The sequence below is a fragment of the Desulfomicrobium escambiense DSM 10707 genome (assembly GCF_000428825.1).
Classification (GTDB): domain Bacteria; phylum Desulfobacterota; class Desulfovibrionia; order Desulfovibrionales; family Desulfomicrobiaceae; genus Desulfomicrobium; species Desulfomicrobium escambiense.
In genome coordinates, this window is the sequence record NZ_AUAR01000017.1 from 1 (window position 1) to 57,671 (window position 57,671).

At 57.9% G+C, this 57,671-nt stretch carries 54 protein-coding genes and 2 pseudogenes (1 of these 56 running past the window's edge); 18 read left to right on the forward strand and 38 right to left on the reverse strand.

The genetic code is table 11. The features are described 5' to 3' along the window. From G394_RS0113240 to G394_RS0113250, 3 genes are all read right to left on the reverse strand, one after another. Positions 1-600, reverse strand: a 600-nt coding sequence (locus tag G394_RS0113240; RefSeq protein ID WP_028578062.1) for an aldehyde ferredoxin oxidoreductase N-terminal domain-containing protein, incomplete at its 3' end; no start/stop codon positions are given. Positions 601-776: 176 nt separating this feature from the next. Continuing rightward, positions 777-953, reverse strand: a complete 177-nt coding sequence (locus tag G394_RS0113245) for a hypothetical protein (protein ID WP_156902611.1) — start codon at positions 951-953, stop codon at positions 777-779. Positions 954-1,033: 80 nt separating this feature from the next. Beyond that, on the reverse strand, positions 1,034-2,215 hold the full coding sequence (locus tag G394_RS0113250) for an iron-containing alcohol dehydrogenase (protein WP_028578064.1): 1,182 nt from the start codon (positions 2,213-2,215) through the stop codon (positions 1,034-1,036). Between the two features lie 499 nt (positions 2,216-2,714). On the opposite strand from G394_RS0113250, the gene G394_RS0113255 reads away from it, so the two are divergent. The 7 genes from G394_RS0113255 (at position 2,715) to G394_RS0113285 (ending at position 10,746) form a co-directional block, all read left to right on the forward strand. Continuing rightward, on the forward strand, positions 2,715-3,857 hold the full coding sequence (locus tag G394_RS0113255; RefSeq protein ID WP_028578065.1) for an iron-containing alcohol dehydrogenase: 1,143 nt from the start codon (positions 2,715-2,717) through the stop codon (positions 3,855-3,857). After that, positions 3,857-5,083 carry a two-component system sensor histidine kinase NtrB gene (locus tag G394_RS19215; protein WP_043775930.1) on the forward strand — a complete coding sequence of 409 codons (1,227 nt, stop codon included), beginning with the start codon at positions 3,857-3,859 and terminating at the stop codon, positions 5,081-5,083. Before G394_RS0113255 ends, G394_RS19215 begins: the two co-directional genes overlap by 1 nt. Further along, positions 5,080-6,456: a sigma-54-dependent transcriptional regulator gene (locus G394_RS0113265; protein ID WP_028578066.1), complete on the forward strand. Its 1,377-nt coding sequence runs from the start codon at positions 5,080-5,082 to the stop codon at positions 6,454-6,456. The genes G394_RS19215 and G394_RS0113265 overlap by 4 nt, the downstream gene beginning before the upstream one ends. Before the next feature lie 175 nt (positions 6,457-6,631). Further along, positions 6,632-7,720, forward strand: coding sequence for a LuxR C-terminal-related transcriptional regulator (locus G394_RS0113270; protein WP_156902612.1), 1,089 nt, complete (start codon positions 6,632-6,634; stop codon positions 7,718-7,720). A gap of 141 nt (positions 7,721-7,861) precedes the next feature. After that, complete coding sequence (locus G394_RS0113275) at positions 7,862-9,055, forward strand: quaternary amine ABC transporter ATP-binding protein (RefSeq protein WP_028578068.1); 1,194 nt, start codon at positions 7,862-7,864, stop codon at positions 9,053-9,055. Continuing rightward, positions 9,052-9,888 carry an ABC transporter permease gene (locus G394_RS0113280; RefSeq protein ID WP_028578069.1) on the forward strand — a complete coding sequence of 279 codons (837 nt, stop codon included), beginning with the start codon at positions 9,052-9,054 and terminating at the stop codon, positions 9,886-9,888. Before G394_RS0113275 ends, G394_RS0113280 begins: the two co-directional genes overlap by 4 nt. 18 nt (positions 9,889-9,906) lie before the next feature. Next, entirely contained in the window at positions 9,907-10,746 is an 840-nt protein-coding gene (locus G394_RS0113285) for a glycine betaine ABC transporter substrate-binding protein (protein ID WP_028578070.1), read from the forward strand. Between the two features lie 212 nt (positions 10,747-10,958). Here G394_RS0113285 and secA read toward each other — a convergent pair whose 3' ends face one another. Continuing rightward, positions 10,959-13,475, reverse strand: a complete 2,517-nt coding sequence (gene secA / locus G394_RS0113290) for a preprotein translocase subunit SecA (RefSeq protein ID WP_028578071.1) — start codon at positions 13,473-13,475, stop codon at positions 10,959-10,961. A 138-nt stretch (positions 13,476-13,613) separates the two neighbouring features. Here secA and G394_RS0113295 point away from each other — a divergent pair, with 138 nt between their 5' ends. Continuing rightward, positions 13,614-14,198: a cysteine hydrolase family protein gene (locus G394_RS0113295; RefSeq protein ID WP_028578072.1), complete on the forward strand. Its 585-nt coding sequence runs from the start codon at positions 13,614-13,616 to the stop codon at positions 14,196-14,198. A 9-nt stretch (positions 14,199-14,207) separates the two neighbouring features. Here the strand turns inward: G394_RS0113295 and smpB are convergent, their stop codons facing one another. The 15 genes from smpB to G394_RS0113370 all read right to left on the reverse strand — a co-directional run bounded on the left by smpB (position 14,208) and on the right by G394_RS0113370 (position 26,456). Further along, complete coding sequence (smpB, locus tag G394_RS0113300) at positions 14,208-14,672, reverse strand: SsrA-binding protein SmpB (protein ID WP_028578073.1); 465 nt, start codon at positions 14,670-14,672, stop codon at positions 14,208-14,210. 23 nt (positions 14,673-14,695) lie between these two features. Next, positions 14,696-16,462 (reverse strand): phosphoenolpyruvate--protein phosphotransferase, encoded by a 1,767-nt coding sequence (gene ptsP / locus G394_RS0113305; RefSeq protein WP_028578074.1) that lies wholly within the window; start codon positions 16,460-16,462, stop codon positions 14,696-14,698. Continuing rightward, a complete protein-coding gene (locus tag G394_RS0113310) occupies positions 16,462-16,740 on the reverse strand; it encodes an HPr family phosphocarrier protein (protein ID WP_028578075.1) in 279 nt (92 codons plus the stop codon). The genes ptsP and G394_RS0113310 overlap by 1 nt, the downstream gene beginning before the upstream one ends. Before the next feature lie 9 nt (positions 16,741-16,749). After that, complete coding sequence (locus tag G394_RS0113315; protein WP_028578076.1) at positions 16,750-17,496, reverse strand: PTS system mannose/fructose/sorbose family transporter subunit IID; 747 nt, start codon at positions 17,494-17,496, stop codon at positions 16,750-16,752. Between the two features lie 2 nt (positions 17,497-17,498). Beyond that, positions 17,499-18,329, reverse strand: a complete 831-nt coding sequence (gene rsmI, locus G394_RS0113320) for a 16S rRNA (cytidine(1402)-2'-O)-methyltransferase (RefSeq protein WP_028578077.1) — start codon at positions 18,327-18,329, stop codon at positions 17,499-17,501. Continuing rightward, the gene (locus G394_RS0113325; protein WP_028578078.1) at positions 18,280-18,684 is read right to left on the reverse strand and encodes a YraN family protein; all 405 of its coding nucleotides are present in this window, start codon (positions 18,682-18,684) and stop codon (positions 18,280-18,282) included. Before G394_RS0113325 ends, rsmI begins: the two co-directional genes overlap by 50 nt. Further along, positions 18,666-19,259, reverse strand: a complete 594-nt coding sequence (locus tag G394_RS0113330) for a ribonuclease HII (RefSeq protein ID WP_028578079.1) — start codon at positions 19,257-19,259, stop codon at positions 18,666-18,668. Before G394_RS0113330 ends, G394_RS0113325 begins: the two co-directional genes overlap by 19 nt. A gap of 37 nt (positions 19,260-19,296) precedes the next feature. Next, positions 19,297-19,644: a 50S ribosomal protein L19 gene (rplS, locus tag G394_RS0113335; RefSeq protein WP_028578080.1), complete on the reverse strand. Its 348-nt coding sequence runs from the start codon at positions 19,642-19,644 to the stop codon at positions 19,297-19,299. Between the two features lie 44 nt (positions 19,645-19,688). Next, the gene (trmD, locus tag G394_RS0113340) at positions 19,689-20,963 is read right to left on the reverse strand and encodes a tRNA (guanosine(37)-N1)-methyltransferase TrmD (RefSeq protein WP_028578081.1); all 1,275 of its coding nucleotides are present in this window, start codon (positions 20,961-20,963) and stop codon (positions 19,689-19,691) included. A 36-nt stretch (positions 20,964-20,999) separates the two neighbouring features. Beyond that, positions 21,000-21,548, reverse strand: a complete 549-nt coding sequence (gene rimM, locus G394_RS0113345; RefSeq protein WP_028578082.1) for a ribosome maturation factor RimM — start codon at positions 21,546-21,548, stop codon at positions 21,000-21,002. A 1-nt stretch (position 21,549) separates the two neighbouring features. Further along, positions 21,550-21,783 carry a KH domain-containing protein gene (locus tag G394_RS0113350; protein WP_028578083.1) on the reverse strand — a complete coding sequence of 78 codons (234 nt, stop codon included), beginning with the start codon at positions 21,781-21,783 and terminating at the stop codon, positions 21,550-21,552. A 62-nt stretch (positions 21,784-21,845) separates the two neighbouring features. Continuing rightward, positions 21,846-22,091, reverse strand: a complete 246-nt coding sequence (gene rpsP, locus G394_RS0113355) for a 30S ribosomal protein S16 (protein WP_028578084.1) — start codon at positions 22,089-22,091, stop codon at positions 21,846-21,848. Positions 22,092-22,163: 72 nt separating this feature from the next. Beyond that, positions 22,164-23,672, reverse strand: a complete 1,509-nt coding sequence (ffh, locus tag G394_RS0113360; protein ID WP_028578085.1) for a signal recognition particle protein — start codon at positions 23,670-23,672, stop codon at positions 22,164-22,166. Between the two features lie 164 nt (positions 23,673-23,836). Continuing rightward, on the reverse strand, positions 23,837-25,027 hold the full coding sequence (locus G394_RS0113365) for a pyridoxal phosphate-dependent aminotransferase (protein ID WP_043775936.1): 1,191 nt from the start codon (positions 25,025-25,027) through the stop codon (positions 23,837-23,839). A gap of 25 nt (positions 25,028-25,052) precedes the next feature. After that, the gene (locus tag G394_RS0113370; protein ID WP_028578087.1) at positions 25,053-26,456 is read right to left on the reverse strand and encodes a sigma-54-dependent transcriptional regulator; all 1,404 of its coding nucleotides are present in this window, start codon (positions 26,454-26,456) and stop codon (positions 25,053-25,055) included. A gap of 136 nt (positions 26,457-26,592) precedes the next feature. Here G394_RS0113370 and larB point away from each other — a divergent pair, with 136 nt between their 5' ends. From larB to G394_RS20825, 8 genes are all read left to right on the forward strand, one after another. Beyond that, positions 26,593-27,345: a nickel pincer cofactor biosynthesis protein LarB gene (gene larB, locus G394_RS0113375; RefSeq protein ID WP_028578088.1), complete on the forward strand. Its 753-nt coding sequence runs from the start codon at positions 26,593-26,595 to the stop codon at positions 27,343-27,345. 2 nt (positions 27,346-27,347) lie between these two features. After that, complete coding sequence (locus G394_RS0113380) at positions 27,348-28,457, forward strand: glycosyltransferase (RefSeq protein ID WP_028578089.1); 1,110 nt, start codon at positions 27,348-27,350, stop codon at positions 28,455-28,457. Positions 28,458-28,537: 80 nt separating this feature from the next. Next, positions 28,538-29,452 (forward strand): polysaccharide deacetylase family protein, encoded by a 915-nt coding sequence (locus G394_RS0113385; protein WP_028578090.1) that lies wholly within the window; start codon positions 28,538-28,540, stop codon positions 29,450-29,452. Beyond that, positions 29,449-30,513 carry a glycosyltransferase gene (locus G394_RS19220; protein WP_051307189.1) on the forward strand — a complete coding sequence of 355 codons (1,065 nt, stop codon included), beginning with the start codon at positions 29,449-29,451 and terminating at the stop codon, positions 30,511-30,513. Before G394_RS0113385 ends, G394_RS19220 begins: the two co-directional genes overlap by 4 nt. Further along, entirely contained in the window at positions 30,510-31,130 is a 621-nt protein-coding gene (locus G394_RS0113395; RefSeq protein ID WP_028578091.1) for a hypothetical protein, read from the forward strand. The genes G394_RS19220 and G394_RS0113395 overlap by 4 nt, the downstream gene beginning before the upstream one ends. Beyond that, positions 31,127-32,878, forward strand: a complete 1,752-nt coding sequence (locus tag G394_RS0113400) for an ABC transporter ATP-binding protein (protein WP_028578092.1) — start codon at positions 31,127-31,129, stop codon at positions 32,876-32,878. Before G394_RS0113395 ends, G394_RS0113400 begins: the two co-directional genes overlap by 4 nt. Beyond that, on the forward strand, positions 32,875-33,699 hold the full coding sequence (locus G394_RS21250; RefSeq protein WP_156902613.1) for a hypothetical protein: 825 nt from the start codon (positions 32,875-32,877) through the stop codon (positions 33,697-33,699). Before G394_RS0113400 ends, G394_RS21250 begins: the two co-directional genes overlap by 4 nt. A 1-nt stretch (position 33,700) precedes the next feature. Continuing rightward, positions 33,701-35,023: an O-antigen ligase family protein gene (locus G394_RS20825; RefSeq protein ID WP_084435639.1), complete on the forward strand. Its 1,323-nt coding sequence runs from the start codon at positions 33,701-33,703 to the stop codon at positions 35,021-35,023. Positions 35,024-35,052: 29 nt separating this feature from the next. Here G394_RS20825 and wbaP read toward each other — a convergent pair whose 3' ends face one another. From wbaP to G394_RS20850, 6 genes are all read right to left on the reverse strand, one after another. Continuing rightward, positions 35,053-36,459: an undecaprenyl-phosphate galactose phosphotransferase WbaP gene (wbaP, locus tag G394_RS0113410; RefSeq protein ID WP_211226281.1), complete on the reverse strand. Its 1,407-nt coding sequence runs from the start codon at positions 36,457-36,459 to the stop codon at positions 35,053-35,055. Next, entirely contained in the window at positions 36,456-37,397 is a 942-nt protein-coding gene (locus G394_RS20830; RefSeq protein ID WP_084435641.1) for a glycosyltransferase family 2 protein, read from the reverse strand. Before G394_RS20830 ends, wbaP begins: the two co-directional genes overlap by 4 nt. A gap of 6 nt (positions 37,398-37,403) precedes the next feature. Then, positions 37,404-38,318, reverse strand: a complete 915-nt coding sequence (locus G394_RS20835; RefSeq protein ID WP_084435643.1) for a glycosyltransferase family 2 protein — start codon at positions 38,316-38,318, stop codon at positions 37,404-37,406. A gap of 111 nt (positions 38,319-38,429) precedes the next feature. After that, positions 38,430-39,278 (reverse strand): class I SAM-dependent methyltransferase, encoded by an 849-nt coding sequence (locus G394_RS20840; RefSeq protein WP_084435645.1) that lies wholly within the window; start codon positions 39,276-39,278, stop codon positions 38,430-38,432. Positions 39,279-39,300: 22 nt separating this feature from the next. Further along, positions 39,301-39,648 (reverse strand): EamA family transporter, encoded by a 348-nt coding sequence (locus tag G394_RS20845; RefSeq protein ID WP_084435647.1) that lies wholly within the window; start codon positions 39,646-39,648, stop codon positions 39,301-39,303. A 2-nt stretch (positions 39,649-39,650) separates the two neighbouring features. Further along, positions 39,651-40,670 carry a glycosyltransferase family 2 protein gene (locus G394_RS20850; RefSeq protein ID WP_084435668.1) on the reverse strand — a complete coding sequence of 340 codons (1,020 nt, stop codon included), beginning with the start codon at positions 40,668-40,670 and terminating at the stop codon, positions 39,651-39,653. Between the two features lie 146 nt (positions 40,671-40,816). Here G394_RS20850 and G394_RS21645 point away from each other — a divergent pair. Beyond that, positions 40,817-41,142 (forward strand): annotated as a pseudogene (locus G394_RS21645) (transposase); the annotation flags it as partial. On the opposite strand, the gene G394_RS0113430 reads toward G394_RS21645, so the two are convergent. Further along, a protein-coding gene (locus G394_RS0113430; RefSeq protein ID WP_156902615.1) for an IS3 family transposase occupies positions 41,126-42,231 on the reverse strand; the annotation gives its coding sequence in 2 pieces (ribosomal slippage) (positions 41,126-41,979 and positions 41,979-42,231; 1,107 coding nt in all). The pseudogene G394_RS21645 and the gene G394_RS0113430 sit on opposite strands and share 17 nt — an antisense overlap. 73 nt (positions 42,232-42,304) lie before the next feature. Between G394_RS0113430 and G394_RS21650 the strand changes: the two are divergent. Beyond that, positions 42,305-42,596: pseudogene (locus G394_RS21650) on the forward strand (IS5/IS1182 family transposase); the annotation flags it as partial. Between the two features lie 189 nt (positions 42,597-42,785). Here G394_RS21650 and G394_RS0113445 read toward each other — a convergent pair. From G394_RS0113445 to G394_RS0113500, 12 genes are all read right to left on the reverse strand, one after another. Continuing rightward, positions 42,786-44,879 carry a hypothetical protein gene (locus G394_RS0113445; RefSeq protein WP_211226283.1) on the reverse strand — a complete coding sequence of 698 codons (2,094 nt, stop codon included), beginning with the start codon at positions 44,877-44,879 and terminating at the stop codon, positions 42,786-42,788. A 10-nt stretch (positions 44,880-44,889) separates the two neighbouring features. Further along, complete coding sequence (locus G394_RS0113450) at positions 44,890-45,927, reverse strand: acyltransferase family protein (protein WP_169725566.1); 1,038 nt, start codon at positions 45,925-45,927, stop codon at positions 44,890-44,892. Between the two features lie 84 nt (positions 45,928-46,011). Next, positions 46,012-47,553: a glycosyltransferase gene (locus tag G394_RS0113455; RefSeq protein ID WP_028578102.1), complete on the reverse strand. Its 1,542-nt coding sequence runs from the start codon at positions 47,551-47,553 to the stop codon at positions 46,012-46,014. A 5-nt stretch (positions 47,554-47,558) separates the two neighbouring features. Continuing rightward, positions 47,559-49,817, reverse strand: a complete 2,259-nt coding sequence (locus tag G394_RS0113460; RefSeq protein ID WP_028578103.1) for a glycosyltransferase — start codon at positions 49,815-49,817, stop codon at positions 47,559-47,561. Beyond that, entirely contained in the window at positions 49,810-51,165 is a 1,356-nt protein-coding gene (locus G394_RS0113465) for an ABC transporter ATP-binding protein (RefSeq protein WP_028578104.1), read from the reverse strand. Before G394_RS0113465 ends, G394_RS0113460 begins: the two co-directional genes overlap by 8 nt. Next, positions 51,155-51,973: an ABC transporter permease gene (locus G394_RS0113470; protein ID WP_028578105.1), complete on the reverse strand. Its 819-nt coding sequence runs from the start codon at positions 51,971-51,973 to the stop codon at positions 51,155-51,157. The genes G394_RS0113465 and G394_RS0113470 overlap by 11 nt, the downstream gene beginning before the upstream one ends. A gap of 30 nt (positions 51,974-52,003) precedes the next feature. After that, positions 52,004-53,104, reverse strand: a complete 1,101-nt coding sequence (gene rfbB / locus G394_RS0113475) for a dTDP-glucose 4,6-dehydratase (RefSeq protein WP_028578106.1) — start codon at positions 53,102-53,104, stop codon at positions 52,004-52,006. After that, positions 53,101-53,685 (reverse strand): dTDP-4-dehydrorhamnose 3,5-epimerase, encoded by a 585-nt coding sequence (rfbC, locus tag G394_RS19225; protein ID WP_051307191.1) that lies wholly within the window; start codon positions 53,683-53,685, stop codon positions 53,101-53,103. Before rfbC ends, rfbB begins: the two co-directional genes overlap by 4 nt. Before the next feature lie 3 nt (positions 53,686-53,688). Then, complete coding sequence (gene rfbA, locus G394_RS0113485; protein ID WP_211226287.1) at positions 53,689-54,567, reverse strand: glucose-1-phosphate thymidylyltransferase RfbA; 879 nt, start codon at positions 54,565-54,567, stop codon at positions 53,689-53,691. An 80-nt stretch (positions 54,568-54,647) separates the two neighbouring features. Then, positions 54,648-55,451 (reverse strand): 3'(2'),5'-bisphosphate nucleotidase CysQ, encoded by an 804-nt coding sequence (gene cysQ / locus G394_RS0113490; RefSeq protein WP_051307192.1) that lies wholly within the window; start codon positions 55,449-55,451, stop codon positions 54,648-54,650. Next, complete coding sequence (gene cysC / locus G394_RS0113495) at positions 55,438-56,058, reverse strand: adenylyl-sulfate kinase (protein ID WP_156902617.1); 621 nt, start codon at positions 56,056-56,058, stop codon at positions 55,438-55,440. Before cysC ends, cysQ begins: the two co-directional genes overlap by 14 nt. Before the next feature lie 173 nt (positions 56,059-56,231). Beyond that, on the reverse strand, positions 56,232-57,671 hold the 3' portion of the coding sequence (locus G394_RS0113500; RefSeq protein ID WP_043775942.1) for a nucleoside-diphosphate sugar epimerase/dehydratase. The gene runs 438 nt beyond the window's last position; only the last 1,440 of its 1,878 coding nucleotides appear in the window; its start codon lies beyond the right edge, outside the window — the gene reads right to left on this strand; its stop codon occupies positions 56,232-56,234.

Here is a 57,671-nt window from a genome sequence, read left to right on the forward strand (position 1 = left end):
GACGATGGCCTTGACGCCCTTGGAGCCCATGACCGCACCCATGCCGCCGCGGCCGGCGGAACGGGAAGGCAGGCCCTCGGGGTCCGAGAACTGGATGGTGGCGGCGGCCAGGCACTGCTCGCCGGCGGGGCCGACCATGGCGGTCACGGCCTTGTCGCCGTAGGCGGCCAGGAGCTTTTCCTGGGCGGCGTAGGTGCGCATGCCGGCCACGGCGGAATCCTTGAACACGACCTTGTCGGCGGAGACGAAGATCTCCTGCATGGGGCTGCCGGCCTCGGGCTTGTCCTCGAGGATGATGGCCAAAAGGCCCAGCTTGGGCAGGGTGTGGGCGAACTGTCCGCCGGAGTTGCTTTCCTTGATGCCGCCGGTCAGGGGCGACTTGGCGCCCACGGAGACGCGGCCGGAGTTGGCGGCGTTGGTCGGGGCCAGGACGCCGCCGGCGAAGATGAGCTTGTTGTCGGCGGAAAGGGCGTGACAGTCCGCCGGCACTTCCCTGTTGACGACCCTGGAAGTCAGGGCGCGTCCGCCGAGGCCGGCGTAGTCGCCGAGCTCCTCGAACTTGAAGGACTTGGTGCGGGTATTGATGCGCAGAATCTTCATGGTCTCTCCTATGGCAAGTAAAAGGGTTGAACGGCAGCAAGTGCTGTCAATTATGACATAAAGCAAAAAAAAGGGCAGGGTTGGAGTTAATGCCAACTCCAACCCTGCCCCCGGTGACTGGCATCGCAAACTTCGCGGCAGTCTCTTTTCCGGCTCAGATCATGGTGATCCCAGCGTCATGTGCATTCATAGGCAGTCGTTGCTTCCTCCTGCATGCCGCACCACATCTCATCGAAGCCGGCCGTCTCCGGAACGCGCTGGTCGCACACGGATACGCTGAGTTCACCCCGATCGTTGCCGATCTTCCAGTCGACCTCTTCCAGGCGAAGGAGTGAAGCGTCGTCGAACCACATGATGCACCTCGTTTCCGGCATGTACCGCGAAGCAGGTTGCGCGCCGGAGAGACTCCGGCGCGCGGGCGATATCGTAAGGCTTACAGGGCCGCCTCGTAGATGGCCGCCACATCGGCGTCCTTCAGGCAGCGGGGGTTGGTAAAACCGCAAGCGTCCTTCTGGGCGTTGCCGGTCATGATGGCGATGTCTTCCTTCTTGACGTTCTTGCCGTAGCGCTTGCCCAGTTCGATCAGGCCGGCGGGAATGCCGACGTCGGTGGACAGCTGCTTGATGGCGTCAAGACACTTCTCGGCGGCGGCGCGGACGGACATACCTTCCACGTTCTCGCCCAGGAACTTGGCCATGTCGACAAAGCGTTCCAGCTTGGCGTTCATGTTGGCGCGCTCGACATGGGGCAGCAGGATGGCGTTGCATTCGCCGTGCGGCAGGTCATAGAAGCCGCCCAGCTGGTGAGCCATGGCGTGGACGTGACCGAGGCTGGCGTTGTTGAAAGCCATGCCGGCCAGGTACTGGGCGAAGCACATGCCTTCGCGAGCCTCGATGTCCTTGCCGTTGGCCACGGCCTTGCGCAGGTACTTGGCGATCAGTTCCATGGACTTCTGGGCGCAGGCGTCGGTCATGGGGTTGGCGATGGTGGAAACGTAGGCTTCCACGGCGTGGGTCAGGGCGTCCATGCCGGTGGCGGCGGTCAGCGCCGGGGGCATGCCGACCATCAGCATCGGGTCGTCAATGGCGATGCCGGGGGTGACGCGCCAGTCGACGATGGCCATCTTCACCTTGCGGGAGGTGTCGGTGATGATACAGAAGCGGGTCATTTCAGAGGCGGTGCCGGCGGTGGTGTTCACGGCCAGGTACGGGGGCATGGGCTTGGTGGACTTGTCCACGCCTTCGAAGTCGTGAATCTTGCCGCCGTTGGCCACGACCAGGCCGATGCCCTTGCCGCAGTCATGGGAGGAGCCGCCGCCCAGGGAGATCAGGGAGTCGCATTTCTTTTTCTTGTAAACTTCAACGCCGGCATGGACGTTGTTGTCCGTGGGGTTCGGGATGGTTTCGTCGTATACTTCGTACTTCATTCCGGCGGCGTCCAGCAGGTCGGTGATCTGCTTGGTCAGACCGCAACCGGTGATACCCTTATCGGTAACGACCAGAGGCTTGCTGCCGCCCAGGGCCTTGATCTTCTCGGGAATCTGCTTGGAAGCGCCAATACCGATCAGAGTAACGCTGGGAATGAAGAAACCGTAAACCATTTCTTGAACAGCCATGATTACACCTCGCTAAAGATTGTTACAAACGAAAAGGACCTTAGTTGACTCTCGTGATTTTCCCTTAGGCAAAAACGGGGCCAGAATGAAAAATGAATGATTTTTTACCTCATTTTTTACGCTAACCCGCCATAATCACAGCGAAGGCACCACCAGAATTCCTCGGAGGGCAGGAGCGAACACCGCCTCCGCGGCACGGCGCACCCCCTCTTTGTATCACTTTGATCCTTGCGCTGACGACGCTTCTGGGTCAAAAAGACCCATTATGCCCGTTCATCGCCGCAACCACCCCTTGGCCTCTTCGTGAACCGCAGGCAGACAGAACCCCTTTGAACTGAATTTTGCACCTTATTTACAGTGTGTTACAAAGTGCTTCGCAAAAATCGGAGCACCCGCTCCGGCAGAAGGACGCTGATCGTATCCTTTTTGCACACACCTTCAGCGGACGATCCCACCGCCAGGCCCGGAGCACGTTGAACCTACCCAAGCGAGGATGAGCATGGACATTCGGAAATTTTCTTTGCCGGAAATCATATTCGGCCACGGCAGCATGGAGTACACCGGTTCCTACGCCCTTCAGCTGGGCGCGAAGAAGGTCTTCGTGGTCAGCGACCCGGGACTTGAGAAAAGCGGCTGGGTGAAGAAACTGCTGCAGATCATCGAAGCCTCCTCCCTGCGCTGGGTCTACTACTCCAATGTCAGCTCCAACCCCCGCGACTACGAGGTGCACACCGGAGCGGAACTCTACAAGGCCGAAGGGGCGGACGTTGTCATCGCCCTGGGCGGCGGCAGCCCCATGGACATGGCCAAGGGCGTGGCCACCGTGGTCAGCAACGGCGGGACCATCCAGGACTACGAGGGCGCAAACCTCATCACGAGCCCGCTGCCGCCCATGATCTTCCTGCCGTCCACGGCCGGCAGCGGATCGGACATCTCCCAGTTCGCCATCATCACCGACGTGGCCCGCAAGGTGAAGATGTCGCTCATCAGCCGTTCGCTGACGCCCAACGTGTCCATCATCGACTCGGAACTCCTGTCCACCGTCGACGACGACCTCCTCATCTCCTCGGCAGTGGACGCCCTGGCCCACGCCGTCGAATCCTACGTGTCCCTCATCGCCCACACGCTGACCGAAACCCAGGCCCTGAAGGCCATCCACCTCATACTCGACAACATGCAGCCCGCCCTCAAGACCAGGGACCCCAAGGCCCTTGAATTCCTGTCCATCGCCGCCACGGCCGCGGGCATGAGCTTCAGCAACGCGAGCCTCGGCGCCTGCCACGCCATCGCCCATTCCCTGGGCGGCTTCTTCGACACGACCCACGGCATGGTGCATCCGGTCCTGCTGCCGGCGGTCATGAAATTCAATCTGCCTGCCTGCGAGGAGAAGATGGCCACCATCGGCGAAATCGTCCTCCGGCGCAGGCTGTCCTCCTCGCGCCAGACCGCGGAAGGGGGCATCGCACGGTTGCACGAGATTTTCGAGGAACTCGGGACTTCGACCCATTTCAGGGAGATCGTCAACGATCGCACCGCCTTCCCGCAGATCTGCGAGATGGCCACCAAGGACGCCTGCCTGCTGACCAACCCCCGCCCGGCCACGGCCGAGGAGCTTCTGGCCATCTGCGAAGAGGTCTGGTGATGAACAGGACCAAGCTGTCCGACATCGTCGGGCCTGAGTACACCAAGCTCGGCTTCTTCCGCGAAGTGCAGGAGAAGATGGCCGAACTCGAAACCTACAATGCCGAGCTCGAGCGCAAGAAGCAGGAGATCCAGGATATCCTGAACGGCATCATGGACCTCCTGGCCGTGGTTTCGCCCGACTACCGCATCGTCTACGTGAACAAGGTCTTCCACGACTATTTCGAAATCGACGAACCCAAGGGAATGTATTGCTACGAAGTCTTCCGGGGCCGGTCGACGCCGTGCCGGACCTGCCCCCTGCGCACGGCCCTGCAGACGGGCAAGCCGGACCGCACTTCGTACCTCGACCCCCGCTCGGAACGTAACCTGCGCTTCGAGGTGGTGGCATCCCCCATGTTCGACGACAAGGGGCACGTCCGCACGGTCCTCGTCTCCAAGCGCGACGTGACCATGGAAAAGGAGTACCAGGCCAAATACTACCAGGCCGAGAAGATGGCCACCATCGGCCTCCTGGCCGCCGGCGTGGCCCACGAGATCAACAACCCCCTGGCGGCCATCAGCGGCTTCTCCGAGGCCCTCAAGCGCCGTATCCCGGCCCTGGCCACTTTGTTGGCCGATAACGCGGACTCATCGTTGCTTGAAGATTTCACCGACTACACCACCACCATTCTGGAAGAGTGCAACCGCTGCCGCGACATCGTCGGCAACCTGCTCTCCTTCAGCAGCCAGAAAACCTGCAAGTTCAACACGATAGATTTGAACACGCTGGTCACCGACTCCGTCAAGATCCTGCACCACCAGATCAAGCTGCGCCCGGGCATCAATCTGGTCCTGGACCTGCACTCCTCAGCCGTAACCATCCAGGGAGCCCAGGGGGAGCTCAAGCAGGTTCTCCTCAATCTGGTGCTCAACGCCATGGACGCCATCGATTCCGATGGGACCATCACCATCCGTACCAGCTTCGGCAGGCCGGGACACGCGACCCTGACCGTCGAGGATACGGGACAGGGCATCTCCCCAGACAAGTTGGGCAAACTGTTCATCCCCTTCTTCACGACCAAGAGCCAGGGACACAGCATCGGCATCGGCCTGTCCATCTGCTACAACATCATCCAGCAGCATAAGGGGGAGATCCTCGTCTGCAGCGAACCGGGCAAGGGTTCCATCTTCAAGGTCATGCTTCCCACCGGATTCCCCGGAAACAACAAGGAACGAAACACATGAGCATCTTCAATTCCATCGAGATCCTCGTCGTCGACGACGAGTCCAACATACGCAAGCTTTTCTCCCGCGAACTCACGTCCCCCGGGCGCAACATCCATACCGTCGGGAGCGCGGCCGAGGCCTTCGATTTCCTGCACAAGAACTTCTGCGACATCATCATCCTGGACATCCGGCTGCCAGACGCCAACGGCCTTGAATTGATGAGCAAGCTGCTGGAGACGGTGCCCAACGTGGCCATCATCCTCATCACCGGCTACGCCGACGTGGACAACGCCGTGGAGGCCATGAAGAACGGGGCCTACGACTACATCACCAAACCATTCTCCCTGGAACGCATGGAGCAGGTCATCGAAAAGGCCTACCAGCGGGTGCGGCTGCAGCGGGAGAACGAACTCCTGCGGCACAACTCGGAGCACAAGTCCATGCCCAAGTTCATCGGCCACTCCAAGTCCGTGCAGCAGGTCCGCTACCTCATCGAAAAGGCGGCCCCCACGGACGTGCCGGTGCTGCTGACGGGCGAGAGCGGCACGGGCAAGAACGTGGCCGCGGCCGCCCTGCACGCCCAGAGCCGTCGCGCAGACCAGCCGCTGATCATCAAGAACTGCGGCACGTTCGACAAGGAGCTGCTGAGAAGCGAGCTGTTCGGCTACTGCAAGGGCGCCTTCACCGGCGCCGACCGCAGCACCGACGGCCTGCTGACCCTGGCCCACAAGGGCACGCTCTTCTTCGACGAAGTGGGTGAACTGAGCCTCGAACTGCAAGGCGCGCTCCTGCGCGTGCTGGAGACCCAGCACTTCCGCCGGGTGGGCGACAAAGAGGAGCGCTGCGTGGACGTGCGCTTCATCTTCGCCACCAACAAGAATCTGGCCAAGGAGGTGGAGGAGGGGCGGTTCCACGACGCCTTCTACCACCGCATCAATGTCTTCACCATTGAGCTGCCGCCCCTGCGCGAGCGCCGCGAGGACATCCCGTCCCTGGTCGAGCATTTCCTGATGTCCCTGGCCAAGGACGGCAAGGAGTACAAGATCTCCCCCCGGGCACTGCAGCAGCTCATGGACAACCCCTGGCCCGGCAACGTGCGCGAACTCAAGAACATCATCGAGCGCGGCATGATCCTGGCCGAGAACAACCTCATCAACGTCAAGGCCCTACCCTTCTGCCAGAAGAGCTGCCAGAACCCGCGCGAAAAGGGCTTCTCCACCCTGGAGGAGCTGGAACGCTCGCATATCAGCATGGTCATGCACGCCGTGCAGGGCAACAAGTCCAAGGCCGCCCAGATGCTGGGCATCGGCCGCAAGACCCTGTACCGCAAGCTCGAGGAATACAGTCTGACGGATGTGGCGGGGCAGGACATCGGATTCCTGGGCAAGTGACCGGGTCATTTCGACACATCCCCCGAGAACCCGCCTGGAGGCGTGCTTCCGGAAGCGCGCCGCCAGGAGGGCATGACTGCGTCGTTGTCCCGGACGTGACGCGTGTTTTTTGGCGCGCCATGGAGGATCGCCGATGCCGACGGTGCTGATTTTTTGCGATGCAACGGGGCGGATCGTGGAAACCCGCGCCGGCAAGAACCCCGAATGGGATCTCCCGCCGGGCACGCCTTTGTGGGAGGCGCTGGGCATGGAGGCCTCCGATTTCGGGGAACTGCTGACGCGGTCCCCGACAGGCAGCGCCCACAGCCTGACCGGTCCCCTGGGCCAGCCCCTGGTCCTGAACCTCGTTGCGCTGCCGGATCGGCTGGCGCCATCGGGCGGGTACCTGGCGACCCTGACCTTGGCCGCCCTGACCCTGACGGCGCCGGCTGGGGACTCGCCCGCCCCCACTGCATCCGCCCTCGACTACGCCGTGTTCAACGCCGTCTTCAACGACGCGCGCGACGCCATCCTGCTCACGGATGACTCCTTCCGCATCCTGGCGGCCAACCGCAAGGCCCACACGCTCTATGCCGCGGGAGACGAACGCCTGGACGGCTCGGCCCTGACGCGCATCCTGCCCCCGTCGGACGAGCCCAGGCTCCTGGCCACGGCCCGGGCCCTCAAAAGCGGCGCGCACTGGCGCGGCTCCCAGGTCACCCTCGGACCTGCCGGCCAGGAAACGCCCGTCCGAATGACCATCCGCTGCCTGAGCGTCGGCCGGGTGCGACTCTACCAGTTCATGCTGGGCGACCAGCGCAGGCGCATGGCCCTGGAGCGCGACCTGGCCAGGAGCCGCCGGCAGGTCGCGGACATGGACACGGCCCTGAAACACGTCCTGCGCAACGTCGAGGAAGAACGCCAGGAACTCAAGGAGGGCCTTGTGCAGCAGGTCCGCGAGGAGGTCCTGCCCACGGTGGAGCGCATCGTCCAGGAGAACTCCCACCTCGTCCGCCAGGCCTACCGTTCGGCCCTGGAGGAGCGCATCGCGGACATGGCCGAGGCCCCGTCGGACACGGCCGCCCTCTTCGCCCTGCTTACCCCCCGGGAAATGGACATCTGCCGCCTGATCCAGCAGAGCTGGCAGGGCCGAGCCATCGCCGAGCAACTCGATATCTCGTTTGAAACCCTGCAGACCCACCGCAAGAACATTCGCCGCAAGCTCGGCCTCAAAGGCGGCCCCGTCCCGCTGTCCGCCTTCCTTCAGCAGCACCCGCCTCTCTAGCCATCGGGTATGTCCGCATACCCGATCCATCCCCGTCAGGTCCCCTTGATCCCCTGCCAATCCGAGGTATTCTGCCCGATGCTGAATACAGGCGGACCGCGGAAGGCGGCGCGCCCCCGAACCCGCAGCCAAGGAGACTGAATGGACAAAATACGTGTCGAAGGACTGTACAAGATATTCGGACCGAACCCGAAAAAAGCGTTGCAGATGCTTTCCAAGGGCCGGACCAAGGACGAGATCATGGCCGAGATCCGCCATGGCATCGGCGTGAACAACGCCTCCTTCGAAGTGAAGGAGGGCGAGATCGTAGTCGTCATGGGGCTGTCCGGCAGCGGCAAGTCCACCCTGGTGCGCTGCCTCAACCGGCTGATCACGCCCACGGCAGGCAAGGTCCTCGTCGACGGGCAGGACGTCGCCACCATGGATGACGAGGAACTCAGGCATCTGCGGCAACGCAAGATGGGCATGGTCTTTCAGAATTTCGCGCTCTTCCCGCACCGGACCGTGCTGGAAAACGCCGCCCTGGGCCTGGAAATTCAGGGCATGGACAAGCCCGAGCGTCTGCGGCTGGCCGAAGAGGCGCTGTCCATGGTCGGCCTGAACGGCTGGGGCGAGTCCTACCCGCGCCAGCTCTCGGGCGGCATGCAGCAACGCGTGGGCCTGGCCCGCGCCCTGGCCCTGTCCCCGGACATCCTGCTCATGGACGAGGCCTTCAGCGCCCTGGACCCACTCATCCGCCGCGACATGCAGGACGAACTCATCAACCTGCAGGAGAGGATGCGCAAGACCATTGTCTTCATCTCACACGACCTGGACGAGGCCCTGAAGCTCGGCGACCGCATCATCCTCATGAAGGACGGCGCCATCGTGCAGATCGGCACGCCCGAACAGATCCTGACCTCGCCGGCCGACGAGTACGTGGCCCGCTTCGTCGAGGACGTGGACATCACCAAGGTCCTGACGGCCGAATCCGTCATGAAACGCAGCGAGGCCGTGGCCGACCTGCGCACCGACGGCCCACGCGCGGCCCTGCGCAAGATGCGCAAGCACAACATCGCCCATCTCTTCGTGGTCGACCACAACCACCGGCTGGTCGGTATCGTGTCCGCCGACGCGGCCGCGAACCTGGCCGCCCGGGGCGAGGAACAGCTGGCCGAGGCCATCTGCACCGAGATCAAGACCGTCTTCCCGGACACCCCGGCCCAGGACCTCTTCGGCATCATGGCCGACCTGCCCTACCCGCTGGCCGTGGTCGACGAGAACAACAAGTTCAAGGGCCTCATCGTGCGCGGCACCCTGGTCGCGGCTCTGGCCGAACGAGGAGGTGCCGCATGAACGACTTCAGACTGCCCGTGGGCGAATCCATCGAATCCGGCATCGACTTCCTGGTCGAGCACCTTTCCTTCATCACCAAGGCCAGCGCCGCCATCATCGAGACGGTCCTCGGGGCCATGGAAAGCGGCCTGCTGCTGGTCCCCATCCCGGTCTTCATCGTGCTGGCGGCGGCCGGCGTATGGCTCCTGACGAGGGACCGCAGGCTGACCCTTGGCAGCGTCCTGGGCCTGGCCCTGATCTGGAACATGGGGCTGTGGGCGGCCACGGTCAGCACCCTGGCCCTGGTACTGGTCTCGACCCTGTGCGCCATCGCCCTGGGCGTGCCGCTCGGCATCCTCGCGGCCATCAACACGCGCATGTACCAGGCGGTCATGCCCGTGCTCGACGTGATGCAGACCATGCCGGCCTTCGTCTACCTCATCCCGGCCATCCCCTTCTTCGGCCTGGGCAAGACCGCGGCCATCTTCTCGACGGTCGTCTTCTCCATGCCGCCGGCCATCCGCTTCACCTGCCTGGGCATCCGCCAGATCCCGGCGGAACTGGTGGAGTGCTCCACGGCCTTCGGCGCGACGCGCATGCAGCGCCTCATGAAGCTGGACCTGCCCCTGGCCGCGCCGACCATCATGGCCGGCGTCAACCAGACGGTCATGCTGGCCCTGTCCATGGTCGTCATCGCGTCCATGATCGGCGCCAAGGGCCTGGGCGGCGAGGTCTGGAAGGCCATCCAACGGCTGCAGATGGGCCGCGGCTTCGAGGCGGGCATCGCCATCGTCATCGTGGCCATGATCCTGGACCGGGTGCTGCAGAAACTGGGCACCCGCAAAGACACATAATAAACAAAGGAGAATCGCATGAAGAAAATCCTGCTTACCCTGATCTGTCTGATGTTTCTGGCCGCGCCGGCCATGGCCGCCAAGGGCAAGGTCCGCATCGCCTACGTCGAGTGGGACTGCGCCACGGCCAGCACCATGACGGCCAAGGCCGCCCTGGAGCAGATGGGATATGAAGTCGAGACCCTGCCCGTCGCCGCGGCCGCCATGTGGCAGGCCCTGGGCACGGGCGACGTGGACGCCATGGTCACGGCCTGGCTGCCCGTGACCCACGCCGACTACTACGAAAAGGTCAAGGACAAGGTTGAAAAGGTCTCCGTAGTCTCCGGCGGCGCCAAGCTCGGCTGGGCCGTGCCCGCGTACGTGACCATCGACTCCATCGAGGAACTGAACGCCAACGCCGACAAGTTCAACGGCAAGATCATCGGCATCGACCCGGGCGCGGGCCTCATGAAGCTGTCCGAGCAGGCCATGGCCGACTACGGCCTGAACAAGCTCGAACTGATGGAAGGCAGCGGCGCGACCATGACCGCGGCCCTGGACACCGCCATCAAGAACAAGGATTGGGTGGTCGTCACGGCCTGGTCCCCGCACTGGATGTTCGGCAAATGGGACCTCAAGTATCTGAAGGACCCCAAGGGCGTACTGGGCGCCGAAGAGAAGATCGAGGCCATCGTGCGCAAGGGCCTGAAAGAGGACATGCCCGAGGTCCACGCCTTCTTCTCCAACTTCAAGTGGGATTCCCCGGCCCAGCTGCAGATGGTCATGGCCTGGAACCAGGAAGGCGGCACCCCCGAAGAGAACGCCAAACGCTTCCTGAAGGAACACCCGGACACCGTGAAGGGCTGGATGGGCAAGTAGGCTGATGCAATGCGGGGCTCCGCCCCGCGCCCCGCAAGGGGCTCGCCCCTTGACCCGGTTGGGGTAAGGGGCTCGATTCCCGCTTCCGGCGAGGCGTTCCTCCCATACCCCCTGAACGGGGTGCAGGGGGCGCGCCCCCTGCCCGCCGGAGGCCTCTTCCTCCTCCCCCACCACCAACGAAAAACCCCGGCTCGCACCGGGGTTTTCGTTTTTCAGGCCTGCTTGCCGCAGCAGCGTTTGTATTTCTGACCGCTGCCGCAGGGGCAGGGGTCGTTGCGGCCGACCTTGGGGTCGGCGCGGCGCACGGTGTCGGGCTTGGTTTCGGCGGGTTCACTGCCGCCGGCGTATTTCACCTCTTCCTGCTCCTCGTGCTTGAGCTCCTCCTGGCGGACGATCTCGATGCGCAGGTGCATGAGGGCCTTCATGGTGTTCTCGCGGATGCGGAAAAGCAGATCCTCGAAGAGTTCGAAGCCTTCGCGCTTGTACTCCTGCTTGGGGTCGCGCTGGGCGTAGCCGCGCAGGCCGATGCCCTCCTTGAGGTAGTCCATCTGCAGCAGGTGGTCCTTCCAGTTGCGGTCCAGGGCGTCGAGGAGGAAGAAGCGCAGGACTTCCTGGTACTGGTCCGGGGCCGCGGCGCGGTGCTCGTCGAGGACCGAGATGACGGCGGCGCGGGCCTCGTCCTTCTCGACGTACTTGCCGGCCTCGACCGTGCGTTCGAGGGCGAAGATCTCGTCCAATTTGGAGCGGACCATGCCCTTCAGTTCCTCGGGGGACTCGGTGTGGCCCTTGCGGTTCTCCATGGGCTCGTAGATGTCAGAAAGCAGGTCGTCGATGAACTCCTCGACGGTGGGCTGCACGTCCTCGACGGTCATGAATTCGCGGCGCAGGGAGTAGATGACCTCGCGCTGCTGGTTCATGACGTTGTCGTATTCGAGGAGCTGCTTGCGGATCTCGAAGTTGTGGCCTTCGACGCGCTTCTGGGCGTTTTCGATGGAGCGGCTGATGAGCGGATTCTCGATGGTCTGCCCGTCTTCGAGGCCGAGGCGCTCCATGATGCCGGCGATGCGCTCGGAGCCGAAGAGGCGCATGAGGGTGTCGTCGAGGGCCAGGTAGAAGCGCGAGGAGCCCGGATCGCCCTGGCGGCCGGCACGGCCGCGCAGCTGGTTGTCGATGCGGCGGCTCTCGTGGCGTTCGGAACCCAGGATGTGCAGGCCGCCCAGTTCGCGCACGCCTTCGCCCAGCACGATGTCCGTGCCGCGGCCGGCCATGTTGGTGGCGATGGTCACGCGGCCCTTCTGGCCGGCCTGGGCCACGATCTCGGCTTCCTTCTCGTGGTGCTTGGCGTTCAGGACCTCGTGGGGGACACGCTTCTTCTTGAGGAGTTCGGAGATGAACTCGGACTTCTCGATGGAGGTCGTGCCCACGAGGACGGGCTGGCCCTTGGCGTGAAGCTCCCGGATCTCCTCGACGATGGCCTCGAACTTCTCCTTCTGGGTCTTGAGGATGACGTCGGGGAAGTCCTTGCGGACCATGGGCTTGTTCGGCGGGGCGACGATGACCTCGAGGCCGTAGATCTGCTGGAACTCCACGGCCTCGGTGTCGGCCGTGCCGGTCATGCCGGCAAGCTTCTCGTACATGCGGAAGAAGTTCTGGAAGGTGATGCTGGCCAGGGTCTGGTTCTCGGCCTCGACCTTGACGCCTTCCTTGGCCTCCAAGGCCTGGTGCAGGCCGTCGCTGAAGCGCCGCCCCGGCATGAGGCGGCCCGTGAACTCGTCGACGATGACCACCTGCCCGTCCTTGACGATGTAGTGGTCGTCGCGGGTGAAGAGGTAGTGGGCGCGCAGGGCCTGCAGGATGTGGTGCTGCAGGGTGATGTTGGCCGGGTCGAAGAGGTTCCCGACGTTCATGATCTCTTCGCAGTGCACCACGCCCTCGTCGGTCAGCACGACGGTGCGGGCCTTCTCGTCGATGGAGAAGTCCTCGTCACGGGCCAGCTTCGGGATGATGGAATTGACGCGGGCGTAGAGGGAGGTCGACTTCTCGCCCGGGCCGGAGATGATGAGCGGGGTGCGGGCCTCGTCGATGAGGATGGAGTCCACCTCGTCGACGATGGCGAAATTGAGGGGCCGCTGCACGAGCTGATGGCGGTAGAACTTCATGTTGTCGCGCAGGTAGTCGAAACCGAACTCGTTGTTGGTGCCGTAGGTCACGTCGGAGCCGTAGGCGGCCTGGCGCTCGGCGTCGGTCAGGCCGTGGACGATGACGCCCACGGTCAGGCCCAGGAAGGTGTAGAGCTGTCCCATCCAGGCCGCGTCGCGGCGGGCCAGGTAGTCGTTGACCGTGACCACGTGCACGCCCTTGCCGGACAGGGCGTTCAGCACCACGGGCAGGGTGGCGACGAGGGTCTTGCCTTCACCGGTCTTCATCTCCGCGATCTTGCCCTGGTGCAGGACGACGCCGCCCATGAGCTGCACGTCGAAGTGGCGCATGTTGAGGACGCGCTTGCTGGCCTCGCGGGTCAGGGCGAAGACCTCGGGCAGCAGGGAGTCGAGGCTGCGCCCGCCGGCCACCTCGTCGCGCCAGGCGGCCATCCGCGCCGGGAAGTCGGCGTCGGACAGGGACTGCATGGCGGGCTCGAAAGAATTGACCTGCTCCACGAGGGGACGCAGGGATTTCAGGTATCTGTCGTTTCTGGATCCGAATATCTTCTTGGTCAAATAACCGATCATGAATACTCCCGACTCGTTGGTCCTGGGGGTGTAAGAGATTCTTGCCGGGCGCGGCCGCGGCCGCTAAGTTCCTTGGCCACCGCCCGCGTTCACGCACTAGGGCAGTTTCCACGCAATGACAACCACAGGAAGGACGCCATGAACGAGGCCCTGCTCATCATCGACATGCAGAACGATTTCGCCGTGCCCGGGGGTACGTGCGAAGTGCCCGGGGCCCACGCCACCATCCCGGCCATCCGCAGGGTGCTCCTGCGCTTCCGGGAACTGGGGCTGCCCGTGTTCCACGTCGTGCGCGAATACCGCGCCGACGGTTCGGACGTCGAGATCACGCGCCTCGCCGCCCTGAAGGAAAAAGACATGGTCGTGCCCGGCACGCCGGGGGTGCGCATCGTCCCGGGCCTGGAGCCCGAGGCCGGCGAATACCGCATCGTCAAGCCGCGCTTCAGCGCCTTCATGTTCACGGAGCTGGACCTGATCCTGCGGCGCAAGGGAATCACGCACCTCGCGGTGACGGGCACCCAGCTGCCCTTCTGCCTGCGCGCCACCCTCTTCGACGGCCTCTGCCTAGGCTACCGCATGACCCTGATCACGGACGCCTCCTCCTCGCGCACCGAGGAGATCCACCACGCCAACATCCGCGACATCCGCGACGCGGGCATGGACTGCGTCAGCGTGGACGAATACCTGCGCGGCCTGGCCGCCGGGGCCCAGGCACCGTCCTAGCCGCCCGCCTCAGAACCGGTTCAGTTCACGCTCCGTGTCGCGGTCCACGGCCTTCTGCTTGAGGTCCTCGCGCCGGTCGTGGACCTTCTTGCCCTTGGCCAGGGCCAGCTCGATCTTGATCTTGCCGTCCTTGAAATAGAGCTTGGTCGGCACCAGGGTCAGACCTTTCTGCTCCATCCTGGACTTGAGGGAGGCGATCTCGTGGCGGTGCATGAGGAGCTTGCGCTCGCGGTCAGGCTCGTGCTGGGCGTAGCCCGCGTTGGCGTAGGTCGAGATGTGCACGCCCGAGAGCCAGGCCTCGCCGCCTGAAATGCGCACGTACCCGTCCATGAAGTTGACCTTGCCGTCGCGCAGGGACTTGACCTCGGAGCCGGTCAGCATGATGCCGGCCTCGATGAAGTCCAGCAGTTCGTAATAATGTCGGGCCTTGCGGTTGGTCGCGATGACCTTGATGCCCGTCGGTTTGGCGCACATGGGAAAATCCTTGGAATTGAAGGCTACTCGTCCACCAGGGAGGAGTAGAACATGAGCTCCTCGGGGAAGCGTCGAAAGATCATTTCCCGGACGAGCTTGTTGTTGCGGGCCACGGACTGGCTGGTCATGACCTGTTTCAAGAGGGCGCTGCACTCCTCCATGGAGGCCTGACGCACTATGCGCTTGATGCCCGGAATGGCGTGGGGCCCCAGGCTGATGGAATCGACCTGCATGCCCATGAGCACGGGGATGCAGAAGGGATCCGCGGCCAGCTCGCCGCACAGGCAGACCTCGATGCCGGCCCGGTGGGCCGAGTCCACGACCCACTTGATGGAGCGCACGATGGCCGGGTGCAGGGGCTGGTACAGGTAGGACACGTCCTTGTTGGTGCGGTCGATGCCCAGGGAGTACTGGATCAGGTCGTTGGTGCCGATGCTGAAGAAATCGACCTCGCGGGCCAGGAAATCCGCGGTGATGACGGCGCTGGGGACCTCGATCATGATGCCCATGGGCATGTCCTCGCGGAAGCAGATGCCCTCGGCGTGCATCTCGCGCTGCACCTCGCGGTAGAACTTCTTGACCTCGACGAGCTCCTGCAGGCCCGAGATCATGGGAAACATGATGGACACGTTGCCGAGCACGCTGGCCTTGAGGATGGCGCGAAGCTGCGTGCGGAACACGTCGCGGTGCTTGAGGCAGTAGCGGATGGCCCGCAGCCCCAGGGCGGGGTTGGGCTCGCTCGGGACCTGCATGCGCATGAGCTTGTCGGCCCCGACGTCCAGGGTGCGGATGACCAGCTTCTTGGGCGCGACCAGGGAAGCCATGTCCATGTAGATCTCGGTCAGCTCGTCCTCGGTGGGCATGCCACCGTGGCTCATGTAGCTGTATTCCGACCGGTACAGGCCGATGCCCTCGCCGCCGTTGTCGTTGACCGCCACGACCTCCTCGAAAAGCTCGATGTTGGCCAGCACCTGCATGCGGTACCCGTCGATGGTTTCGGCGGGCAGCTGGCAGGAGCGCATGATGGTGGCCTGGTAGCTCTCGAACTGGGTCTGCAGGTCCGTGTAGCGGGCCAGCTCGTCCTCGTCGGGCTCCAGGATGATGCGCCCGTGGAAGCCGTCGAGGATAATGATGTTGCCCTCGGCCAGGTCGTCCCCGAGGCCCTCCACGCCGACCACGGCCGGAATCTGCAGGGACCTGGCCAGGATGCCGGCGTGGGAGGTCTTGCCGCCCTGGGCCGTGGCGAAGGCCATGATCTTGTTCACGTCCAGCTCGATGGTGTCGGCCGGGGACAGGTCGTGAGCCAGGAGGATGGCGCGGTGGGTGATGGCGTTCAGCCCCCCCTCACCGCCGACCAGCTTGCCGAGCACCCTTTCGGCCACGAGGCGCACGTCCTGCATGCGCTGGCGCAGGTACTCGTCGGCGATGGCGGCGAAGACCTCCTGCAGGTCCCCCACGGCGCGCTCCAGGGCCCACTCGGCGTTGATCCTGGTGTTCTCGATATGATCCAAGGCGCGCTTGCGGAACTTGTGGTCGCGCAGCATCATGAGGTGCGACTCGATGATGGCCGCGTGCTCCTTCAGGTCCTCGGGCACGAGGCTTAAGATCCGTTCCAGGTCCTGCAGGGCGGCTTCGAAGGCGCGGCCCAGGCGCTCCATTTCGCGCGGCACGTCCTCCTGGCCCAAGGTCTGGCGGGCCATGCCGGAAAAATGGTTCCTGTTCAGGCAATAGGCCTTGCCGATGGCGATGCCTGCGGAAACCGGAATGCCGTAGAGGGTGCGGGAAGGCATCAGCGATCCTCTCCAAACATGTCTTCGAACATCCTGGTCAGGCTCGAAATGGCCTCGACCGCGTCGGGTCCCTGGGCGCGCAGCCGGAGCTCCGTGCCCTGCGGGGCGGCCAGGGACAGGAGGTCCAGGATGGATTTCGCGTCGGCCTCCATGCCGCCGGAGTGCACGCTGATGCTGGCCGCATAGCGCTGGGCCTCCTGCGATATCTTTCCGGCGGGCCGGGCGTGGAGGCCGAGGCTGTTGCCGACCCGGATGGTTCTTTCCTGCACGTCGTCCATACGCATCACCTACATGGATACAAGGGGGAGAACCCTCTCCCAGGGAACAGCCAAACCGCCCAGCACCAACGCCGCCAGGATCAGGTCGCGGTCCCTGGACCGGAACATGCCGCACGCGGCCAGCAGAACCGCGCAGCCTGCCCAGGCCAGGGTCCAGAGTCCGCCCCGCGGCGCGACCTGCAGCACGAACAGGGCCAGCAGAACACCGTTGACCAGCTTGAGGCGCCGGCCCCAGTCGATGAGCCCCCAGGACTTGAGGCGCTGGAGAAAGGCCAGCCCCTGGGCGTAGCCGCGGCCGAAAGTGAACATCTTGAAAAACTGCAGGGCCGCCAGACAGAGGAGCACCCAGCAGGCCAGGAGCCAGATGCGGTCCGCAGCCGCGAGGTTGACCCCGACCAGGGACCACATGACCAGGAAGCTGCCTCCGAAAAAGGAGTCGCCCAGGGCCGAGAGGGTGTAGACCGTGGTCGTGCGCAGCTTGGGCAGGATGTCGGCGGGAAGCAGGCCCGCCGCGATCTTGCGCTCCATGGCCAGGAATATCCCGGCCAGCAGCGGCGTCCAGTAGGGGTGGGTGTTGTAGTGCTTCAGGTACCGGCCGCGGGCGCGCTTCAGGGCTGCCGGGTCGGCTCCGTAAAGGGCGCGCAGACCTGGCTCCATGATGAAGGCCAGACCCACGTTCTGCATCCCGCGGGTGTTGAACGTGGCTCCGACCATGTAGGTGCGCAGAAAAACCTGCAGCAAGATGCGCGTATCCAACCCTACTCCGCGTCCTGTTCGAGAATCAGCTCGTAAATCCGCTTGGCGGTCCAGCCTCTGGTCCGTTCCCGCACGGCCCGGGCGGCGTCCTTGGGGCGCATGCCCTCGACGATCATGGCCTTGGCCAGGCCGAGCACTTCCGCTTCACCCGTGGCGGCTCCCGCCTCGGGAGGGCCCACGACCACGGTCACCTCGCCCAGAAGCTCGCCGTCCATGTCGGGGGCCTGACCAAGCCTTCCGTTGATAAACTGCTCATGTTTCTTGGTCAATTCCCGGGCCAGACAGAATTCCCTCTCTCCGAGGACCTCGAAGGCCAGCGCGAGCGTCGGCAGGACGCGGTTCTTGCGCTCGAAGAAGACCAGGGTGGCCGGCACGTGGGCGTACGCGCCGAACAGGGCCCGCACCTCGCCGGCCTTGCGGGGCAAAAAACCCAGGAAGACGAAGGGGTACGGGGGCAGGCCGCTGGCCATGAGGGCGGTGATGGGCGCGCAGGGGCCGGGCACGGGCACGACGGAAACGCCGGACCTGCGGCAGGCCGCCACGAGTCGGTAGCCGGGGTCGGCGATGAGGGGGGTGCCGGCGTCGGAGACCACGGCCACCTGCAGCCCCTGGCCGAGCAGTTCCAGGACCTCGGCGATGCGGCTATCCTCGTTGTGTTCGTGCAGGCTCAGGAGGCGCTTGCCGCCGATGCCCGCCAACTGCAGGAGGTGGCCGGCGCGGCGGGTGTCCTCGGCCAGGATGACGTCGGCTGCTTCGAGGGTCTGCCGCCCCCGGGGCGAAAAATCACCAAGGTTGCCAAGGGGCGTGGCCACGATCCAGACCGTCCCGTACATCGATGATATCCTCCCAGTGTTCGACGAGGGTCTCCCCGTCCAGGAAAAGCACTGCCACCAGGTCGAAGCGGCAGGGCCGGCTCCAGGCCTTCTTGCGGCTCAGGTACTGCGACGCGGCCCGGATCAGGCGCTTTCTCTTGGCCGGCCCAACGGCCTCGCCCGGCTCGCCGCGCACGTGACCCGAGCGGGTCTTGACCTCGACGAAGACGAGGGTGCCACGGTCCTCGCAGACCAGGTCGAGTTCCCCGCCGACGCAGCGGACATTGCGCTCGACGACCCGCAGGCCTTTCTCCTGCAGGTACGCGGCGGCCAGGTCCTCCCCGGCCAGACCCGTGATCAGATGCCGGGCAGCCACAGGGTCTTCTCCCGGGGCGCGGGGCACACGCCCTTGAACGTCCTGCGATGGGCCGGACTGGGGCCAAGACGGCGCAGGGAGTCGAGGTGCTCCTGCGTGCCGTAGCCCTTGTGTACGGCCAGGCCGTAGCCGGGGTAGCGCTCGTCCATGCGTTCGAGCAGTTCGTCCCGGAAGGTCTTGGCCAGGATGGAGGCGGCGGAGATGCAGGGGTGGATGGCGTCGCCCCCGACCACGGTCGTCAGCGGCAGGGCCGTCGGAAAGGACCGGTTGCCGTCGACCAGCACGCAGTCGGGCTGCACGCGCAGGGCGCACAGCGCCCGCGACATGGCAGCCAGGGTGGCCTGCAGGATGTTGATGCGGTCGATTTCCCGGGGCCAGGAAAAACCTAAGGCCCAGGACACTGCCTGGGCCTTGATGGCTTGTGCGAGCACCGCGCGACGCCGCGGGGAAAGCTTCTTGGAATCCGTCAGTCCCGGGAGGTCGTATCCGGGGGGCAGGATGACGGCCCCCGCCACGACCGGGCCGGCCAGGCAACCGCGGCCGGCCTCGTCGATGCCGGCCCGGACCCCGTCCATGCCCCGGGAACAGCCTTTCTGGCTGAGCAAATCGGGCCTACCAGGCGTTCTTGGTCTTGATGCGGGCAGCCTTGCCCCTGAGGCGACGCAGGTAGTAGATGCGGCTCTGACGCACCACGCCTTCGGACACGACCTCGATGCGGTCGATGGTCGGGGCGTGCAGGGGGAAGATGCGCTCCACGCCGACGCCGTCGGAAACCTTGCGCACGACGAAGGTGCTGTCCGTGGTGCCTCTCTTCAGACGCATGACCACGCCCTGGAAGACCTGGATGCGCTCCTTTTCCCCTTCGATGATGCGGGTATGCACCTTGACGGTGTCACCGGCCCGGAACTTGGGGACGTCGGCACGCAGGTGCTCGCTTTCGATCTTTTTGATGATGTCCATGATTTTCTCCTTTATCTGAAGCGGCCTGTACGCCGCCACGAATCTTAACCCACATCGCCCAGCAGGCGGTCCACCATGATGGACGCCGCGGAGCGGACAGAAAGGTGGTTGTACCTATCCATAAAACGTATGGCCCGCAACATGCCGTCGGCCCCTTCCAGAACCTCGGGCCGCAGGCCGTGCCCCGTGCCCAGTACCAGCAGGACCGGTTCGTCCCGCAGCCACCGGGCCGCCTGCTCGCAGGTCATGTTCCCGGCCTTGGCGCTGGTGGCCAGAACCTTGGGCCTGCGCCCCGTGCGCGCAGCGATGTCGGCCACGGCATCGTCCAGGAGACTTACCACCCGGACCCGGCCCAGAGCCTCGCTGCGATCGGGGTTTGCCGTGAGCCCGTACCCCTCGCGCCAGTGGCCCACGAGCGTGCGGGCCAGCGTCTGCTGATCCACCACGGGCGTGCAGATATAATATCCGCCGAGCCCATAGGTACACGAAACGCGTGCAATATCGTGGAGGTCGAGATTTGTCAAAGACGTTGTGATGGTCTGGCCGGATTTATTTTCGACCGGGTAGTGCACCAGGGCCACGTGCAGGTTGCGACCCGGCCGAACCCTGTCCAATGCCTTGAGATATTTGATGTCCGCGTCGGTCAGAGGAGCGTTGGCCAGAATGTCGGGCCGCATGCGCAGGGTCGTTTCCAGGCTCTGCTCCCGCCGCCACTGGGCGATGCGGCCGTGATGCCCGGACGACAGAACCTCGGGCACCTTCAGCCCCTCGTACTCCTCGGGCCGGGTGTAGTGCGGGTATTCGAGAAAGCCCGTGCTGAAGCTCTCCTCGTCTGCGCTCTCGTCCTTGCCCATGAAGTCGGGGATGAGACGGCCCACGGCCTCGATGAGACACAGGGCGCCGGTCTCGCCGCCGTTCAGCACGAAGTCGCCCACGGACACGGCCTCGATGGGGCAGAGCTCCTCCAGGCGGGCGTCGAAGCCTTCATACCGGCCGCACAGCAGGGCCAGTTCCTCCTCCCCGGCCAGTTCGCGGGCCAGGGCCTGGGTCAGGGGGCGGCCCTTGGGGCTGAGCATGAGGATGCGCGCCTTGGGGCCGAGGGTGGAGATGGCGCGCCTGAGCGGGTCCACGGCCATGACCATGCCCGGCCCGCCGCCGTAAGGCCGATCGTCGACGTTATGGTGCCTGTCCGTGGAGTGGTCGCGCGGATTGATGAACGAAAACTCGACCAACCCCTTCTCCCGGGCCTTGGAAAGCAGACCGCAGGACAAGGGCGATTCGAAGAATTCGGGAAAGATGGTGATGACGGAAAAACGCATTGCATCTGCTCCGGCCGGGACCGACCGGAGGTCGGGTCAGGGGTTCTGGTACAGTTCGAGGAGCCCCTCGGGCGGGTCGACGACGATAACACCGGCGTCCAGGTCTATGTCCAGGACGAACTCCTCCACGGCCGGCAGCATAATCTCGCGGCCCTGGTCGTCATGGATGAACCACAGCTCCTGTCCGGCCACGTCGCGGATGTCCGCCAGGATTCCGATCCGCGACCCGTCGACGTGCATGACCGGCAGATCTATGAGATCCTCCGGCCGCACCTCGCCCTCTTCGAGCTCAGGCAGGTCCTTCTCCCTGGCAAGCACCTCGGCCCCTCGCCAGCCCTCGGCCTGGTCCCGCCCCTGACAGCGGTCGACAAAAATCAACGCGCGCCCCTGGTGGGGACGCCACTCCAGAAGCTCGCAGGGCCTGGGCTTCTTGCCCGGGAGCTGGAGGTAGATACGCCGCAATCCCTCAAAGAGGAAAGGGGAGTCTGCATAAAGTTCGATGCAGAGCTCCCCCTTGAGGCCATGCGGTTTCTGGACCCGGCCCAGCTCCACAAGCCTGACCGGGCCTGAATTCTCGACGGACACGCTACTCCAGAATCTCCAGGACGGAACGTTTCCTGGCCTTGGTCGAAGCCGCGCCCAGTATGGTGCGCATGGCCCTGGCCGTGCGACCCTGCTTGCCTATGACCTTGCCAAGGTCTTCCTTGGCCACCTTGAGTTCAATGACGGAAGTCTGCTCGCCCTCGATTTCGGAAACGGAAACACTGTCCGGATTGTCAACCAAAGACTTGGCTATGAATTCGATCAAATCCTTGAGCATAGGTACCTCCGCTGTAGAGCTGTAGGGTCGCAAGTCGAGCCGAACGACGAGCCTTGGAGGTACTAATTACTGAATCCAGCTTTCTTTAGCAAGGAGCGAACGGTATCCGTGGGCTGTGCGCCGCGTTCCATCCAGCTTTTGATCTTGTCCTGGTCGATCTTGATGTCGGCGGGCTCGGTCATGGGGTTGTAGTAGCCCACGTAATCAAGGACCCGGCCGTCGCGACGGGAAGCGGAATCCACGGCGACGATGCGGTAGAAGGGTTTCTTCTTGGAGCCCATGCGGGTCAGTCTGAGTTTCATAGCCATTGTAGTTCTCCCTGAACGTAAGTGTGGTGCGCGTCCGGCGCCCGCCTCCAGCGGAAGGGGCGAGCCGGGCGGCTATTTTTTCCTGCGCTGCTTCTTGGCCTTTTTGCGCTTTTCCTTGAGCTTGGCCGCCTCTGCGGCCGAACGCCCGCCAGGCCCCTTTCCGGGCATTCCGCCCATGCCGGGCATTCCGGGCATGCCGCCCGGCAGAGCTCCGGGCATTCCGCCCACGCCGGGCATCCCCGGCATTCCGGGCATGCGTGCGCCCTGGGGCATGGCCGGCATCTTGCCGCCCATCATCTTCTTCATCATTTTCTGCATCTGCTCGAAATTCTTGAGCAGCTGATTGACTTCCGTGACCGTGACCCCGCTGCCCTTGGCGATGCGCTGCTTGCGGCTGGGGTTGATGATCTTGGGTTCGTGGCGCTCGGCCATGGTCATGGAGTTGATCATGGCCTCGACCCTGGCCAGCTCCTTCTCGGGCATCTGCACGTCCTGCAACTGCTTGCGGATCTGGCCCATTCCGGGAATGAGCTTCATGATCCCCTCAAGGGAGCCGAGCTTCTTGATGCGCCGCATCTGCGTGCGGAAATCTTCGAGGTCGAACTCGGCCTTCTTGAACTTCTTCTCGAGGGCCTCGGCCTCCTTGGCGTCTATGGTGGCCTGGGCCTTCTCGATGAGCGTCAGGACGTCGCCCATGCCCAGGATGCGCGAGGCGATGCGGTCCGGGTGGAAGACCTCCAGTTCGCTCAGGCGCTCGCCCATGCCGACGAACTTCAGCGGCTTGCCGGTGATGGACTTGATGGACAGGGCCGCGCCGCCGCGGGCGTCGCCGTCCATCTTGGTCAGGACCACGCCGGTGATGTCCAGGACTTCGTTGAACTTCTCGGCCACGGTCACCGCGTCCTGGCCGGTCATGGCGTCGGCCACGAACAAAATTTCATGGGGCCGGCATTTTTCCTTGATGCCGACCAGCTCCTGCATGAGCAGCTCGTCGATGTGCAGGCGGCCCGCCGTGTCGAGAATGATCACGGAGCAGCCCTTGAGTTCGGCCTCGCGCATGGCCGCCGCGCAGATGTCCACCGGATTCATCTCCACGGTGGACGGGTAGACCGGCACGCCGAGCTCCGAGCCGAGCTTGGTCAGCTGGTCGATGGCCGCGGGGCGGTAGACGTCGGCCGGGACCAGGTAGGGCTGGAACTTCTGGCGGCGCAGGTAGAGGGCCAGCTTGGCCGCGGACGTGGTCTTGCCCGAGCCCTGCAGGCCGGCCATCATGATCACATAGGGCGGCTTGCCCTTGAAATCCAGGGCGTAGCTCTCGCCGCCCAGGAGCTCGATGAGCTCCTCGTGGACGATCTTGATGACCTGCTGCCCCGGCGTGAGGCTGCCGAGCACGTCCTGCCCCAGGGCCCTGGTCTTGACCCGTTCGACGAAGTCCTTGACGACCTTGAAGTTGACGTCGGCTTCCAGCAGGGCCAGGCGCACTTCACGCAGACCTTCCTGGATGTTGCCTTCGTCGAGGCGGCCGTGGCCGCGCAATTTTTTGAAAACCGATTCTAGCCGGTCTGACAAGCTGTCGAACATGCAAGGGCACCTATTGTAGGGAAAAGAAGTAGGGTTGCATAGACAAGTTCCATGCACCCGTCAAGTACGGTCTCGGCGCCCCGCAACGCAGCGCGTCGCGGGGGCGGAGACGAAAATAGGCAGAAAAGGGACGCCGGTCCAAAACCCGGCCGCCCCCGACAGTTCTAGGCCATGGCCTTGGCAAAGGCCCGCGCGAAGCCGGGGCCGGCGCCGCGGATGGTGCTTTCGTCCACACAGAAGGCCAGACGGAAATATCCGGGGTAGCCGAAGCCCGAGCCCGGTACGGCCAGGATCTGCTCCTGCATGAGCTCGTTCACGAAGGCCGCGTCGTCGCTGCCCTTGGGGATGCGCGGGAAGAAATAGAACGCGCCCTGGGGCACGGAAAAGGCGTAGCCCGCCTCGCGCAGGACCTCGGCCATGGCGTCGCGGCGACTGGCGTAGATGGACGCGTCCACCTGGTGGCCGAGGGCCTTGGCCAGCAGCTTCTGCCCCACGGCCGGGGCGTTGACGAAACCGAGGATGCGGTTGGTCAGGATGATGCCCGCCACCAGTTTGCCCGCCTCGGGCATTGCCGGGTTCACGGCCACGTACCCGACGCGCTCCCCGGCCAGGGCCAGGTTCTTGGAGAAGGAGCTGACCACCACGCTGTGCTCGTAGACCGGAAAGATCGCCGGGACATCGGCGCCGTCGTAGGCCAGAAAGCGGTACGGCTCGTCGGAGATGAGCAGGATGGGCCGGCCCGTGCGGGCCGAGGCCTGGCGCAGGACGTCGGCCAGGCTGGCCAACTCGTCTAATGTATAGATGCGGCCCGTGGGGTTGTTGGGCGAGTTAACGAGCACGCAGCGGGTGCGCTCGGTGATGGCCGCGGCCAGGGCCTTGACATCCAGTTCGAAGGTCAGGGGCTTGGACGGCACGGCCTTCAGCACGCCGCGGTGGTTCTCGGCGTAGAAGCCGTACTCCACGAAATAGGGCGCCGGGCAGAGCACCTCGTCACCGGGCTCGAGCACGGCCCGGAACAGGGCGTTGATGCCTCCGGCCGCGCCGCAGGTCACGACCACCTGATCGGCGGTCACGGCCGTGCCCTGCTCCCCGGCGATGACCTCGGCCAGGCGCTGCCGCACCTGGGGATAGCCGGCATTGGGCATGTAGCCGAAGGCGAAGGGCTTGCAGGCGTCGTCGGCCAGCTCGCGCAGGCCTTCGGCCACGGCCGCGGGCGGCGCCAGATCCGGATTGCCCAGGCTGAAATCGTACACGTTCTCGGACCCATATTTCTTCTTGAGCTCGATGCCGGCCTCGAACATGCGTCGGATCCACGACGACCTGGACAGGTAGCCCTCAACTTGCGAACAAAGCATGATATTCTCCTTCACGGCCCGGTCTTCAGGGGATGTCCAGGCCGATCTTTCTGTATTCACCGAGTTTGTTGCGCAGGGTGCGCACGGAAATTCCAAGCAGCTCCGAAGCCTTGGTACGGTTGCCGGAGGTCCTGTCCAGGCTCTTGATGATGAGCTGCATCTCCATCTCCTGGATGGTCGGGATGCGGCCGCCCTCTTCAAAGGAAATGGACGGGGCCTGGACCGGGGCGGCGCTGCCTGCCGCATCCTCGGCCTCCTCGTCCTCCGGCGACCATTCCTGGCCGTCCATGAGGAAGTGCACCGGCCGGATGGGGCCGCCGCCGGCCAGGAGCACGGCCCGCTCCATGAGATTCTGGAGCTCGCGCACGTTGCCCGGCCAGTCGTGGGCCATGAGCCACTGCCTGGCGTCGTCCGAGAGCTGCAGGGCGCCCAGGCCGTATTCGCGAGAATTGCGGCGGATGAAGAAATCGGCCAGGAGAAGCACGTCCTCGCCACGCTGGGCCAAGGGCGGCAGGCGCAGGGGGATGACGTTCAGGCGGTAGAAGAGGTCCTGGCGGAACTCGCCCCGCTCGACGCTCTGCTCCAGATTGCGGTTGGTGGTGGCCAGCACGCGCACGTCGACCTTGACGGTCTCGACGCCGCCGACGCGGTCGATCTCGCCCTCCTGCAGGGCGCGCAGGAGCTTGGCCTGCAGGGGCAGGGCCATCTCGGAAATTTCGTCGAGGAGCAGCGTGCCGCCGCTGGCCAGCTCGAATTTGCCAAGCTTGCGTGAAATGGCGCCGGTGAAGGCGCCTTTCTCGTGGCCGAAGAGCTCGCTCTCCAGGAGATGCTCGGGCAGGGCCGCGCAGTTCACGGCCACGAAAGGCCCGTTCTCCCGGCCCGAATGGATGTGGATGAAGCGCGCGAACATCTCCTTGCCCGTACCCGACTCGCCGGAGATGAGCACCGTGGCCTTGGACGCGGCCACCTGCCGGGCCAGGGCCAGGACCCGCATCACGGCCGGGTGCCGGCCGATGATGGACACCTCGCGCGGTTTTCCCTGGAGCGGCGCGGCGGGCGTGGAGGGTCCGGAAGGGACATCGGCGGGCAGGGCTGCCTGGACCTTTTCCCAGGTCAGGGGGCAGAGCCAGTAGTCCTGGGCGCCAAGCTCCATGAACAGACGGGCCTCGTCGGCGCTGCCCTTGTCCGTGAAGACGATGACCGGCAGGGGGTTGTCGGACTGCTGCACGGTTTCGAGCAAGTCCTGGGCGCGGTATCCGGGCAGACTCGGCAGGGTGAAGACGAGATCTGCCTTGCGCCCCTCGATGACTTTCAGGGCCGAGGCGCGGTCCTCGACGACCATGGCCTGGCAGTCATGGGCCTTGAACTGCGCATGGAGCGGGGAAACAAGTTCCGATCGTGAAATGAAGAGGATACGCTTGGCCGCCATATCCGCGCACGCTATCTTTTCCAAAGCCTCTTTGCAATACGGGCCGGCCCCGGCGACTTGCCCGCCCCCGGCCCTTCTGCTAGGGCTGGGGCGGATTTTCCGTGACCGCCCATCATTTTATCAGGTACATTCTTTCATGAACCCCAAGAATCTCGAACAACTGCTGCGCGATGTCGCGGCCGGAAACATCTCCTGCGAAGCGGCGGCGCAATCCATTACCGGCTGCGGGCACGACGGGCTGCACCTCGACCCTGGTCGCTTCGAGCGCACACGAGTGGGCGAAGTGGTCTACGGCCAGGGCAAGACTCTGGAACAGATCGCAGCTTCCCTGGACGCCCTCGGGCGGCACCACCCCGTCCTGGCCACCAGGATCGCCGAGAGGCAGGGACGGGAACTGCTGCGCCTCTTCCCGCACGGATGCCTGTGGGAAGAAGCCCGTCTCTTCAGCCTGGGCGCGGACCTGCTTTCGCCGGACCCCAGGGCGCCCGAGTCGGACGTGCTCATCGTCACCGCCGGCTCCTCGGATCTGCCCGTGGCCCGCGAGGCCCTGGGCACCGCCAGATTCCTGTCCTTGAGCGCGCACCTGGTCTCCGACGTGGGCGTGGCCGGCCTGCACCGCCTGGAGCGGCACCTGGACACCCTGCGCCAGGCGCGCGTCGTCATCGCCGTGGCAGGCATGGAGGGAGCCCTGCCCAGCGTCCTGGGCGGCCTGGTCAAGGCCCCGGTCATTGCGGTCCCGACCTCGACAGGCTATGGGGCCAATTTCGCCGGCCTGACCCCCCTCCTGGCCATGCTCAACTCCTGCGCCCCGGGCGTGGGCGTGGTCAACATCGACAACGGCTTCGGGGCGGCCGTGCTGGCGAAAAAAATTTTGGGGCAAAACGAATAGCCATGCGCAAACCGGTTCTTTTTCGGGTCACGAACAACCTCAAGGTGGGCGGCGTCCAGCGCAGGCTGCGGGCGCTCCTGCCGCTGCTCGCGGAGGATTACGACGTTCACGTCGTGACCTACAAGGACAAGGGGGTGTTCTTCGACGAGTTGGCAGTCTTGGGCGTGCGGACGCACTTCCTTCCCCGCAAGGGCCACTGGGACCCGCTGGCCATCGTCAGGCTGGCCCGACTGTTCCGGGAGCACAAGGCCGACATCGTGCACACCCACTCCTTCGGCGGCAACATTTTCGGGATTCTGGCGGCTTGGCTCGCCAAGATACCCGTTCGTATCGGCCAGGTTCACTCGCGCGGCCAGCATTGGTACGGCGCAACACGGTTTCGCCGGTGGAAACAATGCAAGGAAGAAGCCGCCGTCATGGGCCTGATGGCCCACCATGTCGTTTGCGTCTCAGAGGAGACCCGAGCATACTATCATCAAATGACACGGCTGCCGTTGGACAAGATCAGCGTGCTCCACAATGGGCTCGATAAACTCGCATCTATGGGCACCATGGCCCTTGAAGAATTTCACCTTCCCCATGACAAGCCCCTCATTGGCTTCGTAGGTAGGCTTACGGCAGGAAAGGGCCTGAATTTTTTTCTCCATTTTGCGGCAAAGGCCCTGCAGGAGTGCCCAGGAAGATTTCATTTCGTGATTATTGGCGGAGGGGACCAAGCACCTCATAAAAAGCTTGCCGGGCTTTTGAACATTGAGGCCGAAGTCACATTCACTGGGGAGATGAAGGACATGCACGCCGCCTACTCCGCACTGGATGCCCTGCTTTTCACGTCGGGACCAGCGCATGAAGGAATGCCGGGAGTCGTTCTTGAAGCGTGCTCTTATGGTTTGCCGATCCTGGCCAGACAGTCCGAACCGTTGCGGGAAATACATTCCTACTACAACCGTATCAACTTTCTCAACGAAAGCATGTCCCCCGCACTTCAACTGGAGCAGACATTGGCGCTGCCCCCCGCCGACCAAGTGGAATTCAGAAACGAGTTCTCCATAGAAGCCATGCGCGACAGAACTCTCGATCTTTATGCCAGATTAACGAAACTGGCCAGACAATGAAACCGCTGTCTCTTCTGCAGTCAACTCTGGGTGGAAGCATTCCAATCCTGTGCTACCATCAGGTGCGGCCGGACAGTGGCATGACGCCGGAAAAATTCGGCAGCCACCTGGACCTTCTCGCCAGTATGGGCCTCGAAAGCATCAGCCTCAAGCACCTGCTCGAAATCATACGAGGCCAGCGGCGCATGGCTGGGCCATCGGTGGTCCTGACCTTCGACGACTGCACATTGGACAGCTGGGTCTACGCGGTTCCAGAACTGCTGCGGCGCGGCATGTGCGCCTCCTTCTTCGCCGTCACGGATTTCCTGGCGCCAGGCAAGGTTCGCCCGCGTGCGGACCAGGGAGGCCAGGGCACAAACGTACCATCCCTGGGCGATATCATACGGCGAGCGATCAAGGGGCATTTCGAGGGCTTTATGAACCATGACGAGGCCCGGGCCGTGGTCCACGAGGCGGGGATGGAGGTCTATTCGCACTCGGCAGCGCATCAGGCCTGTTTCATAAACCGGATTCAGCAGGGCGTCCTGGGCGACAACATGCACTGGAGCCACGAAGCCCTGTGTGGGCCGGCACCTGCGGACACCCCGGTCCACCCCGTCGGAAGCGCCTATGCACATGCCGGTTTCGGCCTTGACTGGGCCGGCCGCCCCCTGACCCTGACAACGCCTGAAGAGCGCCTGGCATTCTGCCTTGATGATTTCAGCAACAGCAAGGGTCATTTGGAGAGCGTTCTCGAAAAGCCCTGTCCTTTCCTCTGCCTCCCTTGGGGGGAATACGACGACATCACCCTGGAGGCGGCCAGGCAGGCAGGATATGAAGGAGTGCTGAATCTTCGGGCCGGATACGTCGGGCCGGGTACAGATCCCCTCCGCATTGGAAGGCTGGCGGTCACGGACCGCAAAAGCCGCTCATGGCTTGGGGTCAAGACGACCCTTCTGGCCACAAAACGCACGTCTTCGCTTGTCCGGGGAAGACGCCCCGAGGGGCGTGCGTGAACATCTGTTTCGTCAACTCCACAAATAAATGGGGCGGCGTCAAGAGCTGGACCCTGGACGTTGCCTGCGGTCTGGCCACACGGGGCAATCACGCCGTCATTGTCGGACGCCCGGGGCCCTTTGTCGACAAGGCTCGCGATATGGGCTTGGAAGCCATGGGACTCTCCTTCGGCCCTGATTTCAACCCGCTGCTGATTTCACGCTTCATTGGGATGTTCAGAAAAGGTAAGATCGATCTGATTGTCGTCAATGTCGGCAAGGACATGCGTACGGCCGGCGTCGCGGCCAAGGTTCTCGGCATTCCTGTCGTGCACCGGGTCGGGCTGGCAGGCGACATGCTGAACACCTGGAAGGTACGCTTGATGCACAAATGGGTGCGGCCGTCCATCCTTGTCCCCTGTGAACAGATCAAGGAGGGCCTACTGCAGGAACTGCCCCATCTCAGATCGGAAGAGGTCACGGTGGTCCTGACGGGCAAGGAGCCGGCGCCGGCGCCGCCTGCCACGGCGCACTTCCCTCTGCGCTTCATCTCCACCAGCCAGGTCAACGAGGACAAGGGGCACCGAGATGTTCTCGAAGCCCTGGCCGACCTGAAAAAACGCGGGTATGATTTTTTTTATGACATTGTGGGGACCGGACGCATCGAGACTGAATTGAAAGCGCTGACGTCCCGGCTCGACCTTGACGACCGGGTCGTATGGCATGGGTTTCAGAAGGATGTGAGGAGCGCGTTGCGGCAGTCGGACATTTTTCTTCTCCCTTCCTTCAGCGAGGGACTCCCCAACACCCTGCTTGAAGCCATGGCAGAAGGACTGGCGTGCGTGGCCAGGGATATCGGCGGAGTAAACGAAGTCTGGCCGCACCAGGCACAGCGTCTGTTGCTGCCCGCTTCTTCCGGCGCATCACATGTCGCTGCCGTCCTGGAAAGCCTGCTCGAAACCGAAGTCGAGGATATCCTGGGACTCGGCAAAATTTTCTGGAATGCAGCAAATGAGAATTCGCTGCGCATCATGTCCGATAAAATTGAACTTTTTTTCCAGGCACGAGGAGCTTGCCGGTGATTGAACTTGGCCCCCCGATCGTCAAAGGCGGCTGGTGCGAAATTCGCGCCGTGGTCGGCCAACCCGAACTCTGCGCCAAGGTGTTGATACAGAAACGCAGGTTCAAGGGAGGGCGCCCCGATCCTGATGAAATAGTGAATGCCAAATACGGAATCAGGGATTTTCTCGAATACGAATGGAAGAACTACAATAAGATTATCGCGGTCTGTCCCTCGGAACTCCGCCGCTATTTTGTGCACATACACGGGATTGAAACGACTCAGGACGGCGTCAAGGCGCTCGTCATGGACGTTGTTCGTGACGACAGGGGAGATATCGCGCCAAGCCTCGTCAAGAACACGCGTGTACTCAGCCCCGATTTCTGGACGACACTTGAACGCATTCGGCGCGAAGTCTTTGTACGCCACGCCATTGATCATTTTGGGATCGTGCCACGCAACATCCTGGTAAAGTCACCGGAATGTCCGGTCTTCATCGACTTTCAAACCGGCAGAGAGCGCTACAGGGGGCAATTCTGGTTACGCTGGCCCTTCTTTGTCCGGGCCAAGACCAACCGCTGCTTCCGCAAACTGTACAAGGAGATGGGCATTGCCGAAAGGCTGCCGAGTAAATCATGAAATTCCTGGAAAACCATACTGTAAATCTGCTTCGGCGCAGCCTGAGCTACTTTTTACCGTACAAGCTGCTTATTGTCGCCTCTTTTGCGGCCTTGGGCGTTGTCGCGCTCAGCACAGCAGGAGCTGCATACCTAGTCCAACCAGCTCTTGACGAAATTTTTATCAAAAAGGACGCTACCTCACTGGTCATTGTTCCATTTCTTCTTGTCGCTGTCTTTCTTGCAAAAGGACTTGGGCTCTTCGTACAGAAGTTTCTCATGTCCTACTGCGGAACAAAAGTTCTTGAGCAACTGCGATATGAGCTGTTTGCGAAGATAATCTGCCTGCCGATGGATTTTTTTGGCGAAACCCGCGTCGGGATGCTCATGTCCCGCATCATCAGCGATGTGAATCTGATCAGCGCCAGCCTGCCGGAACTCATACGGCTCATACAGCACAGCCTGACCATGGTCGGACTGATCGGCCTTGTCCTCTACAGAGACATGCAGCTCGCCTTCTGGGCCTGTCTTGTCTTCCCGCTGGCAGTCTATCCAGTCATCTACTTCGGACGGAAGTTGCGCAAAATCGGCAGAAAATACCAATCTGAACTGGCTGATATTTCCTCCCACCTCCAGGAGAGCTTCAACGGGCTGCGGGTGGTGAAGGCTTTTGCTTCCGAGGAGTACGAAAAAAACAAATTCAGGCATGTCAGCAACAACCTGGCTCGCATCGGCATCAAAGGGAAGATGTACAACCAGCTCTCTTCCCCGATCATGGAACTCATTGGAGCCGTCGGCGCCGGGCTGGTCATTTGGTACGGCGGCAGCCAAGTTATTGCCGGAAACCGGACTCCCGGAGAATTCTTCTCCTTCATGACAGCCCTGATCATGCTGTACGATCCCTTCAAATCCATCAGCCAAGCCAACAACACCATCCAGCAGGCCATGGCAGGGGCGGAGCGCGTCTTCGAAATTCTTGATTCGGCGGAACTGGTTGAAGAAACCGGCGGCACGCTCGAATACACCCCCCCGTTCACCGTGCTGTCCTTTGAGCGTGTGAGCTTTTCCTATCCGGGAGCGCCGGAACCGGCTCTGAAGGGCATCAACCTGACAATCAACGCAGGTGAGCGCATCGCCTTGGTCGGCCAGAGCGGCGCCGGCAAAACGACCTTTGCGCACCTGGTGCCGCGTTTTCACGATTGCACGGAGGGTGTAATTCGTCTGAACGGCCGCCCATTGCGCGACTACACGCTGGCCAGTCTGCGCACGAACATTGGAATCGTGTCTCAGGACCCGTTTCTCTTCAATCTGTCGGTACGAGACAATATCGCCTACGGGCAACCGGGCACGGACCATATCCTGGTGGAGCAGGCGGCAAAGGCAGCCTACGCCCATGACTTCATCATGGAACTGCCCCAAGGCTACGACACAGTCGTCGGCGAAAAAGGCGTGAAGCTCTCAGGGGGACAGAAACAGCGTCTGACCATTGCCAGAGCCATCATGAAGAACCCTACACTTTTGATCCTGGACGAAGCCACGTCAGCTCTGGATACCGAATCCGAGCGCATCGTCCAGCAGGCGCTGGACAACCTCATGAAGGGGAGAACCAGCATCGTCATCGCACATCGCCTCTCCACCGTGCTCTCCGCAGACCGGATTATCGTCATGCGAAACGGTGAAATCGTCAGCCAAGGCACCAACGAACAACTCCTGCAGACCTGCCCGCTGTACACCAAGCTCTATACGCTTCAGTTTGAAGGTCAAAAATGAACGATTCCTATGCAATAGTAACGAGCGCTGACGAAGGTTACGCCAATTTTGTTAGAAACTTGGCTGAAAACTGCTTACGAACGTTCGGGCAAAGACTGATCGTCTATGACCTTGGAATCTGCGAGGATACGAAAAAGACTATTGATGCTGAGTTTATCGAATTCAAGACAAGCGAAGAATACAAAGACATCAACTCAAAAAACAGTATTAGAGCAACACATAAGCCCAGATGCATTATCGACTATTTTCATAGATCACAGCAGAAATTCTTGTTTATCGACGCAGATTGCCTTTTCACGGAGCGCCCTGTTTTTCCTGAGGCAGATATCTGCCTGACTTTCAGAATATACTCCGAACAGACGGCAAGCGACTTTCGCAAAAACGGTATTATCAACAGTGGAGTCATACTGATAGACCCCCTGTCAAAAAATAAGGCAGGCTTGGAATGTCTGCTCAAAAATTGGATTTCAAGATGCGAAGGCGACCAGGACTCCACAGACCAAAAAGCCCTGAGCGACATATTACTTGATATTAACAATATAATATCCCCTGGAAAAACATACAAATTCAATAATGCAGAAATTTTGATTCTCGAGTCCGAATTCTTCAATGATGTCAAAAGAAGAACCGGAAGCATACTCCACTTCAAAGCCGCATCGAGAAGTACTGAAAAAATGCGGGAATATCTTTTATTCTACAAACTAACAAAATTCAGCGCAATTTTAAAAGCCTACATATACGCAAACAGGTTCCTTCTAGGAATTAAAAGAAAAAAAAATCCTAAAAGATACAAAACACGGTTCCTCAAAGAGATGTCATAGAATGAACGGAAATTTTTTCTACAATTGTAGCTATAATATTTTTAATACATCATTCTACAGTAAAGAAAATATAAATTCATTTTCTTACAATTTGCTTCGCATAGGATTTTGCATATTCATCCTGACACTCCCAATCGGAAAAGCGCCCTCAAATGTTGGAGCAGTCATAGCTTTAATCGGGCTTACCGGATATTATTCAACAAACTATTACAAATCAAATTTTTATAATCTGGAAAGATTAAAATGGATTTATATCTTATTTATCTCATTTTTATTTTTCAAAATATTTCATAACATTAACATATCAAACGGCTGGTACGGATTCTACACAAATACTGTAGGAGCATTTACACTTTTCCTCATTGGCCTGGAATTCATTCGGAATGAAAAGGACATCAAACTTCTTGTCGTTCTTTTCGCAATCGCCGGATTTTACGAAGGACTTGACGGAATATACCAATACGTCACGGGATTCGACCTGATACGGGGCGATGCACCGCTCGGCGGACCTACGGGGATTCGACTGACAGGATCATTCAAGACATATCGCGTTGGAAACTACATGTCGCTTGTCCTCCCTGTGGCCTTGGCAACATGGTTTATTTTACCGATAGCATGGAAAAAGTTCTCAAAATTCGCATTCATGACCGCCCTGCTTACACCCGGTATCTTTCTCCTTGCAGGATCTCAAACCAGAAGCGGCCTGCTGGGCTTTTTTGTGGCGACAACCGCCAGCCTCATCCTGCTCAACGCCATTTCCTGGAAGGGATTTGTCGGCTGCGGGACAGTGCTGGGCAGCGCCTTGCTCTTTGTCAAACGCACGTCGTTTGAGATGATCATGCGCGACGGTCGTATCAAAGAACTCTGGCCGTACGCCTGGAAAGTCTTTGAAAGCGCCCCCCTGCTCGGCGTGGGCCTGAACAGTTACAATCCTGGCGTACATGCGCTAGGTCTCAAATTCCACATGCATTCGCAAAGCATCCAGCACCCACATAACATCTACCTCCAGTTCCTGTGTGAAATGGGCATCGTCGGCTTGGCGATCCTCCTTTTCTTCCTGCTGACCTATATGCTCTGGGCATTGCGCCGCATCGTCAACAACCGCTCCAGGAATCAGGGTGTCTCCTGGAAACTGACCTCTTGCTTTTGGGCGGCATTTCTGGGGTACATGGCTTCGGGAATTAGCGCTCACGACTTCTTCCGGACATGGTGGCTTGGGATGGCGTTCTCAATCCTCGGCATTCTTTTGGGATGCAGTTTGGCGTTGAAAACTGAAGCAGAAGCAGAAATAGTATACGCTACAAATGATTGTGCCACGGCATGATATCGGTGGCATAGAATCGCGGAAGGAAATCAGCAGGCTCCACGGCAACGAAACACTTCACCGGGCGTCTTGATCAAAATGTAGATATCAAACCAGACCGACCAATTACGAACATAATAGGCATCCAGACGGACCCGCTCGGCATATGATGTATCGCTTCGCCCGGAAACCTGCCAAAGCCCGGTCAATCCGGGCTTAACCTTCTTATAGAGAGCAAAGCCGCCCTGATATTTGTCCACCTCGTCCCAGACAATGGGACGCGGACCTACCAGACTCAAATCCCCGCGCAAAACGTTCCAGAGTTGGGGCAGCTCATCCAGGCTTGTTTTTCGCAAAATGCGCCCCACACGGGTGATGCGCGGGTCACAAGCCAACTTGTGGTTCTGATCCCATTCGGCACGCAGAACTGGATCAACTGCCAAGCACTCTGTCAACGCATCGTCAGCATCCTGAACCATGGTCCGAAACTTCCAGATAAGAATGTCCCTGCCGTCCAGCCCGATGCGCTTTTGGCGATAAAAGACTGGGCCGGAGGAATCTTGCTTGATCCAGATGGCTATCGCCAAAGACAGCAATAAAATGAGCGGCAGAAAAAAGAAAATCAACCCGAGCTCCATACATCGCTTTACCCACTGCCTGCGCGGATCAAGAAGCTTCTGGTGAACCTCAAGACCTAAAATTCCGCCTAAATCAAAGGCTGAAATCCACAGCGAAGACGCGCCGAAGAAATCGGGGATCAAAATCAAGCGGCGAAACTCGGATGCCGGCCCTTCCAATATTTCCACGAGACGCGCAGGTGATACGCCAGGCATGGCAACGATGGCGACTGCGTCCCGGTATCCTCTGGTCAAATTCCCTGCGGATTGGAGCCCCCCTTCGACCGGCACGCCTTGGATGAGGGTCCCGATTTTGCGTGGATCGTCGTCAAAAAATGCAACTGGCCGTAGCCCGAGGCGATGCTCACGAGCCAAGGCTTTGCACACTTCCCGCCCGGTTTTACCCGCACCCAATATCACGACGGGATGCCCCCACCAATCCATGGCATGGGCCTTACGACGCAACAAAGAGCGAAACAGTGGAAGCACCAGAAGGGCTCCTAACCAAGCCATGAGAAAAATGCCCCGCGAGTAAAGCTCTCCCTGTTTCGAAAGAAACACCGCACCGGACATGGCAAGAAATATGACAGAAGTGGACTGCGATAATTTTTTGAGTTCTTCAGGGGGGCTGAGCAGAATTCCAGGATATAAACCGACAAGAGCATTGGACACAAGAAACAACCCCAGACACGGAACAAGGTGCCAATAAAGGAGAAGCCCAAACTGTCCACCAAAAGCATAACGGACCCAAACACTCAGGCACCAGACCAGCAGCAGCCCTGCGAAGTCCGAAACGGCAAATATACCGGCCATGGCAAGAGAATTGATTTTTCTTTTCATCGAAGGTCAGCCATCTTGCGAGACGGATTCGTTTGCCAAAATCCTACGTGCATACTGAGGTGTTTTTTTATACGCAAGGGAATGAATTTTTCCAATTTGCCAAGAGTAAAGCCTGCAAATTTTGCGCATGTCTGTCCAATCGCATGAAAAAAAGCATACATCTCACCTTGCTTAAGCATGTGGGCAAGCAGTTCTCGAGTATATGCAGCGCCGCGTCCGTTGGTAGCCAGACCTGGAAGGTCAAAATGTCTGGAAAAAAAGACACCAATGTCGAAATATCGTTGAAATGTCTGCAGCAAAGAATAGTCATGCGAGTGATAAACCCTCGCATCTGCGGTATATACGACCGCGTGCTCTGCCTCCAAAAGCTTCGCGCACATGAGCATGTCTTCATTCATGATCACATCATCAGCAAACATGCCCACATCCATGAATACATCTTTCCTTATTGCCGAAGACACGTTGGAAAAAAAATAGGCCCCTAGACCCATAGACTCATTGCTTGCACGCGTCCGTAGCTGGCTCACAGGTGGGTAGTTAAAATCTCTCGCAAACTTCTCGCCCGCGGAAGCGTTCGGATATGCCACCTGCCGCGCATAGCTTGCTACTGCCTTACCCGACAGGATCGGATCAAGCAAATGTTGCAGGAAAAAAGAATCCACCGGCAATGCATCCTGAGTCATGAAAACGAGGATATCACCTTGTGCATGAAGAGAGGCTAGGTTACGTGTGCCGCCATGGTTGAAATTGCACCGGTGAATTGGCAAAACCGTACAACCCAAGTCATGCGCTAGTTGAGCTGTACCGTCGGTTGATTCCGAATCAACAACGATAATTTCTTGAGGAACAGTAATTTGATTGCGCAAGGATGTGATGAGTGGTTTAAGCACCCTCGTCGCATTCAAACTAGGTATGATGACAGAAATATTTATGGACATAATACTTTAAATGTAAAGCAAGAGGCCGATATTTCTTAACAGATCTTGCTTCCAAAACCCATATTTATAAAGCGATAATAACCTCTGAGCATAAGATTTTTCATGGATTTTCGCATAAATATCTGCCAGCTTAAGAGCGTCCACCATATCTTGTCTCGTGTTGAAACACTCGCAAAATGCCTGCGCCTGTCGTTGGGCTGCGCACAAAGAACTTTGAGGATTCGTATTATTCAATCTTTTTATGGCACCTTTCAAATCGCTGCGGACAGCTCCTAGTTGATTTGCATCGTGCTGCCTGTAACGAACCAACGGACGTGATACGAACCCAATTTTTCCAACAGCTGATGCCACAAGCGCGAGCCACCAATCATGCATAACTGCAGCTTGGGGCACAGGAAAAGCCAAATCTTTAAGCGCCTTGTTGATAAGCATTGCACACCCGGTGACATTATTTTGCACAAGAAGACGACGAAAACTCTGAACATGAGGATTAAGACGTTGATACTTCCATAGAGAGGCATCAACAAGGCGTAGATGTGAATCACAAACGGATAAATCACTATGGATGAGAATAGGCATATCAGAGCCATACTGCTTCTCCATCCGGACCATGAGTTCCATTTGGACGGCAAGCTTGTCAGACTCCCAGATGTCATCTTGATCTGCAAAGGCCACGTAAGCAGCGTCGGTTGTTTGTGCGAGAATGTTGAAATTTTCTAATATCCCGACGTTTCCCAAACGATCACTCAAGAGAAGCAATTGATCTGCACGAGAGGCGAGAATTCGCGGAGTATTATCGCTAGAACCATCATCACGGGCAATGATTATTGGAGAAAGTGTCTGAGACAAAACTGAATCAAGAAGACCGCCCAAGTACAGAGAACCATTATAAGTCGCCAAAAGCAACGCCATTTGAGACATAAGCTGACAACCAAATTATAATATAAAAGTAATATTAAAACAAAAAAATTACAATATTAATTTTCCATAGAAATATTATATTTTTGTTAACTCCATACATAAGCTAACACTTTATTTTTTTTTATATATAGAATATATTATATCACTAGGAAATAATTTAAGAAAAGGCAACATCACTACGATAATACAATATAATGCACAACTCGTTACAAAATTATAACTCCCAACATATGAAATACGCGTAAAAAGACCTTTAAAACGAAGACTTGGAAGGGATCCACGACAGATTTCTGCAAATCCGAAACGACTGACAATACGGTTCAAATTATCCGAATTAAAATAATGTATGTGCGGAGAAGGCATATCCCTCTGCCATAGCCGATCAAAATACAATTTAAATCCCATTCGATGAAGAAATTTAGCAACACGGTAAAATATTCCCCGACTACTAGGCAAGTTAAGCAGGAGCAGCCCGCCCGTATTTAATCGATCATGACAAGCAGCAAGTACCATTTTTATATCTGACACATGCTCAATAACGTCATTGAAAACAATGATGTTAAATTTTTCATCCTCGAAAAGCGCTTCAGGAAAATAGCCAAATCGAATTGACCTTCCTTGAGATTTTGCGGCAGCAAAAACTCGCTCATCTGGCTCCACACCCATTACGTCAAAATCACGACTTGCGGCATCAAGAAACCAACCATGACCAGCGCCAACATCCAGCAGGCGAGCACGTTTATTTGCCTGTAGCTCTTTAAGCTTATTAACCAAAGCTCTAAAATTTCTCTGCCTAAGTTCGCACAATGCCTTCTCTCTTAAAATCTCATCAACACGCTTATGCGCCTCAATACTGTTTATTGCTGGCTTGAAACGAGACTTTTCATATTTACAATTTTTACACAATAGGTGATACGATGCCTGACCGGCACTTATTAACTCACCACAAACTGGGCACATATTATTCACACAAAGACCCCTTTTACTTCAAAGATGAAATCAAAACACCAACTAATATTAATGATGCACCAACAAAAGTATTCCAATATATTTTTTCACCAATTATAAAATGACCTAACAAAGGCACAAAAATGAACGCCAATGCCGCATATGGATAAGCGATGCGCAATGGAATCTGCTTAAGTACAAAAAGCCACATCCCTGTTGCAAAAAAATATACAAGCAGAGCAACTAGCAAATTAATATTAAACAGACTTAAAATACCCGCAAGTGAGAAATTAATTTTTTCTGCTGCGAGTTTAAATAATATTTGCCCTAGAGACAATGATAGCACAGTAAAGAGTATCAATATTGTTTGCGACAAATTCATTTTTATTTTCCCTTCAACATACAGTCATCATCCATCTTGTGGCACAATGCGCGAACCTGCAGACTTCGGGAAATAGGACGCGTTGGGACGGACGATATGTCATGCCCTAAAAATGCAAGGATAAATTGTATCCCCATCAGGACGGGCAAAGCAGCCAGCATCACAGTCCCTGACGAAGTAACTGAGTTAGCACTCGCCGAATTAATCCAGTGATAACCTCCAAATATAGCTCCAAAAGTTAAGAGAACAAGCCCAATCGGTAATTCAATTGAAGCCAACGAAAGGTCACGAAGGTAATAATTATAAAACAAGCGCTTTAAGAAATTTTTAAGATGCTTAACCATGAATTCAGCAGCAATTTTTGAAATTTTTAACCCACTAACTTCGTCGGCATATTTAGCTACCATGGGAACATCAAGTACAACGGCACGAAGTGTATTCAGCCTGAACAACATATCTGTTTCAAAAAAGTAACGTTTACTGATTTTACTAAAAGGGAGATGTTTGGCAACATCAGCATGAATCGCAGTATAACCATTTGTTGGATCAAATAAATTCCAATAACCAGACGAAAGCTTTGTCATAAATGAAAGTATGGCATTTCCAAACAGGCGGATTTTCGGCATCGACTTGACAGATTCCAGATTAAAAAACCTATTCCCCTTAGTATAGTCAGCTTCTTTTTCAATTATGGGCAGAACGAATTCAGCAATAAGCGATGGGTCCATCTGTCCGTCGCCGTCAATTTTAACTATGACTTCCATACGCTCATCGATAGCTGCTTGATATCCAGTCATCACGGCTGCGCCAACACCTCGATTGCGATCGTGGCGTATTACTACAACACGCTCATCATGAGTATTCTCTTTTAAGAAACTACCGGAGCCATATGGACAACAATCATCAACTACGTAAATACGAAATACCTCAGGACCGATCGCAGCTACAACATCAAGAATATGCTTCCTGACATTATAACAAGGGATTACTACTGCAATTTTTGGTTTTTCGTTAACTATCATCATTCACACCGTTATATTAGATGCCTTGCAAAACAGGTTCATGTTTTAAAATAAAGCAAAATTTTATCAAAAATGATGTATTTTATATAACCAGCGTACCGTAAAAAAGCATTTTTTTGGCCGAAATCACTCCAAGGTCTCCAACGATGCAACCCAATAAAAGGGCCATCAGCGCAACTTTCTCTGCCCAGACTTGATCGATTAGCTCGATCCTTGAAACATCCTTCGGGGGTTGACCAAGGCCACCTCGGCAAATTTTCGAGGTTAGCTTTCGGCCGCGCTATGCTGCAACCTGTCGCCCAACCAAGCCCGTCCGATTGATGGTTAGCCTTCTCATCTTAGAGCAACTTGAAAACTGAACTATGCACGCGTCGTCGAGATCTGGGTCCAAAGCCACTACTCCCAAGCCTTCTGCGGTCAGCAGCGGTTCACTTGGGAATGTAAACCTCCCCAAGTTAGTGCCATCCAAAAGTAGAGACTTCCTTGGGTGAATTTTTCATGAGGAACTCTGCCGGGGTCAAATCGCCAAGAGACTCGTGGGGCCGCTCCTCGTTGTACTGCCTCAGCCAATTCTCCGTAATTTCTTTCACTTCCGTGAGGGACTTGAACAGGTAGAAGTCTAGGACCTCTTCCCTGTAGGTCTTGTTGAACCGTTCAATGTACGAATTCTGTGTTGGCTTGCCTGGCTGGATGAACTCCAATGCCACGCCGTTCTTCTCAGCCCAGTCGGCCAGCAGCACGGAAATCAGCTCCGGCCCATTGTCCATTCTCAAAGGAAGCCCGCGCCAAGCCACTATCCGATCCAAAACCCGCAATACCCTTGCCGCTGGCAGATTCGTGTCGACTTCGATCGCCAAACACTCACGGCTGAAGTCGTCCAGCACGTTGAAAGTCCTAAACCTTTGACCGCTGGCCAGTGCGTCATGCATGAAGTCAATGGACCAGCAGACATTCGCGCACGGCGGAACCGCCAGTGGTTGCGGGTTTCGCGAGGGCAGGCGTTTTTTCCCTTTACGCCGGAGATTCATCTTCAAAAGACAATATACCCGATAGACGCGTTTATGGTTCCAGCGAAAACCGTGTCTGCGCAATACTGCGAACAGCTTGCCGAAACCGTAACGAGGATACCGGTCGGCCAGTCCCAGAAGCGCTTCAATGATCGGCGAATCATCTCTCGGTTTGGGCTCATACCGGTACACTGTCCGGCTAAGACCCTGCGCAGCGCTTGCCTGCCGTTCACTAAGGCCATGCTCACTGTGCAAGAAATCCGCTAAATCGCGCTTCTCGGCTGGCCTCAGAGCTTTTTTGCGATGACGTCCTTCAAGGCCTCGTTTTCGAGGCTGAGATCGGCGAACATGCGCTTGAGCTTGCTGTTCTCTTCTTCAAGCTCTTTGAGCCTGCGGATATCCGAGGCTTCCATGCCACCGAACTTGGCCTTCCATTGGTAGTAGGTTGCCTGGCTCACGCCGTGTTCACGGCAAATATCGGCAACCTTGCGACCGCCATCAGCCTCTTTCAAAATCCGAATGATCTGGCTCTCCGAAAACCGAGATTTCTTCATCTTGCCCTCCGTGAGGCAATCTTTACCAGAAATCTCTATTTTTCAATGGCCCGGTTTTACGGGAAGGCTACAGGAACTGCTGTGCAACCCGTCCGAACTGACCCATTTTCAGCGCCGGATCGGCGAAGACACGCACGCATAATTTTCGAAGCCCCCATGGCTACTAAGCCAATGACGCGGAAATGTTAGCAGACTTCACCGTGCAGGAAAAGAACATCACCTTCCCCACGGGCATCAAACTACCAACCAAGATCTTGGTGCGTTGCCGCATCCTGGCCAAGCTAGCAGACGTCAAACCTCGGCGTAGCTACCAGCGCAAGGTCAAAAATCTGACGTGGATCATTCGCTTCAAGTCCAAAGGCCGCTAACATGGCAAGGCAGAACGGAAGATCAGACGTATGCAAACACACAGATTTGGCCCTAAGCACAGCCCGTGCAGGTCTGAGCCTGACGTAGCTTTTTTTATGAATTACTACATTTTCCGGTGCAACGGGGTGACTACCTTTACTGAAGTGGGCAACCCGCCACCGGCCATTTCCTAACCATCCACTCCCTTATTTGGTCACCTCGTACAGTTCGACACCCTCCCACTCCGCAATACGAGGATAGTGCTCTTTGATAAATGGAAGTAGCACAATCCTCTGGTCTGACGCCATGCACCCGTCCGTGACCAGGTGAGTCACGCCAGTGGCCCGCAAATACTGTTCGAAATTTTGGAAATTCAGAAGTTGCGACTCTCGACTTTTCCATGAATAGTTATGCCAAGTTGTGTAGATCGTCCTACCGTTGAAATGGGCACCATAGGGACAGCCGAGCATCAACACAGTGGGGATCCTTCTCTCCGAGGCGGCGAGAAGAGCTCCCAGATAACGATGCCCGTCAATCGATTCCTCGCTGAAGTTGGCGGACAGTACCCCACGGAACTTGCCCGGCACGAACATATTCTTGACCGGAATGTGCATCAACCCATTTCTGAACCTGCTTGACGGAAGACCGATAACGTTTGCCGCGAGGAGGGCGCTCAAAGTCACAAACCAGAGGAACCCGTTGAGACGACGTACGTAAATTTGCAGATAAAAAGCAAGGCTGACAGAAATGAGCAAAAAACCGGGCAACAAATAGCGCAGGTACTGAACCTGCATACCCACGCCCACGAGATAGAGCACCCCAACACAGAGTGGAACCACAGCGAAAAAATTGCTTCGCGAAAGGGCCCGCAGGCTGCCTGCACAAACAATCAGAAACATCAAAACCAAGCCCATCGAACCATCACTCGACTCCTCGTAGCGAGAAGACTCGAAAGTCATCCTCCAAGCCAAATCCCAATTCACGTCCCCAATCCACCGCCTGTCAAGAAAATTGATCGGGTCCCAATACTGAGACTTGAACACACCATTGAAGAACGGGAAGAAGGGATTCCCCGTTTTGATCCACGCCACAGCGTAAAAAAACACGGCAAGGGCGATTGCCAGCAGTAACTGTAATAATAATCGGGGTTTTTCAGAGGACGACAGCAATTCACGCCTATTGATAACTAAAACAAATAGTACTACGGGCGGAAGCAGCAAGCCGAAGGGCTTGGTGGAGATGGCCCCGGCAGCGCAAACACCAGCCAGCATTGATATCTCGGCAGATTTGTGGCGCAGCCCTGAGGCGAGTAAGACGGCCGAGGCCAGTATGAAACCACATAGGGGCACCTCGACGAAAAGGCCTGCGATCTCCCGCACGAAGAGCGGCATAAAACAAAACACGGCCGCCAGAGCCAACCCTGCCGGCCGAGCTCGGAAGCCCCCCCCCGTTGCCACCAAGGCCAACACCATCAGGAATTCCAAGACGAGTTCCGCCTTCACGGCCTCGATGCCGCCCACCACGAACATTGCACTGAAGTTCAGTTGCGGCGCAAGTGGCATGACGGCGAAAACGTACTCCGTAACGTCATAAGCCCAGAAACCTTTATTCAACATCTCGCGGGCGACCCGCATGTGCATGGTCATCGCGTCGCCATCAAAACCGGGATGCACTGTGGCGAGAATAAGGAGCAGCAGGGAAAGCATGAAAAAGAAGCTTGGAACGACCCAGTCGCGGCTGCGTCTTGAACGCTTTGGGACGTCGTGAAGAAAGCTACCGACCACTCGCCACGCCTCACGAAGCCCACCCGGCGAAGCCATGATCAACAGTACCGGCACTACGCCATGCAGGAAACGGCTATTTACCGGAAAAAAACTCAGCACTGCCAGCACTAGCAAGTAGACCGCTTTGCCTACCCAGAAGGCTAACACGAAGCGCCCTAAGTTCGACCGCGCCAATTTCGGTAGCGCGCGGCTCCCTGTCACCTGATAACCAAGGGCTACCGCAGCTAGACTTGCAAGAAGTGCACACGTCGTCGCAGCGAGGCCGGCCATCAGCATCAGAGCGAGAATCACAGCGGTGACTGCGTGCCAACGCCGCCCTCCCCATAGAACCAACAACGTGACAATCAGTGCAATCGCAAAGCAAATAGCAGCGTTACTCACCTCGTAGGGGTTGCCCCAAAGTGGGAGGAGCGAAGCAGCCGGTCGACCGACTAAAAAAAGGACCAGCAACAAAACTGCCGAACTCGCCAGAGCTGCCTCGATGAACAGCGAACGAAATTTGTTTGATCTACTCACTGAAATCCCGTCACATTATTCTTTGAATTTTTCGCACCGTCCAGCGCTCCCGAATTCGTGCAATGGGGCGCTCCACCAGCACGACAACAATAATTCCGAGACCAAGCGTGGCCAGCAGCGTCTGGACAGGTTTGGACGGCAGAAAATCGTAAGGAGCCACGAGAGAGTGAACGGGCCAGTGAAGAATATAGACGGGGTAGGACAGGTCACCCACGAATTTGTCCAACCGGATGTTCTTCGTAAGTTCGAAAAGTTTCGGAATTGCCAGTGCAAGAACGAGGTAGAACGAACTCCCGTAATGAAGAGGAGCAGCCAGAAATGCCAACGTGCCCAACAGCATGAAAAAATAGGCAACAGCCGAGGCCGGCAACTCCGTACGGGAAAACCAAAACACCAGCGCGCCAATACCGAAGAATGGCAGGAAATAAGGGTAGTAGAGATCGTAGCGATATTGTCCGATCAATTCTTGAGGCAGAACACGCAAGGACAATGCAAACCCTACGCCCACCATCATGAACAACAACGTAGCCCGGAAGCTGCGGACCACAAAGGGTGCCACCAGATAGAACATCATTTCGATCCAGATAGTCCAAGCAGGCATGTTAAATATGAATGTATTACCATTATGGACTTGACTACGACCCGCCTCGGCAAAAGCGACGCCTTCTGGACCGAGGCTGATGTGGGTAAAGAGGTCAAGCCCAACGAGACTCAGATTTGAAAAAAGCACGGCGAAGGTCCACTCGCCTGGAAATAACTTGAGCGTCGAAACCAAGCCAGGCAAGGAATTAATTTTCCACATGGCGATAAACATAAAAACCAGCGAAATGGCGTAAGTCGGCCAGAGCCTCACGTAGCGGTTGATATAAAATGTAGGGACCGACCCTGGGCCGACGTACTTCGTATTTAGGACCAGCGACATGTAAAATCCTGAAATTATAAAGAACGAAAAAACAGCCACCCCCGCGTCGACAAACTGGAAAGGGCCGATTTGCCCAACATGCTGCAACACGACGGCTATCGCCAATAAAAAACGCAATGTTCCCACGGAAGCTCCGAGCAGTAGGATGACTATGGACAACGCGAACTGGACCCTGTCTAACGCCCAGAACGTCCTTATTGTTTCGAATTTTCAATAGCATATACCACGAAACACATCTCGAACTCTATCGGGAAAATTCTCAAGAGAAAAGCGCCCGATCGACTCCCTAGCCTTGGCCGCGATCCGGCGCAACGATTCGGGATCGGCCCGGGTCAAGGCTTCCATGCGCGGCACCAAAGTTTCATAACTTGAGTAGTGAAAACCCACCTCCTCACTGAAAACGATTTCCCGCTGGCCCCCCGCGTCGTAAACTACTGGGACACAACCGCTCGCCATCGCCTCGCAGGTGGTGATACCGAAATGCTCGAAGCGCTCCGGATGCAGAGCCACTCGTTCGCCCCACCCTGCAGCGTGCCAATAAATGGACGCACAGCGATAGTAATCCAACAATTCCGAATACGGTAGGTCGGGTCGGATTTCTATTTCTTCATGGTCCCGGCATATTTCTTCAAGATTCCTAAAATAAGCAATGTGCTTCGGATGATCACGGTGCCGCGAGCCGACCATCACAAGACGCCAACCGTCGGGAATCACGCCCTCGCGGCGCATCCGGATAAAGGCCAGGGCCATTTCCGTGTGCTTCTTATTGTGGCCACCGAAAAAGAAGCGGCCAACAGACAGAATGATTTTCTCCTTCTCCACACAGGGGAATGAAAAAGTTGCGGTGTCGATAGGCGGCGGCAACTCCACTGACGGCAATTGCCACCGCTTTTTGATCCAGTTGGAAGTAAAACTAGAGTTTGAAATGACCAGATCGTAACGGCGGAGAGACTCGCGCCAGCCAGGGTTCCATCCTTGCAGCCAGAAGTCCTCAACCCAATTTAGGCGCCGGGTATCCACACAGGCTCCCAGCCGCCTAGTTTCTATAGATTCTGGAATATCACGGGCGGCGATGGGTTCACTGTCGATGAATATCAGCCTTTTTTTGAAGTCTGCATCATGGACATCAACATGAAGCACACCCTGCGTTACGTGCCAGCGCACCTCCTGACCATCTACTCGAATGCTCCGAATGCCGTTGTAGCTGCCAGGCCATAAGGGAATTCGTAGCCCCTTGGAGTGGCAACCTGATATGGCAAGTACGGATTTCACGCTGAGCCACGACCTACCATCGCCTTCCACCGGAAAGACGCCACACACAGGCACTATCGTTCCCTCTTCCGGGGCATGATAACTCTGACAGATGAACAGATTCCTAGAAAGTAACCCCCGAAGCCACGTAGAGGTGCGCATGCGCATAGTCGTTAATCTGTCAACGCGATGCGGAAAGAAACACATGTAAGCCGAAAGCCTCGAACGGGGCATCATCGACGAACCATAGGTGCTGTTGATGAAAAGCTCATAGTCGGATGAAAAAAGGGAGAGCTGCGCACAAGAATCGCCGGGCCACTCTTTCTTCGTGCAGCGGGAGAGGTCGAGCCTGAGGCGAGATTCAACTTGTTCCCAGTCCACCGGCCCCACAGAGATGAGCTCAACTTCATGATCGCGAGACAGAACTTCGACGACAGCACCAATATGCTTTTCCCCACCTCCAAAAGTGTTCCAATATCTATTATACACACCGATTTTCATTGCGCTTACCTATTTCCAAAAAGCGAATTGAAACGTCGCAGCAGGATGCCCGGAGTCATACTGATCACGTCTAGCAGCGCAACGAATTCAATTCGTGAAGGTTCCATGTCTTCTAGTGGCCCAGTCGGAGTGTGACGCAAGTTGCGACACTTGCCCTGCATAGCACGCCTCAGGAATGCATATACAAGCCGGGCCAGCAGAACGAATAATGTCGACCCTTCGGCGTTTTTCAGACCGTTCAAACGGTAGTTCCTAGTTACATGGTAGCGGAAACTTGGAGACCACTCGCCGCTGCTACCCGCATGTATGTGACGCACCACCGAAAATGGCTGGAACGCAATCTTCAACCCGTTCTTACGCATTCGCCAGGACAGGTCGGTATCTTCATAATACATGAAAAATCGCGGATCAAAACCACCTAGCTTCAGAAAGACATGGCGCGGCATCAGAACACTGCAGCCGCAAAATGCTTCGCAGTCCCTAACCCCATCGAATTGCCCCCTGTCAGGCTGGTTAATGCCTATATCGGCAGCAGTTCCGTATTCGTCGAGTTGACTGCCGGCATTGTTGATGACCCATGCTGCAGCACTCCGGAGATCCGTCGGAATATCAATTTCAAATCTGGCAAAATGTTCTGTAAGGCGGCAAGATCCTAGAGGCACACCCTCGCACTCCACCTCCAATTCCACCTCCTCGCGCCGTCCCGTCACGCTTGCCACAATGTACAAGCGCAAGGGTGTGTCTACAGCGTCCTCATTCACCGGAAGCATTAGTTCGGCATCACCACATGTCCAGCGCACAACACGCCCACTGGACCATTTCTCTTCATCATAAAAACCACTAACTGCCAGGGGCTTTATGTAACCGACGCCGCAAATGTGCGTACTGGAAAACTCGATTGCAGCCCCGAGGGCTCGAGTATCGCCCCCCTCTGGTGTGAACACCTGGCAGCGTAAACGAAAAGACAGAAAACGGTTAAAGAAACGAATCTTGGGCGAAACAGCACCTACCGAATCGCCGTCTGCCGTTCGGCTTACCCATGTACCCACTAGAAGTTCAAGCCAATCAGGGTCGACAACAGTATCGTTATTGATCAACGCCAGTAGGGACGATGAGGCTGCTTGGACGCCAAGGTTGTTGCCACCCGCAAAGCCGAGGTTTCTTTCGCTACGGACCACCTTCACAAAAGGATACGCTTGGCGCAGAAAATCTGCGGAACCATCCGTGGACGCGTTGTCGACGACAATGATCTCAGCCGGGGGAAGGCTCTGCACAAGAAGGCTGTCAATCAGGCCGGGGAGAAACGCCAGCCCGTTGAAATTGACAGTGATCACGCTGACTTTGGGAACCACACTGCGGAGACAGTTCATCCATTTCGAGTTGCAAGCAACTTGAGTGTCAATAGTAGCTGTCAGGCGCGACACAGTGCATTCGGTCAAGCCTCCGAGGGCATGCACAAGGGTGTCAGTATCGGCAACCTGCTTGATCCCGTAGATCTCGCGGACCGGCAGTTCGATTCGTCCGCGTTCCTCCCATGTGGAACGATCCAGGGCAACCACAGTAGCGGAGTTCAAACCGCTATCTTCGATGTTCCGAGAGCAACTCAAGCCCACATAAAGCAAATCCTGGCCGACGCATATACCGCGAGTGTAGCCGCTCAGCACAACTCTGCGCAGAAGGCGCATTTCCGAATCATATTCACGGATTTCCTTCTGTTCAGAATTGGCGAGCAGCAGTCGCTCCCCGTCCGGCACCAAGCTGTGGGGTTGGGACAGGCCCTCAATGAGCGTCCGTCCCCCAGTCAACTCGCGAACAAATCCCGCTCCTTCTGTCGCCATTTTGTAGCCCCGCGTGGAGGCAAATTCTCCGAAAGCAGAATAGACAACGGTACCATGCCACTGGGCTAGACAGTTAATGTGCCAAGAATCATCTGACTCAGAAAAAGTCCAACGCTGAATTTCGCGACCCTGAGAATCAAGACGAATCACCTCATTGCCCATCGTACCAACGATGTAGCAGGATTCCCCGGCTAAAAGCACATCGTGAATATCGTCGAAAAGGACCTGTTCGCTCGCCACCTCCCAAGTATTATCACCGCTCAGAGCTACGGCTCTGGGTTGCAACCCACGGAGCACTGAAGCCCCTACCACATCAAGCCCAGTGCAATGGAGGGAATCAATCTTCCTCAGTTTCCCTCCGTGAAGTAAGAAAAACCCACCACCGTTGGGGCAAGATATGAGTAACCTGTCGAAAATTTTATCCATTTACACTCCAACTGCACTCGAAGCCGAAATCCACAATTTCCGTCGCACGACTGCCGGGAACCGGCAATACCCTAAACGCAAGAACGTCCGCCTTTCTATGCAATACAACTTCTTCGTTGGAACCGTCACAGCCGAACACGCCGGAATTGACAAAATAAACCCCCGGGTTCAGATGGCAGTTGAAGAAATAATCAACTTCAAAGCCTTCCCCAGCCTCCACTACCGACAACCCTTCGTCTTGGGACGCCGCCGACAGTCCCCCGCCAAGAGGCATGCCGGTACCTGTCTTGATCAACATCGAGAAACGAACATTTGTAACAGCACGTTCGAAACGCACGTCGTAACGAAAACAGTAACGGCGCCCCCTGATGAGCCCATTTACTTGGCGTCCGTCCAGAGTGAAGATACGAGCGTCACCAATGTGCGCACCACGAGACTCAAAAACCATCGTACTTTGAGGGATGAAGCCCGAGTCAAAGATCTCCTCTGAGCCACCACATGCAACCGACTCGCCAAGGATTCCCCCGAAGGGGTCTGCCACAAAAGCTGCACCCTCATCTTCAAAACGGGCGCCTGCGATTGAAGCACGAATTGCCTCCCGCTTTTGGGCTGGGGCGTAAAGGAGTTTCTGATAGCTACCCACCACCCGTTTTGGCCGTCCGACGGTTAGGAGATCGCCCCCATCAAGCAGAATCGCCCGGTCGCAAAGGTCAACGACAGTCACTCCCGAATGGGACACAAACAGAACCGTTGCGCCCGTCCTTCGGATCGCCTCAATACGGGAAAAGCACTTCCGTTGAAAAAGTTCGTCTCCCACCGACAGCGCCTCATCTACCACCAGTATTAGGGGGTCCACGTTGATGGCAACCGCAAAAGCGAGGCGCACAACCATACCACTCGAATAGCTTTTGACAGGCTGATCCATAAAAGCGCCAATATCAGCAAAATCGGCAATCGTGTCGAAACGCGCATCAATTTCCGCGCGGCTAAGACCTAAGACGCAACCGTTTAGATACACGTTTTCACGTCCGCTAAATTCTGGACTGAAGCCACTCCCCAACTCCAGCAGTGCAGCGATTCGACCGCTTGTAATGACATGTCCACATGTTGGACGGAGCGTTCCGCAGATCAACTGAAGCAAAGTGGATTTTCCACTGCCGTTACGACCTACAATACCTACGCATTCGCCTTTGCGTACCTCAAACGACACATCCTTGAGCGCCCAAAACTCGCGATAATACTGTCTTCGTCCCCGCATAAGCATCTGCATTAAACGATCACGAGGCTTGTCGTAAATTTGGTAACATTTGCTCAGGTGGTCAACTTTAATGGCTATATCAGAGGACATCAGCAAACCCCTGACGCGTTTTCTGGAACCAAGCGAACCCCAACCAAGCCACGCAGAGCGTCGCCGAGTAATATCCGACAAGCAGTAGCCAATCAGGCGAATCTCCCCAAAAAAGAACAGCCCTAGTCTGCTCAATGGCAGGCATCAGCGGGTTTAACAGCAATATATAACGGTACGCCTCTGGTAGCGCGGTGATCGGGTAAAAAATAGGCGATAAAAACATCAAGACCGTAGTCAGCAACCCTACGATCTGGGATACATCTCGCAAATATACTCCCAAAGAGGTCAGGGCCCAAGATACACCCATGATGAAAAAGCACAGGGGGAGCAATATCAGAGGCAGATACAAAACCGTGAGATGCGGCAAACCATAAAGCAAACAATACGCTCCAATCCACACAAATACACTGATCGCGGTATGGAACAAGGCTGCGCAAAGAGCCACCCATGGTAAAATTTCCAAGGGGAAAATCACCTTCTTCACGTAGTTGACATTGGACAAGATAAGACCCGGAGCTCGACCGAAACATTCGGCAAAAAGGTTAAACACGATCAATCCTGCGAATAGAACCAAGGCAAACTCGGTCTTAGTGCCTGTTCCGTCACCCCAGCGAGCCTTGAAAACTACGCTAAAGACAAAGGTGTACACGGCCAGCATGAACAAAGGATGAAAAAAAGACCAAAAGATACCAAGAAATGATCCGCGATAACGCCCCACGACTTCGCGCTTGGTTAATGCCATGACCAGTGAGCGATTACGCCACAGACTGACAATCATCTCATAAGGGGAAACTGAAAAATTGCGCATCAAAAACCGTGTCCTTTCAAAATTAACCGCTCACAGGTCGTACTGTTGGGCGATCCATTGACGATATTCGCCGGTTTGCACATCGCGCCACCACGTTTCGTTTTCCAAATACCACTGAATCGCCTTGCGTATTCCCGTGGCAAAGCTTTCCTTGGTGGTGAAGCCCAGGATCATTTTCGTTTTAGTTGCGTCTATGGCGTATCGCCGATCATGCCCGGGCCGGTCGGTGACAAAGGTAATCAAATTCTCGGCCTTTCCTTTCAGTGCAGACTCGGCTTTGGGAAAAGCTTTCCGATTGCCTTCATCTTGCATGGCTTGATTCATCAACCCGCAGATTAGTCTGACAATATCGATATTGGCCCACTCGTTGTCGCCGCCGATATTGAAACACTCGCCAACCTTGTCTGACTTGAGGATCAAATCGATGCCACGGCAATGGTCTTCCACATACAGCCAGTCGCGTATCTGCAAGCCGTCGCCGTACACAGGCAACGGCCGGTCATCCAGGATATTGGTGATGACCAGAGGGATGAGCTTCTCGGGGAAGTGATATGGCCCGTAATTGTTCGAGCAGTTGCTGATGGTCACCGGCAGACCATACGTTTCCATGTAGGCCCGAACCAGATGATCCGAAGCGGCCTTGCTCGCTGCATAGGGGGAGTTTGGCGCGTAGGGCGTTGTCTCCGTGAAGGCCGGGTCATCCGGCCCCAGAGTGCCATAGACCTCGTCAGTGGAAACGTGGTGAAAACGAACGGTTCTTTTCCCTTCCCACTCCTCCAGCCAGACCCGGCGGGCGGCCTTCAGCAGGCTGTGAGTGCCGACGATGTTCGTTTCGATAAAGGCATCCGGCCCGAGGATGGAGCGGTCCACGTGTGACTCGGCGGCGAAATGGACCAGCGTGTCGATCTCGTGCTTGCGGAGCAGTTCTTCAACCAGCGTCTGGTCAAGGATATTGCCATGCACAAACAGAAACTTGTCCGAATCTTCCAGATCAGCAATATTGGCGCGATTGCCCGCATACGTCAGCGCATCCAAAACAATTACCATATCATCAGGATATTTCGCCCGCCAGTAGCGGGCGAAATTGGAGCCGATAAACCCTGCTCCTCCGGTGACCAATAGCCGGCTCATTGTCTCATCTCCATCGCTGTGCGCCGGAAGGAGAACCCATCCGGAAACACCTCAGCCTCGACCAAGCGAGCGCCCTGCAGATCCTTGCCGGAGAGCACTGGCTCGCAATCCAGGGGCCAGAGGATATTCAGGTCCGGATCGTTCCAGACAATGGAGCGCTCATGTTCGGGCGCATAGAAGTCCGTACACTTGTACATGAAAGCGGCCCGGTCGCTGAGTACGCAAAAGCCGTGCGCAAAGCCCGGCGGCACCCAGAGCATACGCTTGTTCTCGGCCGAAAGCCGCACCCCGACCCATTTGCCGAACCACTTCGAGCCGCTGCGGATATCGACGGCCACGTCGAACACTTCGCCCTCTGCAACGCGCACCAGTTTACCTTGGGGCTGACGGATCTGGTAGTGCAGGCCGCGCAAAATCCCCCTGCCGGACAGGCTGTGATTGTCTTGCACGAAATCAAAATCGATCCCATTCTCGGCAAAGGTCTTACGTTGCCAAGTTTCCATGAAAAACCCGCGCTCGTCGCCAAAGACACGCGGCTCGATGATCACGACATCGGGGATTTCCGTTTTGATGAAGCGCACCGTCTACTCCCCGCCGGACAAAATTTTCAGAAGATAGACGCCGTAACCGCTCTTTTTCTGCTCCTCGCCGAGTCGCCTAAGTTGCGAAGCATCAATGAAGCCCTGACGGTAGGCGATTTCTTCCGGACAGGCGATTTTAAGTCCCTGGCGCTTCTCGATGGTCTGAACGAACAGGGAAGCTTCTAGCAGGTTGTCATGGGTGCCGGTATCGAGCCACGCGCTACCCCGGCCCAATTTCTCCAGGCAAAGGGCGCCGGATTCAAGGTAGCATCGGTTCACATCCGTGATTTCCAACTCGCCCCGGGCCGACGGCGTTATGGACTTTGCGATGTCCACCACGGAACTGTCGTAAAAATACAAGCCGGTCACGGCATAGTTTGACTTGGGCTTTTCAGGCTTCTCTTCCAGCGACGTCATGTTTCCGTTCGCGTCGAAGCCCGCCACGCCGTATGCCCGCGGATCGGATACGTGATAACCGAAAACCGTCGCCCCGCTTTCCCTGGCCGCGGCCCGGCGCAGCTTTTCCGACAGCGTGTGGCCAAAAAAGATGTTGTCCCCGAGCACTAGGGCCGAGGGAGCACCATCCAGAAAATTTTCACCAATGATGAAAGCCTGGGCCAAACCATCAGGAGACGGCTGCTCAGCATACGAGAGCCGAATACCCCACTGGTTCCCATCGCCTAGAAGGCGTTCGAAAAACGGTAGGTCCAAGGGCGTGGAAATGACCAGGATATCCCTGATTCCCGCCAGCATGAGGGTGCTGAGCGGGTAGTAGATCATGGGCTTGTCATATACCGGCATGAGCTGCTTGCTGACCCCTTTGGTCAAGGGGTAGAGCCGGGTCCCGGACCCGCCGGCGAGTATGATGCCCTTGCGTTCGATATTCACAGACTAAAGCTCCTCACGGTCAATGCAACAAAGCAATCCATCCAAAACGTTCATCGCGTCGATCCGCACACATTTCACTGCACAAGAAACCAGGGGTTGAGAAGATCTTCCTTGTTGTAGCGAAGCTCATCCCCTGTTTTCCAAGACGTAATTTTTTTTCCGGCGAATTTTACGATGGCGTGTCCGGCCGCGATATCCCACTCCATGGTCGGACCGAGCCGCGGATACATGTCCGCGGCACCTTCAGCGACTCGGCATATCTTGAGCGAACTCCCTGCCGGTACGATCTCCACCTTGCCGCGCTCTTCCCGTACCTTTTCAACAAAAGCGGCAAACTCCGGCGAAGAGTGCGAACGAGAGCCCATGATGACCAAAGCATCCTCACCGCGGCCGGCCAAGGGCAAACGCAATCCCTTCCGGCATAGCTCGCCGTGGGCTGTCGAGGAGGGATTATCCACCCGAAAGGACCCGACTCCCGCCGCTGCGAAGAACAATTCTCTCGCCACAGGCGCAAAAACTACTCCACAAACGGGCTCGTGATCGTGGATCAACGCAATGTTGACGGTAAATTCCCCGTTTCGCTTGATGAACTCTTTCGTTCCATCAAGAGGATCCACGATCCAAAGCGGATTCCAGCCGCGCCGCTCAGTGTATGGAATGCTTCGCCCCTCTTCGCTGAGAACCGAGTACGGGGTCTGCTCCAGAATGTTCATAATCACAGAATGCGCCGCACGATCCGCTTCGGTCAGGGGGGAGTTGTCACTCTTCAGTTCCACACCGTACGCCGATGCGGCATACACATCCATGATGGCCCGGCCTGCCGTCACAGCCGCCTCAATGGCCGCGTCGAGACAGACTCGCAAATCAGCGGGAAACATGCTCTGGCTCCAGTTGCTCCATGACGAAGGACACAATCCGGTCAACACACCCCTGGACCGTGCAGGAATCAGTTTCCACAACCAGCGATGGGCTTAAAGGCTCTTCATAAGGCGCTGAAACTCCAGTGTAATTCTGAATCTTTCCGGCCCTGGCCAACTTGTACAAGCCCTTTACGTCCCGCTCTTCACAGACCTCCACGGGGCACTTCACGTAAATCTCGAAAAAATCCCTCTCGCCGACAATCTCCCGCACCTTTTGTCGGTCCCTTTCCAAGGGTGAAATGAACGCGGTCAGGCACAGAATCCCGGCGTCGAGGAAAAGTTTGACCATCTCAGCGATGCGCCGCAAATTCTCGGCCCGTGCCTCTGGCGAAAAACTCAAGTCTCCACAGAGGCCGTGACGGACATTATCACCGTCGAAAACATATGTACGCATCCCACTCCGATACAGTTCCTCTTCAACCGCATGGGCGAGCGTGGACTTCCCGGATCCCGAGAGCCCCGTAAACCAAAACACCTTTGCGGGATGCCTGTTCAACGATTCTCGGGCCAAGCGGTCAATTTTGCCTCGGTAGACAACCGTATTTGGCGACTTGAGCATATTCATAATCAGGCCGAGCCTTAATCACCCCTTTCTTCTTAGGTCAACCGGCATTTCGGTATGACAAACCAGCGTTGCGTCACCCGACAGAGCCTGCCGTCTGACGCGAATCTTTCCAGCCGGCCGAAAACACCGACCCATATCAGCAAACGGCGCTTTTGACCAAGCACGCACCCCACTCACAAACTGTGAACCCGTGCATCTTTGGCCGGAACATATTCAGGCACCAACGCTTCAAGCCCCCGTCTGACAGCCTCGACTTCAAAACACCGTACAGCCTCCAGTAGGGATGACAATGTTGCGTCAATATCAACCGTTGCCCTATCTGATCGCAGCACCATGATTTTCTCATGCCCAGTCTCAAGCACATCCTCACCCGCCGTAATCAGTTCCTCGTAAAGCTTCTCGCCCGGCCGCAGACCTGTAAACCTGATCTTGATCTCCGCCGGATCCTTGCCCGAGAGCACAATCAAATCTCGGGCCAGATCCGCGATTCGCACGGGCTTGCCCATCTTCAGCACGAAAATTTCCCCTCCCCGGCCCTGAGCTCCTGCCTGCACGATGAGCTGGGCCGCCTCGGGGATGGTCATGAAGTAGCGGGTCACTTCGGGATGGGTGACCGTGACCGGACCGCCGCGTTCGATCTGGTCGCGGAAAAGAGGGATGACCGAGCCCGACGAGCCCAGCACGTTGCCGAAGCGCACGGCCATGAACAATGTCCTGCCGCCCGCGAAACCGTGCATCATGAGTTCGGCCACGCGCTTGGACGCCCCCATGACATTTGTCGGCCGTACGGCCTTGTCCGTGGACACGAGCACGAAGCGCTCCACCCCGTGCCGGACCGAAGCCTCCATGACGGTGCGCGAGCCGACGATGTTGTTCGTCACGGCCTGCCAGGGGTTGAGCTCCAGCATGGGCACGTGCTTGTAGGCCGCTGCATGGAAGACCACGTGCGGCTGGTGCGTGCGGAACACGGTCTCCACCAGGGGCACGTCCTGCACCTGCCCGAGGACGGGCACGTAACTCGCGAAGCCCCGTTGGTGCACGAGTTCCATTTCGATGGAATACAGGTTCTCTTCCCCAGCATCGAAGAGCACGAGCTTCCGGGGGCCGAAGCGGATGATCTGGCGACACAGCTCCGATCCGATGGAACCCCCGGCACCCGTCACCAGCACCACCTTGTCCGCAAGGTACCCCTTGATCCCAACTTCATCGAGGTGCACTTCCTCGCGGCCCAGCAGGTCCTCGTAGCGCACGTCGCGCAGGGCCTTGACCGAAACCTTGCCGCTGGCGATGTCAGCCAGGGCGGGCAGCTTTTTGATGCGAACCTGCGCGGCCTCGCATGCCTCCATGACCCGTCGCAGGTTGTCCCCGCTCTGGGCTGCGCTGACCAGCACCTCTTCGGCCCGGATCATCCCGATCATCCGGCCCAGCTCCTCCAGGGGACCGAACACGGGAAGACCGTGGATGCGGCGCCCGATGCAAGACGGATCGCTGTCCACAAAACCGACCAAGCTCAGGCCGGAATCCCGGACCTCCAGAATCTCCTTTGCGATCCTCGCCCCCACGTCATCGGCCCCGACGATCAGGGCTCGCACGCCGGGCGCCGGAGCGCACAG

What these genes read in the sequence shown, in the direction of transcription:
- G394_RS0113245 (WP_156902611.1), bottom strand. Translation starts at nt 953, where the DNA reads ATGTGGTTCGACGACGCTTCACTCCTTCGCCTGGAAGAGGTCGACTGG.
- G394_RS0113250 (WP_028578064.1), bottom strand. Translation starts at nt 2,215, where the DNA reads ATGGCTGTTCAAGAAATGGTTTACGGTTTCTTCATTCCCAGCGTTACT.
- G394_RS0113255 (WP_028578065.1), top strand. Translation starts at nt 2,715, where the DNA reads ATGGACATTCGGAAATTTTCTTTGCCGGAAATCATATTCGGCCACGGC.
- G394_RS19215 (WP_043775930.1), top strand. Translation starts at nt 3,857, where the DNA reads ATGAACAGGACCAAGCTGTCCGACATCGTCGGGCCTGAGTACACCAAG.
- G394_RS0113265 (WP_028578066.1), top strand. Translation starts at nt 5,080, where the DNA reads ATGAGCATCTTCAATTCCATCGAGATCCTCGTCGTCGACGACGAGTCC.
- G394_RS0113275 (WP_028578068.1), top strand. Translation starts at nt 7,862, where the DNA reads ATGGACAAAATACGTGTCGAAGGACTGTACAAGATATTCGGACCGAAC.
- G394_RS0113280 (WP_028578069.1), top strand. Translation starts at nt 9,052, where the DNA reads ATGAACGACTTCAGACTGCCCGTGGGCGAATCCATCGAATCCGGCATC.
- G394_RS0113285 (WP_028578070.1), top strand. Translation starts at nt 9,907, where the DNA reads ATGAAGAAAATCCTGCTTACCCTGATCTGTCTGATGTTTCTGGCCGCG.
- secA (WP_028578071.1), bottom strand. Translation starts at nt 13,475, where the DNA reads ATGATCGGTTATTTGACCAAGAAGATATTCGGATCCAGAAACGACAGA.
- G394_RS0113295 (WP_028578072.1), top strand. Translation starts at nt 13,614, where the DNA reads ATGAACGAGGCCCTGCTCATCATCGACATGCAGAACGATTTCGCCGTG.
- smpB (WP_028578073.1), bottom strand. Translation starts at nt 14,672, where the DNA reads ATGTGCGCCAAACCGACGGGCATCAAGGTCATCGCGACCAACCGCAAG.
- ptsP (WP_028578074.1), bottom strand. Translation starts at nt 16,462, where the DNA reads ATGCCTTCCCGCACCCTCTACGGCATTCCGGTTTCCGCAGGCATCGCC.
- G394_RS0113310 (WP_028578075.1), bottom strand. Translation starts at nt 16,740, where the DNA reads ATGGACGACGTGCAGGAAAGAACCATCCGGGTCGGCAACAGCCTCGGC.
- rsmI (WP_028578077.1), bottom strand. Translation starts at nt 18,329, where the DNA reads ATGTACGGGACGGTCTGGATCGTGGCCACGCCCCTTGGCAACCTTGGT.
- G394_RS0113330 (WP_028578079.1), bottom strand. Translation starts at nt 19,259, where the DNA reads ATGGACGGGGTCCGGGCCGGCATCGACGAGGCCGGCCGCGGTTGCCTG.
- rplS (WP_028578080.1), bottom strand. Translation starts at nt 19,644, where the DNA reads ATGGACATCATCAAAAAGATCGAAAGCGAGCACCTGCGTGCCGACGTC.
- trmD (WP_028578081.1), bottom strand. Translation starts at nt 20,963, where the DNA reads ATGCGTTTTTCCGTCATCACCATCTTTCCCGAATTCTTCGAATCGCCC.
- G394_RS0113350 (WP_028578083.1), bottom strand. Translation starts at nt 21,783, where the DNA reads ATGCTCAAGGATTTGATCGAATTCATAGCCAAGTCTTTGGTTGACAAT.
- rpsP (WP_028578084.1), bottom strand. Translation starts at nt 22,091, where the DNA reads ATGGCTATGAAACTCAGACTGACCCGCATGGGCTCCAAGAAGAAACCC.
- ffh (WP_028578085.1), bottom strand. Translation starts at nt 23,672, where the DNA reads ATGTTCGACAGCTTGTCAGACCGGCTAGAATCGGTTTTCAAAAAATTG.
- G394_RS0113365 (WP_043775936.1), bottom strand. Translation starts at nt 25,027, where the DNA reads ATGCTTTGTTCGCAAGTTGAGGGCTACCTGTCCAGGTCGTCGTGGATC.
- G394_RS0113370 (WP_028578087.1), bottom strand. Translation starts at nt 26,456, where the DNA reads ATGGCGGCCAAGCGTATCCTCTTCATTTCACGATCGGAACTTGTTTCC.
- larB (WP_028578088.1), top strand. Translation starts at nt 26,593, where the DNA reads ATGAACCCCAAGAATCTCGAACAACTGCTGCGCGATGTCGCGGCCGGA.
- G394_RS0113380 (WP_028578089.1), top strand. Translation starts at nt 27,348, where the DNA reads ATGCGCAAACCGGTTCTTTTTCGGGTCACGAACAACCTCAAGGTGGGC.
- G394_RS0113385 (WP_028578090.1), top strand. Translation starts at nt 28,538, where the DNA reads ATGACGCCGGAAAAATTCGGCAGCCACCTGGACCTTCTCGCCAGTATG.
- G394_RS0113400 (WP_028578092.1), top strand. Translation starts at nt 31,127, where the DNA reads ATGAAATTCCTGGAAAACCATACTGTAAATCTGCTTCGGCGCAGCCTG.
- G394_RS21250 (WP_156902613.1), top strand. Translation starts at nt 32,875, where the DNA reads ATGAACGATTCCTATGCAATAGTAACGAGCGCTGACGAAGGTTACGCC.
- G394_RS20825 (WP_084435639.1), top strand. Translation starts at nt 33,701, where the DNA reads ATGAACGGAAATTTTTTCTACAATTGTAGCTATAATATTTTTAATACA.
- wbaP (WP_211226281.1), bottom strand. Translation starts at nt 36,459, where the DNA reads ATGAAAAGAAAAATCAATTCTCTTGCCATGGCCGGTATATTTGCCGTT.
- G394_RS20830 (WP_084435641.1), bottom strand. Translation starts at nt 37,397, where the DNA reads ATGTCCATAAATATTTCTGTCATCATACCTAGTTTGAATGCGACGAGG.
- G394_RS20835 (WP_084435643.1), bottom strand. Translation starts at nt 38,318, where the DNA reads ATGTCTCAAATGGCGTTGCTTTTGGCGACTTATAATGGTTCTCTGTAC.
- G394_RS20840 (WP_084435645.1), bottom strand. Translation starts at nt 39,278, where the DNA reads ATGTGCCCAGTTTGTGGTGAGTTAATAAGTGCCGGTCAGGCATCGTAT.
- G394_RS20845 (WP_084435647.1), bottom strand. Translation starts at nt 39,648, where the DNA reads ATGAATTTGTCGCAAACAATATTGATACTCTTTACTGTGCTATCATTG.
- G394_RS20850 (WP_084435668.1), bottom strand. Translation starts at nt 40,670, where the DNA reads ATGATAGTTAACGAAAAACCAAAAATTGCAGTAGTAATCCCTTGTTAT.
- G394_RS0113455 (WP_028578102.1), bottom strand. Translation starts at nt 47,553, where the DNA reads ATGAAAATCGGTGTGTATAATAGATATTGGAACACTTTTGGAGGTGGG.
- G394_RS0113460 (WP_028578103.1), bottom strand. Translation starts at nt 49,817, where the DNA reads ATGGATAAAATTTTCGACAGGTTACTCATATCTTGCCCCAACGGTGGT.
- G394_RS0113465 (WP_028578104.1), bottom strand. Translation starts at nt 51,165, where the DNA reads ATGTCCTCTGATATAGCCATTAAAGTTGACCACCTGAGCAAATGTTAC.
- G394_RS0113470 (WP_028578105.1), bottom strand. Translation starts at nt 51,973, where the DNA reads ATGCGCAATTTTTCAGTTTCCCCTTATGAGATGATTGTCAGTCTGTGG.
- rfbB (WP_028578106.1), bottom strand. Translation starts at nt 53,104, where the DNA reads ATGAGCCGGCTATTGGTCACCGGAGGAGCAGGGTTTATCGGCTCCAAT.
- cysQ (WP_051307192.1), bottom strand. Translation starts at nt 55,451, where the DNA reads ATGTTTCCCGCTGATTTGCGAGTCTGTCTCGACGCGGCCATTGAGGCG.
- cysC (WP_156902617.1), bottom strand. Translation starts at nt 56,058, where the DNA reads ATGAATATGCTCAAGTCGCCAAATACGGTTGTCTACCGAGGCAAAATT.